Source organism: Aeromonas sp. s8, from assembly GCF_040907785.1.
GTDB lineage: Bacteria > Pseudomonadota > Gammaproteobacteria > Enterobacterales > Aeromonadaceae > Aeromonas > Aeromonas veronii.
The window spans coordinates 57,672-112,183 of the sequence record NZ_JBFOCL010000038.1 but is presented as its reverse complement, the minus strand read 5'-3'; the positions used below and the strand labels follow the sequence as shown (position 1 = coordinate 112,183).

Sequence of the window (54,512 nt, the reverse complement as noted above, 5' to 3'; positions counted from 1 at the left end):
GGGACTATGAAGCTGCATACAGGGTTGTTGATGCTGTTGTTGAGCCCCGCGGCATGGGCCGGCGGGCTGGAGGATTGCAAGCAGGACGCCACTTCGGCGAACTGCTCTGCCTATCTGAACGGGGTGGTAGACAGCGCCCTGCTGCTGGGGGACAAGCAGGCCAAGGCGCGCTTTGGCGAGACCTTCTCCGAGCGGGCGCTAAGCAGCCGGGCTGGCGAGATGGTAAAGCGTTCCAACAAGCGTTATTGTGCTGACCGGATGCCTGACAAGGCGCGCCTCAAGGCCAGCCTGATGGAGCAGTTTGGCGCGAACAAGGTTGACTCGGTTAGCGACATGTATGACATTCTGGCGGTTGAACTCAGCTGCTACCGGAGTCCGCGTCAAGCGGGAACCCCATCGGATGTCACACCTTAACTACAACCATCTCTACTATTTCTGGATGACTCAGAAGAAGGGCTCCGTTACCCAGGCAGCGGAAGCCCTTTTTTTGACCCCGCAGACGGTCACCGGCCAGATCAAGCTGCTGGAGCAGCGCCTCGGTGGCAAGCTGCTCAAGCGCAAGGGACGCTCCCTTGAGGCAACCGAGCTGGGCCAGCTGGTATTTCGTTATGCCGACAAGATGTTCAGCCTCTCCTACGAGATGCTCGATATCGTCAACTACCGCAAGGAGAGCCAGATCCTGTTCGACGTCGGCATCGCCGATGCCCTCTCCAAGCGCCTTGCCAGCCGCGTGCTTCTCTCTGTCATCCCCAATGATGGTTCCATCCATCTGCGCTGTTTCGAATCGACCCACGAACTGCTGCTGGAGCAGCTGAGCGAACACAAGCTGGATATGATCCTCTCCGACTGTCCAGTGGACTCCAGCCAGCATGCGGGGCTGCTCTCCAAGCGGTTGGGTGGCTGTGGCGTCAGCTTCTTCTGCAAGGCGCCATTGCCCGAAAAGCCCTTTCCAGCCTGTCTGGAAGAGCGCAAGCTGCTGATCCCCGGTCGTCGTACCGCCATGGGGCGTCAGCTGACCCAGTGGTTCGAGCAGCAGGGTGTCTCCCCCAGCATTCTTGGCGAGTTTGATGATGCCGCCTTGATGAAGGCGTTTGGCTTCTTCAATCAGGGGATTTTCATGGCCCCCACCATCTATCGGGAGGAGATCCTCGAGGGGGAGGGGGTGATGCTGATCGGGGAAACCCAGGATCTGATGGAGGAGTATTACGTCATCTTCGCCGAGCGGATGATCCAGCATCCGGCGGTGAAGCGGGTCTGCGAGAGCGATTTTACCTTTCTCTTTTCCGGGCAGGAGAACTTCTCCGCCATCCAGCCGGCCACCCTGTCGTTTTAAAACGACCCGTCACCACGTATCATCGGCGATGAGTGGTAGAGGAGAGATGTGATGCAACTTGAAGAGATGGAAGCCAATGCGAGTAAGGCGGTGGCCTTGCTCAAGGCGCTGGCCAACGAGCGGCGGCTGTTTATTCTGTGCCAGTTGCTGGAGCGCGAACTGTCAGTGGGGGAGCTCAACGAGCGATTGGGATTGAGTCAGTCGGCCTTGTCACAGCATCTGGCGCTGCTGCGGCGGGATGAGCTGGTGACGACGCGCAAAGAGGCCCAGACGGTCTACTATTCGCTGCGCAGCCATGAGGTGCGTGAAATGATCAGTTTGCTGCATCGACTTTATTGCAGCGCAGATAAATAAAAAACCGGCACTAAGGCCGGTTTTTTCAGCTTTGATCAGCAGAAGCTGATTAAGCCATAGCTTTGATCTGGGCAGACAGGCGGCTCTTGTGACGAGCAGCTTTGTTCTTGTGGATCAGGCCTTTGGTCGCCATACGATCCATGATCGGCTGAGCAACAGCGAAAGCGGCAGTCGCAGCAGCTTTGTCGCCAGAGGCGATAGCAGCAATGACTTTCTTCAGGTAGGTACGGGTCATGGAACGACGGCTGGCGTTGTGCTGACGGCGTTTTTCTGACTGAAGAGCGCGCTTCTTAGCAGATTTGATGTTAGCCAAGGTAAAACTCCTAAAACTGTCTTAGCGAGTGTATTGAAAAGGCCCGGAAATATGCCCTTCCAACCACATATTGTCAAATGATTTGTGCAAATAAACACCGCCTCCCGGTGGTGTGTCAGTAGGGAGACGGTTAAACTGTCGGCCGATTCTAGCAGCATTCTTTTCATTCTGACAGTTCCAGAGGCCTCGTCTTGAGTAAGAAATTGATCAAATCCGGCATGATAGTGTCCGGAATGACGCTGGCATCCCGCGTAATGGGCTTGGTTCGCGATGTGGTCATCGCAAATCTGCTCGGTGCCGGGGTGGCCGCCGACGTCTTCTTTTTTGCCAATCGCATTCCCAACTTTCTGCGTCGCCTGTTCGCCGAAGGTGCCTTCAACCAGGCCTTTGTTCCCGTGATGACGGAGTACAAGAAAAATGGCGATGAGGGGGAGGTGCGTGAATTGCTGGCGGCGGTTGCGGGCACGCTGGGGGGCATAGTGACTGTGGTCACCCTGCTTGGTGTGCTGGGGTCGGGTGTGCTGACCGCGCTGTTTGGCTGGGGCTGGTTCTGGGACTGGCTGCATGGCGGCCCTGCGGCCGAGAAGTTCGAGCTCGCCAGTCTGATGCTCAAGATCACCTTCCCCTACCTCTGGTTTATCACTTTTACCGCCATGGCGGGGGCCATCCTCAACACCTTCGGCCGCTTTGCAGTCTCGTCGTTTACGCCGGTGTTTCTCAACATCACCATGATTGCGGCGGCCTGGTGGATTGCACCGCTGATGGACAAACCTGAGATCTCGCTGGCGATTGGTGTCTTTTTGGGCGGTTTGGTGCAGTTTCTGTTCCAGTACCCCTTTTTGCGCCAAATCAACATGCTGGTATGGCCCAAGTGGGGATGGAATCACCCTGGGGTGGTGAAGATCCGCACCCTGATGATCCCCGCCCTGTTCGGGGTATCGGTCAGCCAGATCAACCTGCTGGTCAACACTATGCTGGCTTCTTTCCTCGCGACCGGTGCCATCAGTTACCTCTACTACTCGGATCGCCTGCTGGAGTTCCCCCTCGGTCTGTTTGCAGTGGCCATCAGTACCGTGATCCTGCCTGCGCTGGCCAAGAAGCATGTGGATGCCGATCCGGCCGACTTCTCCCGCACCATGGATTGGGGGGTGCGGATGGTGATGTTGCTCGGTCTGCCCGCCATGATAGGCATTGCGGTGATGCGCGAGCCCATTTTGCGAGTACTGTTCATGCGCGGCGAATTTGGCCTGCATGAAGTGAGCATGTCGAGCGCCAGCCTGCTGGCCTCCACTACCGGTCTGCTCTCCCTGATGCTGATCAAGGTGCTGGCACCCGGTTACTACGCCCGTCAGGACACCAAAACTCCGGTGCGGATCGGGGTGATGTCGATGATTGCCAACATGGTCTGTAACCTCATCTTCATCTACCCGCTCGGTTACGTGGGGTTGGCGCTCTCGACCGCTTGCTCGGGTACTCTGAATGCGGCTTTGCTGTTCAAGGGGTTGTACCAGCAGAGCGTCTATCGTCCTTCCCGCCATACCGGCGTGTTCTGCCTCAAGCTGCTGGTCGCCAGCGTGCTGATGGGGGGCGTGCTCGCCTATCTGTCGCCGGATCTGGCCCAGTGGGGTGCATGGAGCATGGGCAAGGCCAGTTTGCAGCTGACCATGCTGCTGTCGCTGGGGGCTGCGGTCTATGCCGTGGTGTTGCTACTGCTGGGCATTCGGCCGCGTCACCTTAAATCGGGGCAGCAGTAGCCGTGATCCTGCGGCGTCATGGGGATAGTGCCTCATGGCGCCGCCAAGGAGCAGGATTGGGCCCGGATAGTTGAAATCAGGCTATGAGGGCTGACCCTGCCTGCTGCCTGATATATAATCCGCCGATTTCCATGGCAGCAACGCACAAGGCACTGATGGAGCTTATTCGCGGCATTCACAATCTCAAGCCCCGTCACCGGGGATGTGTATTAACCATTGGCAACTTTGATGGGGTTCATCAGGGTCACCATGCGGTATTGGCACGTCTCAAGGAGAAAGCGGCCCAGCTGGGATTGCCCGCCTGCGTCATGCTGTTCGAACCGCAGCCGCTGGAGCTGTTTGCCGGCACGGCTGCGCCCGCCCGGCTGAGCCGGTTGCGGGAAAAGTACGAAGCGCTGCAGGGGCTGCAGATCGATCGCATGCTCTGCGTGCGCTTCAGCCACCGCTTTGCCGAGCAGGCGGCCTCGACCTTCATCGAGCAGTTGCTGGTGGAGAAGCTCGGGGTGCGCTATCTGGTGGTCGGCGATGATTTTCGCTTCGGCAAGGGGCGGGAAGGGGACTTCCACCTGCTGGAGGAGGCGGGTCATCGCTTCGGCTTCGAGGTGATCAGTACCCAGAGCTTCCAGCTCCAACGGCAGCGGGTCAGCAGCACCCTGGTGCGTGAAGCCCTTAAGGCGGGCCGGATGGCGGAAGTGGAGCTGATGCTTGGCCGCCCCTATACCATCAGCGGCCGGGTGGCTCACGGCGACAAGCTGGGGCGCACCATAGGTTTTCCCACCGCCAATCTGGCCCTCAAGCGTCAGGTGATCCCGGTCGGTGGCGTGTTTGCGGTGGAAGTGATATGTTCCGGCAAGACCTTCCCCGGTGTAGCCAATGTGGGTGTACGGCCGACTTTGAGCGGTACACAAGCCAGATTGGAAGTACATCTATTTGATTTTTCTGGTGATCTATATGGTCAGCAGGTCAAGGTGCTGCTTCGCCACAAGCTGCGCGAAGAGCAGAAGTTTGCCTCTTTCACTGCCTTGAAAGAGCAGATCGAACGAGATGCCCTGGCGGCCCGAGCCTGGTTCGGGCTGCCACAATTCAATTTACCCAGCACTCTTTTAGCAAAGAAGGGAACCCAGGACTGATGAGCGACTATAAACACACCCTGAATCTTCCGGAAACCGAGTTTCCGATGCGTGGCGATCTGGCCAAGCGCGAACCCAACATGCTGAAACGTTGGTACGATCAGGATCTCTACGGCGCTATTCGCCGCGCCAAAGCGGGCAAGCCTTCTTTCATTCTGCATGATGGCCCCCCCTATGCGAACGGCAACATTCACATCGGTCACTCGGTCAACAAGATCCTCAAAGACATCATCATCAAGTCCAAGGGCCTCTCCGGTTTCGATTCCCCCTATGTGCCGGGTTGGGATTGCCACGGTCTGCCTATCGAACTGAAAGTAGAAGGCATGGTCGGCAAGCCGGGCGAGAAGGTTTCCGCTGCCGAATTCCGCGCCGAGTGCCGCAAATACGCCAAGACCCAGATCGAAGCGCAGAAGACCGACTTCATCCGTCTGGGTGTGCTGGGTGACTGGGAACACCCCTACCTGACCATGGATTTTGGCACCGAAGCCAATATCATCCGCTCCATGGCCAAGATCGTTGAAAACGGCCACCTGCACAAAGGTTCCAAACCGGTGCACTGGTGTACCGATTGCGGCTCCGCGCTGGCTGAAGCCGAGGTGGAGTACTACGACAAGAACTCCCCCTCCATCGATGTGCGCTTCAAAGCTGTCGATGAGGCATCCGTTGCCGCCAAGTTTGACTGCGCCGAAGGCCACACTGGCAAGGGCCCGATCTCTGCGGTGATCTGGACCACCACTCCGTGGACCCTGCCAGCCAACCGCGCCATCGCCATGCACGCCGATCTGGATTACGCACTGGTGCAGGTTGAAGGTGAGCACCCCGAGCGTCTGATCCTGGCCGCAGAGCTGGTCAAGGACGTGATGGATCGCGCCGGTATCGAGAAATTCCACAATCTGGGCTATGCCAAGGGGGCCGCGCTCGAGCTGCTGCGCTTCAACCACCCCTTCTACAGCTTCGATGTCCCTGTGGTACTGGGTGATCACGTTACCCTGGATGCCGGTACCGGTGCCGTTCACACCGCACCTGGCCACGGTCAGGAAGACTTCGTGGTCGGTCAGAAGTACGGTCTGGAAGTGGCCAACCCGGTTGGCAGCAACGGTGTTTACCTGCCGGATACCGAGCTGTTTGCCGGCCAGCATGTGTTCAAGGCCAATGCCTCCGTGATCGAAGTGCTGACCGAGCGCGGCGCCCTGCTGCATCACAAGGTGTTCAACCACTCCTATCCGCACTGCTGGCGTCACAAGACCCCGATCATCTTCCGTGCCACCCCGCAGTGGTTCATCAGCATGGAGCAGAAGGGTCTGCGCAAGCGCGCGCTGGAAGAGATCGAGCGCATCGAGAAAGACGGTATTGCCCAGCAAGGCCAGAGCGGCTGGGTACCGGCCTGGGGTAAAAACCGCATTCAGGCGATGGTCGAGAACCGTCCTGACTGGTGTATCTCCCGTCAGCGCACCTGGGGTGTACCCATCTCCCTGTTCGTCCACAAAGAGACCCAGGAACTGCACCCGGAATCCGTGCGCCTGATGCACGAAGTAGCCAAGCGTGTCGAGCAGTCCGGCATTCAGGCATGGTGGGATCTGGACAAGGCCGAGCTGCTGGGTAGCGACGCCGACATGTATGACAAGGTGCCTGACACTCTGGACGTCTGGTTTGACTCCGGTTCTACCCACGCTTCCGTGGTTGATGCCCGTCCCGAGTTCAACGGCAAGCCAGCCGACATGTATCTGGAAGGTTCTGACCAGCACCGTGGCTGGTTCATGTCCTCCCTGATGATCGGTGTGGCCATGAAAGACAAGGCTCCCTACAACCAGGTGCTGACTCACGGCTTCACCGTGGATGGTCAGGGTCGCAAGATGTCCAAGTCCATCGGCAACGTGGTGAGCCCGCAGGACGTAATGAACAAGCTGGGTGCAGACATCCTGCGTCTGTGGGTAGCGAGCACTGACTACACCGGCGAGATGACTGTCTCTGACGAGATCCTCAAGCGCTCTGCCGATGCTTATCGTCGTATTCGCAATACTGCCCGCTTCCTGCTGGCCAACCTGAACGGCTTCAATCCGGCGACCGACATGGTGGCGCCTGCCGACATGGTAGTGGTGGATCGTTGGGCTGTGGGTCGTGCCAAGGCGGTACAGGCCGAGATCATGGCAGCATTCGACGAGTACAACTTCCACGGCGTGACCCAGAAGCTGATGCAGTTCTGCTCCATCGAGATGGGCTCCTTCTATCTGGACGTCATCAAGGATCGCCAGTACACCGCCAAGGCTGACAGCCTGGCCCGTCGCTCCTGCCAGACTGCCCTCTATCACATTGCCGAGGCCATGGTGCGCTGGATGGCGCCGATCATGAGCTTCACCGCTGATGAAATCTGGGCCCTGCTGCCGGGCGAGCGCGGCGAGTTCGTCTTCACCGAGGAGTGGTACGACGGCCTGTTCGGTCTGGAAGCGGGTGAAACCCTCAACGACGATTTCTGGGCCGAGATCCTCACCGTGCGTGGTGAAGTGAACAAGGCGCTGGAAGTGGCCCGTGGCGAGAAGCGTATCGGCGGCTCCCTGCAGGCCGAGCTGACCCTGTTCGCCAAGCCGGAGCTGGCCGCTCGTCTGAACGCGCTGGCCGATGAGCTGCGCTTTGTGCTGCTCACCTCCAAAGCCAAGGTTGTGGAGGCTGACACTGCGCCGGAAGGCTCTGTGGCGACCGAGCGTGATGACCTGTGGTTGAGCGTGGCCCAGTCTGCTGCCGCCAAGTGCGACCGCTGCTGGCACCATGTAGAAGATGTGGGCACCATCGCGGGTCACGAAGAGATCTGTGGTCGCTGTGTGACCAACGTTGAGGGTGACGGCGAAACTCGTCAATTTGCCTGATGAACATGACTCAACATAAAAGCGGCCTGCGTTGGCTGTGGCTGGCAGTGCTGGCCTTTGTACTGGACCAGGCGAGCAAGCTCGCCGTGGTCAAGTTGCTGCCATTTGGTTACCCGGGGGTGGAGATCACCCCCTTCTTCAATCTGGTTCACGTCTACAACAAGGGGGCCGCATTCAGCTTCCTGGCTGATCAGGGGGGCTGGCAGCGCTGGTTCTTCGCGGTGCTGGCTTTTGCCATCTGTGGATTGCTGATCCACTGGCTACGCAAGCAGTCGGTGACCCAGCGTTGGAGCGGTATCGCCTATTCACTCATCATCGGCGGCGCCCTTGGCAACGTCTTTGATCGACTGGTGTTGGGCCATGTGGTCGATTTTCTTGACTTCTACTGGCAGCGTGCGCACTGGCCGGCATTCAATCTGGCCGACAGCTTTATCTTTATCGGGGCCGCCATGATTGTGCTGGACGGTTTCCGTGGTGAGAAAAAGGAGCAGGCATGAGCCAGCAGATCACCGCTAACAGCAGCGTGCTGTTCCACTTCTCCATCAAGCTGGAAGATGGCTCGGTTGCCGACAGCACGGCGCTGCACGGCAAACCTGCCCGCCTGCGGATGGGCGATGGCAGCCTGACCCCCACCTTCGAGCAGTGTCTGCTGGGCCTGTGCGAAGGGGAGAGCAAGAGTTTTACTCTGGCGCCGGAAGAGGCCTTTGGTCTCTCCAATCCCGACAACATCTACCATCTCGACCGTGCCAAATTTGGCGCCGATGTGGAGCCAAAAGTCGGCACCATCATCCTGTTCGATCAGCCCAATGGCAGCGAGCTGCCGGGCATTATCCGGGCGGTAGCCGGGATGTCGGTCACGGTCGATTTCAACCACCCGCTGGCCGGTCATACCGTCACCTTCGAGGTGGAGATCCTGGGCGTTGATGATGAGGAGAAGGTGCATTAATGGATATTCTGCTCGCTAACCCTCGCGGTTTTTGCGCCGGTGTCGATCGCGCCATCAGTATTGTCGAGAGCGCGCTGGAGAAGTTCGGTGCCCCCATCTATGTCCGCCACGAAGTGGTGCATAACCGGTATGTGGTGAACAAGTTGAAAGATGCGGGCGCTGTCTTCGTCGAGGAGCTGGACGAGGTGCCGGACGACAGCATCGTCATCTTTTCTGCTCACGGCGTGGCCAAGACAGTGCGCGAGATGGCAAAGTCCCGCGCCCTCAAGGTATTCGATGCCACCTGTCCGCTGGTGACCAAGGTTCATATGGAGGTGCATCGAGCCAGCCGCAAGGGCTCCGAGGCGGTGCTCATCGGCCACGCCGGTCACCCCGAGGTGATCGGGACCATGGGGCAGTACGAGAATCGCGAAGGCGGCATGTATCTGGTGGAGACACCGGAAGATGTGGCCAAGCTCAAGGTGAAGAATCCGGATGACCTCTGCTTTGTCACCCAGACCACCCTGAGCGTGGATGAGACCTCTGACGTCATCGATGCGCTGCGCCAGTACTTCCCCAAGATCCAGGGGCCGCGTAAGGACGATATCTGCTACGCCACCCAGAACCGTCAGGATGCGGTGCGGGAGATGGCGGGGCTGGTGGACGCCATGCTGGTGGTGGGGTCTCGCAACTCCTCCAACTCCAACCGTCTGCGTGAGCTGGCCGAGAAGGTGGGCGCCAGAGCCTATCTTATCGACGATGCGTCGATGATCGAGGCGAGCTGGCTGGAAGACGTGAAGGCGATCGGCGTCACTGCAGGTGCATCCGCCCCCGAGGTGCTGGTGCAAAACGTGATTGCCCGCCTGCGGGAGCTGGGTGGCAAGGTGGTCGCCGAGCATCCCGGCCGCGAAGAGAACGTAGTCTTTGAGGTACCTCCCGAACTTAGAATAATTTGAGTGCAGCTAGGAAGGCTTAAGAATAAAGTGTGTTGGTAATGACGCCGAGTTTGTTCAAGAGACAGGCTCGGCGTTAAACTTATGAAGCAGTCTGTCACCAAGGATGGGATATGATTGGATACTTTCGTGGCTTTTCTCTTATTGAGTTGATGATTGTCATCGCCATCGTGGCGATTCTTGGCACCATCGCTTATCCCGCCTATCAGCAATATGTGCTGACCAGTCATCGTGTCGAAGCCAAGAGCATGCTGCTCAATGCAGCCAATCGGCAAGAAACCTATTTTATGGATTTCAATCAGTATGCATCCTCTGCTGCTGCTCTTGGTATCAGTAGTGCATCTGAGAATGGCCTGTATCAATTATCCATTGCCGTATCAGGTAACACCTACACCTTGTCAGCCAGTGCTGGCGCGGCGACGGCCCAAGCCAAAGATACCGATTGCACGGTGTTTTCGATTAATCAGTTGGGCGTCAAAAGTGCCTCTGGTGCAGCTAGCAATAGCTGTTGGGAATAGCCATGGCCATTCATGTTTCATCACATGAGAGAGGATTCAGCCTGCTGGAGGTGATGATCACCGCAGTAATCCTGTCGTTGGGGCTGCTTGGTCTGGTTGCTTTGCAAACCCATTCCAAATTTGCCAGTTATGAAGCTCGCCAGCGTACCATCGCCAGCTGGCTGGCTAACGATATGGTCGAGCGGGTGCGGATCAACAGGGACAGCTGGAGTGAAGAAAGTTCTGCAGCGGTAGGTCTTGCCTCTAATTTAACTCGACCGACTTGCGCATCGGAAGATGGCACTATCAGTAATTGCAGTGCTGCAGATTTACGTAATGCCGACCTTCACTACTGGCAACAAGCCTTGCTTGGGGCCAGTGTTTCGGGTGCGGCATCTTCCTTGAATTCACCTATAGGCTGCGTGGTGCGGCGGGCCAATAATGTGCTGGCGGTCGGGATATTCTGGGCTGGCAAACAAGAGATATCTGATGGGGGGGCTGCCGCTGCGGCAGTGACGCTGATCAACGAGTGTAAGTTATCTAAAACAAGCGATGCAGCGAGGCGTCAGTTTATTTTGACGACAACCTTATGAAATCTCATGGATTTACTCTGGTTGAATGGCTTATCTCCATGACGATGGGACTGTTCTTATTGGCGGGAGTTTTTTCGGTCTTTGTAATGTCTCGCTCCAGCTCTGAAGATGCCTTTGATCAAAGTGAATTACAGGAAAATGGTCGATTAGCCATTCGACTGATTAGCCAGGATATCAAATGGGCCGGTTTTTTTGGAGCTTATACCGGCCAGTCAACACAAGTTGGCTCCTCACTGTCGCTCAGCACTGGCAGTACCATTTTATCAGCCAGTGATTGTCTGGATGAGCGCTCTGTCGGTAGTTTGCCATCACCTCTTGGGCCAATTCGCGGGCTTTGGGTTTCACGGGTTTCCGCAAGCAAGGGATTGAGTGGTTTTACTTGTATTGATGCCAACGACCGAGTGGCAAACTCGGATGTAATCAGTATCAAGCGACTGGTAGGGCGTCCTATACCAGCATCAGAGGGATTGGATACAAACCGCTTTTATATGGCAGCCAATAGTCAGGAGGCGAGAGTCATCAAGGGAAGTGAAACCAGACCACTCTTTGGTGCCAATAATGAGAGCCAGATCTGGGAATACCAGCACTATATTTATTACCTGTCACAAGAAGATGGTATTCCTGTCTTACGCAAGCGCTATTTGACCGTCAATGGTGGTTCTTCTCTGATTGGTGGTGCTATGGCCGAAGGCGTTGAACATATGGTTCTGATGTATGGAGTTGACGATTCCTTGATCCCTGATGGACGTATAGACAGATATATGTCAACTGACCAAATGACAACACAGCGCTGGAATGAGGGGCGAGTATTGGGGGCTCGGCTTTTCTTGCTGATTAGAGCTGCTCGGGAGTCAAGTCGCTATAAGAATAACAATAGCTATCAACTCGGTAATATCACGGTTAATGGTGGTGGTGATGGTTATCGCCGTCTGCTCTTGGAAAGCAGTATTGCATTACGCAATCAACAAATAACCACCCGAGGTGGAACATGAGATTGGTTAAAAAAAACCAGGGTGTAGCATTGATTGTTGCACTGGTTATTCTGGTTCCTTTGACTCTGATTGCGGTAGTTGTCATGCAGTCCAGTGGTATGAGTCTGAAGATGGCGGGTTCCAGTGCCAGCTTGCAACGGGCAGAGCACGAAGTTGAAGGTACTCTGGAGTCTGCATTGAGCGATACTTCTCTCTCAACACAAATTGCTACACAGGCTATTGGGGTTTCAGCTGCAATAGGCACTACTACTCCAGCTACAACCCTGACAGTCAATACAGAAAGTGTATGCAAACGTAAATTTGAAGCCAGTAGTCAGAATGTAACGCCAGCTTGTCGTTATGCTGAAGCCACCACATCCAGTGCTTATGGCAAAGTGAATAGCCAAATGACCTTTACTGCCGGGGTAGAACAACCCTTGCTCAGTGCCAATTAGGGAGCCAGTAATGAACATAAGGAACAGTTTGTTTACAAGCTTGCTGGTATTGTGTTGCGGAATGTCAGGGGCATCTTTGGCTGTAGGTACTGGCTATTCCGATGATACCGAGTTGTTTATTTATGACTTTGCCAAGGCGGGGGACTTCCGCCCTAAGGTGCTCTTTATTTTCGATAACTCGGGGAGTATGAAAAATACAACCGAAGTTGCTAAAGAGCCTTATGACTCATCGATAAGTTATCCATCATTGACTAATGATCCAGATGTTAATAATAGCAATCGCTTCATCTATTTCTCCACTGATGGAAAAGTTCCCGCTATCAACAGTACCAAACGTTTTAGTGAGGATTTAAATGCATGTGCGACATCTAAAGACCCTCTAAATAATGTGGGGCGATTTCAGTCACGAGTTTGGGGATATGAAATATATGATAGCAATAGAAAGGGGCGTTGGCGTTCTCTAAATGATTTTAATGTTTACAGTATAATAATTGCAGATTGCCAGCAAGATATTGATGAGCAAAATGCAAGCAATAAATATTCAGGCCCATATTCAACATATATTGTTGATGGTTATCCTGTTGACAAGCCAAATCGCAAAACTGGAAGCTGGTTTTATACATCAAATGTAGCCAATGCTCTTGCGAATGGTAGTTCTACCCAGATCTCATTATTTACGGCAAATTATGTCCGTTGGTATTACGGTAGTACAGGAGTATCAACACAAACTCGATTGAAAGTTGCTCAGGATGCTGTCAAGGAACTGGTTTTGGCTACGCCAGCTGTCGATTTTGGTCTGGCTGTTTTTAACTATAATGATGGCAATGAACCTGGTAGTAGAAATGGCGGAAGAATAATCCGTAATATTGTAGGTAACGATGCCATCCTTACCTCTGGTAAAACCGGTGCGCAGGATTTGATTGACAAGGTAAATAGTTTGAGCTCTGACACTTGGACTCCCTTGTGTGAAACTTTATATGAATCATATAGATATTTTGGTGGTTTGGGGGTGTACTTTGGTGACGATGATGTAAACCGTACTCCCAAGCGGGATAGCAATGCTGAAGTAACATCAGGTATATATAAAACCCCCTATGATAAGTGTTCCAATAATGGTTATATCATCTACATGACAGATGGTGAACCAACCAATGATAAAGCCGCAGACTCCCTTGTGGCAAACCTGATTAGCACGTTATCAGCAGAGGATAAGGTCGCTTATGGTGGCTTGGTTAGTTATGGGTCTTCTGGTGAAAAAAGCTACCTTGCTGCACTTGCCGGATATATGAAAAACAATGATGTAAACACCTCGGCTATTGGCAAGCAAACAGTCACAACATTCACCGTTGGTTTTGGGGATGAAGCAATTAAGGGTGCCGGTGCATTATTGGCAGAGACCGCTCGTCGTGGTGGGGGTAAATACTATCCGGCAACCGATGCAACTCAACTTAACGAAGCATTAAAATCATCATTACTAGCTATCTTGAAAATGAATACCTCGCTGGTATCTCCCGCTATTGCCACTAATAACTTTGACCGCACTCGCAGTCTGAATAATATTTATTACGCAATGTTTGAGCCTGGTTCTGGTCCGCGATGGAAGGGGAATCTGAAAAAGCTGGTTCTGAATCCAGATAAGGGTTATGTAGTTGATCAAGGGGGCTTACCTGCTATTTCCAGTGATGGAACAATTCTTGAATCAGCAAAAACCTATTGGTCATCCACCAGTGATGGTAACAAGGTTGCCGAGGGGGGGGTACAAGAGATGTTGGCAGCCAAAACCAACCGTAATATTTATGTTATTCCTCCTTATACAAGTGAATTGAATTCCTTTAGCAAGTCAACCCTTGAAAGTATGGCGGGTGGGGCTACTGAGCTGCGCACAGTGATGAAGCTGGATGGTGCGGATAGCATGGATGACCTGCTTAATTGGACCAAGGGGATGGATGCTTTTGATGAAAATAAAGATGGTGAAAAAACGGATATTCGAGAGCATATTCTTGGTGACCCTCTGCATTCTCGGCCATTAGTGATAAATTATGGTTGTACAAAGTCGACGGGACAGACTTCATGCACTCCTGACCTGCGAATCGTGATGGGGACCAATGCCGGCTTCTTGCATATGTTTAAAGACAGCGGCACCACGGTTGATGAAAGCTGGGCAATCATGCCCTATCAATTTATTGCCAATCAGAAAGCGTTGCGAGAGAACCTGGATTCATCAGTACATCTATATGGTGTAGATTCATCACCCACTGTACTGGTTAATGAGAAAGTAAAAGATGGCCATATACAATCTGCACAAGGCGACAAGGTGTGGTTATTCACTGGGTTGCGTGGCGGTGGCAAGACCTATTATGCCTTAAATATATCAAATCCCGACTCACCCTCGCTGATGTGGCGGTTGGATAAAAATAGCACTGGCTTTGGCAAGCTCGGTGAAACTTGGTCTATCCCCGAGGTCGCATTTATTCCAGGCTATTCCACAGTAGTCAATGGTAAAAAGACCTATAAACCTGTCTTGATTTTCTCAGGGGGATACGATCAGGCAAAAAGCTATTTGGGGCAGGGTGCTGAGGATAGCGAGGGATTGGGGGTCTATATTGTTGATGCTGAAACGGGGGTTCTGTTATTCAGCTTTACCCCGGATGAAACCAGTACAATAAACAAGCAAGTCGCTGACATGGTTTATAGCATGCCTGGCTCTGTCTCCGTGTTAGATAGCGATGGGGATGGTATTTCAGACCGGATCTATGCAGGAGATACCGGCGGTCAGATCTGGCGTATCGATATGAAAGGAGAAGATAAATCTAAATGGACGGCCATCAAATTTGCCAGTTTGGGTAATGCCCATTTAAGTGAGGATGATAAGAAACTGGCAGACGACCGTCGCTTCTTTACTCAGCCCGTATTGGTGCGCACCATCAATAAAGGTTGGAAGTATGATGGTACAAATTATCTTTACAGCGAGCGTCCGTTTGATGCCGTATTGATAGGCAGTGGTGATAGAAATCGTCCTTCCTCGGAGGCGACAACCCAAAATGTGTATGTGATGCTACGTGACTACAATGTTAATCCGACCTTGTTTGGGGCAACATCTGAACCTGCGGTGCCATCAAGTATCACACTGAACGATCTCTACGATGTGACCAGCGATCCCTTTACGGGTTTGAATGAAGAGCAGATCGTAAACACCACCAAGGCGTTGACCAGCAAGTTGGGATGGAAATTCTGGCTCAATGAAAGCGGCGAAAAATCAATGGGGGCTGGTTTAGTGTTGCAAGGCAAGCTTTATTTCACCTCCTTCCTGCCTCAGGTACAGGACTTCCAGCAATGTACGATTCAATCAATCGGTGCTATGCGCCAGTATATGATTGATATGCACTATGGCACATCGTTCAAATATGTGCTGGATAGTAACAATCAGGAGGTTATTCAGCGTTATGTCGAAGTGCAAAATAAGGTCGCTGATGATCTGGTAATTCATGGTGGTGATGATGGCCGGATCAGGATTATAGGTGGTGCTCCGGGCAAGGAGTTCATCCTCACAGAAGGAGAACCGGAGCGCTGTACCGGTGAAGGTGAATGTTCACAAGGGGCAGAAGAGGCCGAAATGGATATGTCTCCCAAGAAAATCTATCTCTATGAAGGAGAACAGGGATGAAACGCATGCTGCTCTGGTGTGTGGGCTTGCCCTTGTTGGTTCAGGCTCAAACGGAAGACATAAAATGTTATGTCACTCTGGAAGGTGGCGTGCAGATGGTGTTGCAGCAACCGGTTGCTGATACGAGCAAGGCAAATCTTGTCAGGGTGTTTAAACAGAAAGGTTATGAGATTGATGGGGTGGTGCATCTTGTCACAGAGGTAATCGAGTGCGTTCCTTTGGCGGCCACCTTTTCGCTGGCTGATGCAAAAAAACAAGATGAAATCCAACCCAGATAACGTTGGTTATTGAGTAGGGTAAAGGGGCTAAGAACAATTCAGCCCCTTTTTTTCGCTTCTGCTTCTGCCGGATGGGGAAACGATGATATCGACTCGGGGGGCCTGGTCGATACAAAACCGGAGTGTCATGTTGGTGCCAATCGCAGTGCCATCTGGACTAAATCGCACAAATTGTCGATTGGCCGTCACGGTATGTTTTTCAAGAAAGGGTTCTGTTGCTGATAACAAGATATCGCCACTTGCAATATCGAATTGGCGATCCTGATTGATGTCGATAAAGACAAGCATGCGCTGGGCGCCGGTTTGATTTGCGAGTACACAGCCTTCTTTTGTGGAGTTTCTGACAGGCATGGCAAGACATGCTGTGACGGGTTGCTGCTGTGTGATGGCTTGCCGTTGGCCGAAGATCAGGTGGTCCTGCAGGTTTCTTGTGTATATGTCGCTGTCGGTAGATGTCAGCAGATTTGCCAATGATGGCAGTCCCAAGGTCAGCAGGATGGTTGTCAGGCTTGCAGATATTAAAAACTCAAGCAGGGTAAATCCATTTCGTGCCATAGCGTATGAGTCCTTGTTCAAAGGAGACTCTAAGCATAGCTATTGGATTGAAATGGATCCTTTTGTGCTCGTGTGTGTTTCGCGGTAGTTAATGCTGGTTATGGACATACAGCACCACTTGCCTGGCTATGGGCACGCCCGGCAGGCATAACTTCAATCTGAACGCCCTTTTCGCCGCTTACACAGAGTGAAAAGATGACCTCGCTGTCAGACGTAATAGTGCCATCTGGGGTGAAGCGCAGCGCCTGTGCATCTGCAGAAATGGCCAGTTCTGCAGGAAACTCGGGACTTGCCGTCAGAGTTGTTTCGCTGCCATGGAGTTTCTGGTCGCTATTGCTGTCGATAAAGACTAACAGCCGAGTTGCTCCGCCGGTAACACACTCCTCAGCAGTCCCGCTGGTGGTGGTCAGGCAGAGAGTAACCGTTTGCTGGTTAGAGATAGCCTGTTGTCTGGCATAGTTTAAGTGGTTGAGAAGGCTTTTTTCCTGGGTCGCCAAATTATTGCTGCCAAGCAGGTTAGAGAGGGAAGGAATACCAATCCCCAACAGAATGACGCCCAGTGCAATGGCTATCATCAACTCCATCAGGGTAAATCCGGCGTTTTTCATATCTGCGAAGGCCTGTCGTTCCGTGACTATCTACAGCTTATCCTTCTCACTGGTTGCTGTCACACGGTTACGCCTGTCTTGAACTGGCAGATTGCCCCCCTTTTCTTTATCATTCCCCATCATTTTCGAATTCAAGATGCATCGCCATGGCAAAAGCCCTCTCTCTGATGCTTGCCCAGTTGAATCTGACGGTAGGCGCCATCGAAGATAACACTGACAAAGTGCTCGCTGCGGCAGCTCAAGCCGAACAGCAAGGTGCCGATCTGCTGGTCTGCTCCGAGCTGGCCCTGACCGGCTATCCACCGGAAGATCTGCTGCTGCGCGCCGATCTGATGATGCGGGTCGAAGCCGCGTTGGATCGTGTTGCCGAATGGCAGGGCAACTGTGCCATTTTGGTGGGGCATCCCTGGCGTGAAGGAGATGCGCTCTATAACGCGGCTTCCCTCTATGAGCGGGGCCAACTGATTGCCCGTTACTTCAAGCAGGATTTGCCCAACTACGGCGTGTTTGATGAGAAGCGCTACTTCACCGCGGCAACCGAGACTTGCGTGGTGCCGTTCCGTGGTCACCAGCTGGGGCTGCTCATCTGTGAAGATCTGTGGCAGCCGGGCCCGGCGCTGGCCGCCAAGGCGGCGGGTGCCGAGCTGCTGCTCACCATCAATGCGTCGCCCTACGATCAGGAGAAACCCTGGATCCGCCGCGAGCTGATGGCCGAGCGCTGCGATCAGACCGGTCTGCCGCTGGTTTACCTCAATCAGGTATGCGGTCAGGATGAGCTGATTTTCGACGGCTGCTCCAAGGTGTTCAACAGCCAGGGCGAGTTGACCCACAAACTGGCCCCGTTTGCCGAAGAGCTGGCGCTGGTACGTTTTGCCGATGGCCAGCCGGTGAAAGAACGGGAGCCCGCTGCGCCGCTGGAACCCTTGGCCGAGACCTATCAGGCGCTGGTGCTGGCAGTGCGCGACTACGTTACCAAGAACGGCTTCCACGGTGCTGTGCTGGGTCTATCCGGTGGTATCGACTCTGCGCTGACGCTGGCCATTGCGGCCGATGCCATCGGTGCCGACAAGGTGCAGGCGGTGATGATGCCGTTTCGCTACACAGCACAGATGAGTGTGGAAGATGCCAAGGAGCAGGCCGAGCGGATGGGGGTTGAGTTCAACATCATCTCCATCGAGCCGATGTTCGAAGGCTTTATGGCCCAGCTGGCGCCCTTGTTTGAAGGAACCGCCCGCGATACCACCGAAGAGAACCTGCAGGCTCGCTGCCGTGGTGTGCTGCTGATGGCGCTCTCCAACAAGCGTCGTCGCATCGTGCTGACCACCGGCAACAAGAGTGAGATGGCGGTGGGTTATGCCACCCTGTACGGTGACATGGCGGGCGGTTTCGACGTGCTGAAAGATGTGCCCAAGACGCTGGTCTTCAAGCTGTGCGAATATCGCAACTCGGTTGACTATGTGATCCCGCAGCGGGTTATCGACCGTCCTCCTTCAGCAGAGCTGGCGCCGGATCAGGTGGATCAGGACAGCCTGCCCCCGTATGACATCCTTGATGCCATCCTCAAGCGTTACGTGGAAGAGGATGCCTCGGTCGCCGACATGGTGGCAGAAGGGTTCGAGGAAGCGGTGGTGCGCAAGGTGATCCGCTTGGTGGATCTCAACGAATACAAGCGCCGTCAGGCGGCGGTCGGGCCCCGCATTACGGCTCGCAACTTTGGTAAGGATCGCCGTTACCCCATTACATCCGGGTTCGGCAAACAGAACTGGTAAGGAGTCACCATGAAGAAGATTGAAGCCATCATCAAACCGTTCAAGCTGGACGATGTGCGCGAGGCCCTGGCCGAGATCGGCATCAACGGCATGACCGTATCCGAAGTCAAAGGCTTCGGCCGCCAGAAGGGCCATACCGAGCTCTATCGCGGCGCCGAATATATGGTCGACTTCCTGCCGAAAGTGAAGGTGGAGCTGGTGGTGCAGGACGAGGATCTCGATGCCTGTCTGGAAGCGATCCAGAACACCGCCCGTACTGGCAAGATTGGTGATGGCAAGATCTTCGTCTGCGAGGTGGAGCGTGTCATTCGTATCCGTACCGGCGAAGAGAACGAAGACGCGATCTGACCTTGGCTATCTCTTTACCTGACCAGAGGCGTGAAGCGCGACCTCATTTGATGGGGTGGATGCGTTTTGCTGTGGTCGCCAGCCTGTTGGCGGGCCTGACCGCCTGTAGTACCCGTCCACCGGCTCAGCCGGAGAATCTGTGCCAGATCTTTCGCGAGAAGCCTGACTGGCACAAGGCCGCGCTCAAGATGAACGAGAAGTGGGGGACGCCGATCCATGTGGTGATGGCCATGATGTATCAGGAGTCCTCTTACGTACATGATGCCCAGCCGCCGATGCAGTATTTCCTCTTCATTCCGACCGGGCGGGCCAGTTCGGCTTATGGTTATGCTCAGGTCAAAGATGAAACCTGGGCGGATTACCAGCGAGAAACCGGCAACAGCTGGAGTGACCGCGATGATTTTGCCGACGCCATCGATTTTATGGGTTGGTACACTAACAAAGCCCAGCGGCTCAATGGCACCTCCAAGTGGGATGCCTATGGCCAGTACCTCAACTATCACGAAGGGTGGGGTGGCTACCGGCGTGGCAGCTATCGCAGCAAGGGGTGGTTGATGAAGACCTCTCGCAAGGTAGAGGCTCGCGCCCAGCGCTACGGCACCCAGTACCGTCAATGCAAGGATCAGCTCTCCCGCGGGGGCTGGTTCTGGTAACCAAATCAGGAGTCAGAAATGCCGTTATTGGACAGTTTTACCGTTGACCACACCCGTATGGAAGCGCCAGCGGTGCGTGTGGCCAAGACCATGCAGACCCCGAACAAGGACACTATTACCGTGTTCGACCTGCGTTTCTGCGTACCGAATCAGGAGATCCTCTCCGAGCGCGGTATCCATACGCTGGAGCACCTGTTCGCCGGTTTTATGCGTGATCACCTGAACGGCAATGGCGTGGAGATCATCGACATCTCCCCTATGGGTTGCCGTACCGGCTTCTACATGAGCCTGATCGGCGCGCCGGACGAAGCCCGTGTTGGCGCAGCCTGGCAGGCAGCCATGAGCGACGTGCTGACCGTGCAGGAGCAGGCCAAGATCCCCGAGCTGAACGAGTATCAGTGCGGCACCTACAGCATGCACTCGCTGGAAGAGGCGCACGCCATCGCCCGTCATGTGCTGGAGCGCGGTATCGGCGTCAACCACAACGACGAGCTGGCCCTGCCGGAAGAGAAGCTGAAGAGTCTGTGAGGCGGATGAGCTGTCGCTCATCGGGTAACCTCTTCAGGGAATGTGAAAAGAGCTGGTCAGCCATGCTGACCAGCTCTTTTTTATTCCGCCCGATCGCGGTTATGGGGATGACTTGCTCCCCTTGCCGACTCTGATTAGGATGGTTTTTGACCTGAACCTGTTGGCGGAGGTGTGACGATGAAAGGGGTATTGCTACGTTGGCTGGCCCGTTATGACGCGTGGTGCGAGGAGTGGGGGCTCACTCAGGAGAACCGGCGCTGCTGCACGCCGGTTCGTTATGATGATGATTCAACTAAAGAGCGAGCTTGCGCAGAAGAGGCTGAGCTCAATCAAAATTGCGGGTCACGGCACCGGTAACACTGTTGTACTCGAAGCCGAGGCCGTTGGGGTGATCCGGGAAGCGGCCGATAGAATCGCGAAGAATATAACGGCAGTTATCGTGACGTAGCCCCCCGTCAATTTGGTCATCTGCAGCAATGATCTCAGAGGTGTAGTCTGTGTCCGTATTTTTGTCTGCTAGGTCAGGAACGGTTTGATTGGTATCAAGTAATCCAGTGAAAAGTAGTTTGCAGTCATCCGGGCTACTGACCGATATCTGGTCACTTGTGCCTCCGGGGAAAACAATATCAACACCTTGATTACCCTGATCCTCTTTTGTCCCCACAGGCCAGCCGTAGTGGTTGATATCCAAATCTTTATTGCCCATCCCACTGAAGTTATACAGTGCGAGGTCTTGTCCCTGCACTTTCACCGCCCACCCAGCATGAGCCAGCTGAACTGCGCTGGCAAAACTGCCTGCGGTCGCCGAGACCGTGCTTTTCAGGGCATCATCCTTGATATTGATAAAGCGGGGCAGGGCGGTGACGGCCAGGATCCCCAGCACTATGATCACCAGCACCAGTTCAATCAGGGTAAAGCCGTTGTTTCTGTTGTTCATCATGTTCAATGACCCATTAAATACCGCAAACAGGTGTGAGTGATATGCAGCTGATAGATACCCATTGCCATCTCGACTTTCCGGTATTCGACCAGGACAGGGAGGCACTGCTGGCCCGTTGTCGGGCATTAGGGGTGACGGAGTATATCATTCCTGCCATCGCAGAGGATAACTGGACTCGTGTGATGGCACTGGCAGATCAGCATGACGGCCTCTTTTATGGTCTGGGCATTCATCCCTGGTATGCCGGTGAGCAGCGTGAGGGGGTGATGGAACGGCTGCGAGCGCTGGTGATGAGCCAACCTGCTAGGCTGGTGGCTATCGGTGAGTGTGGGCTGGACCTCCGTTCTCACGTGCCTCAGGAGGGACAATTTGCGCTGTTTGAGGCTCAGATCCGGCTGGCTGCCGATGCCGGGCTCCCCCTGATGATCCACTCGGTGCGCGCCAATGACACTGTGGCCAAGCTGTTGCGCCGCTTCAAGCCGCCACGTGGCGGGGTGATCCACGCTTTCAGCGGTTCGTTGCAGCAGGCGGAGACTTTCTGGCAACTGGGCTTTCGACTCGGGGTGGGCGGGGTAATCAGTTTTGAACGGGCGAACAAGACGCGAGAGGTATTTCGGGCTATGCCGCTCGAGGCTCTGGTGCTGGAAACCGATTCGCCAGATATGCCGTTGCAAGGCGCACAAGGCTCACGAAATACCCCGGAAGCGCTGCCGAAAATAGCGGAAATATTGATGACCTTGCGGGAGGAATCATCGGCAGATGTTGCCAAGGTGTTATTTGAAACTGCACGGCATATTTTCCATCAGGACCAATAGCCATGAAACAAATTCGCAACACCTGATTTAGTTGTCAGGAAAAAAAATGAGCGTAAAAATCGTTTGCTGTCTAATTTTGTGACACTTGGACATTTTGATAACGATAAAATGTGACCAGCATTCTATTTTATCGGACTTTAATTAGTATAATGCGCTCCCCTTGATTAGTTGGGTTTAATAACAACTCGCTAACAAGCCAGGTGCTACTAGAGGAAGATAATAATGAATTTGTTCATGGGTCTGGTAGGGATGGCGACGCTCGTCCTTATCGCGGTGCTGTTCTCCAGCAATCGCAAGGCAATCAACGTCCGTACCGTTGTCGGTGCGTTCGCAATTCAAGCCGGTCTGGGGGCGTTTGTTCTCTATGTTCCGGTTGGTCGCGATATCCTGGTCGGCGTATCCGACGCGGTATCCAGCGTGATCAGCTACGGCCAGAACGGGATCGACTTCCTGTTTGGCGGTCTGGTCAGCAACAAGATGTTTGAAGTGTTCGGTGGCGGCGGCTTTGTCTTTGCCTTCCGTGTTCTGCCGGTCATCATCTTCTTCTCTTCCCTGATTGCAGTGCTCTATTACCTGGGCATCATGCAGATGGTCATCAAGTTGCTGGGCGGCGGTCTGCAGAAAGTACTGGGTACTTCCCGCACCGAATCCCTGTCTGCAACTGCCAACATCTTCGTCGGTCAGACCGAAGCGCCGCTGGTGGTTCGTCCTTACATCTCCAAGATGACTGACTCCGAGCTGTTCGCCGTCATGTGTGGTGGTCTGGCCTCCGTTGCCGGTTCCGTACTGGCCGGTTACGCCTCAATGGGCGTGAAGATGGAGTACCTGATTGCTGCTTCCTTCATGGCTGCACCGGGTGGTCTGCTGTTTGCCAAGCTGCTGGTTCCCGAGACCGAGACCCCGAACTACGACGAAAGCTCTGCCGATGCCGAGCTGGATGACAAGCCTGCCAACGTCATTGACGCTGCTGCTGCTGGCGCTTCTGCCGGTATGCAACTGGCCCTGAACGTCGGCGCCATGCTGCTGGCCTTCATCGGTCTGATTGCCATGATCAACGGCATCTTCTCCGGTGTGGGTGGCTGGTTCGGTTATCCGCAACTCTCTCTGGAACTGCTGCTGGGCTGGATCTTCTCCCCGCTGGCCTTCCTGATCGGTGTGCCCTGGAATGAAGCAGTGGTTGCCGGTTCCTTCATCGGTCAGAAGCTGGTAGTGAACGAATTCGTGGCTTACCTGAACTTCGCTCCGTACCTGAAAGACGAAGTGCTGATCAACGGTGTGGCCATGTCCGATCACACCAAGGCGATCATCTCCTTCGCGCTGTGTGGTTTTGCCAACCTCTCCTCTGTTGCCATCCTGCTGGGGGGTCTGGGGTCCATGGCGCCGAACCGCCGCGGCACTATTGCACGCTTTGGTCTGAAAGCCGTACTGGCTGGCTCTCTGTCCAACCTGATGTCTGCCACTATCGCAGGCTTCTTCCTGGCACTGTCCGGCATGTAATCGCCGTCTGACTGACAGGGTATAAACACGAACGCCACGGCATCTGCCGTGGCGTTCGCGTATGGAGCGGTGACAACCGTTTTCCTATCTAAACTAATAATAAAATGAGTCAAATCGGAGGTTATATGAATGAAGTGCTACTGGCGATGGTGGCCGGCTTTATAGTTGGTTTGTTGTTTTCTTTCCTCAAATTGCCGATCCCGGCGCCTCCCGTTTTGTCCGGGGTAATGGGGATCGTCGGCGTTTATCTGGGGGGATTGGCCTACTCCTGGATCCTGACTCGTTTCTTTTCGTAAGGCTTTTTTAGACCTGGATTTGCCAGATGTGAGGTACCTCTGAAATTGGCAAATCCGGCTTGCAAACAGGGGGTATCTCGGCTGAAATAGGCGTTGCCAGCAGGGTGCTGGCAATGACTAATACTCGATGAAATCGGGTGTTGGCGGTCAAATGGAATTGATTGGGAAGTCGGGTCAGATGTTGTCGGCCTTTCTCAAGTCTTCATGGAACCAAGTCCGCACTTTTGTAAGAAAGTGACAGGGCTCTTGCCTTATTTACAGTCGCAGTGCCTGCAGGGTGTTTTGAATAGCATCCCGATAGTGCCGGTGCCTTCGCACTGTAATTCCATTCCCGTATAGCTGGGGATTACTGCCTGTGCATCCATCGCTGGATGGTATGGTGGTGCCCGGTTATCTGGATTAAATCGAGACTTTGGAGAACAGAATGACTGATCTGAAAGTGGCCGCTCAGCGCGCCCTGAACCTGATGGACCTGACCACCCTGAACGATGACGACACCGATCAGAAGGTGATCGACCTGTGCCATAAGGCCAAGTCACCGGCTGGCCTGACCGCCGCCGTCTGCATCTACCCCCGTTTTATCCCTATCGCTCGCAAAACCCTGCGTGAGATCGGCGCAGCCGACGTACGCATTGCGACCGTGACCAACTTCCCGCACGGCAACGACGACATCGAGATCGCCGTGGCCGAGACCCGTGCCGCTGTCGCCTACGGTGCTGATGAAGTGGACGTAGTGTTCCCGTATCGCGCCTTCATGGCCGGTAATGAACAGATTGGTTTTGATCTGGTCAAAGCCTGTAAAGAGGCCTGCGGTGCCAACGTGCTGCTGAAAGTGATCATCGAAACCGGCGAGCTGAAAGAAGAGGCGCTGATCCGTCGCGCTTCCGAGATCTGTATCGATGCCGGTGCCGACTTCATCAAGACCTCCACCGGCAAGGTGCCGGTCAATGCGACCCCAGAAGCGGCCCGCATCATGATGGAAGTGATCAAGGCCAAGAATCCGAAAGTCGGCTTCAAGCCAGCTGGTGGCGTGAAAGATGCCGCCGTTGCCGGTCAGTACCTGGCCATGGCCGAAGAGATCCTCGGCAACGACTGGGTATCCGCCCGTACCTTCCGCTTTGGTGCATCCAGCCTGCTGGCCAGTCTGCTGGCCACTCTGGGGCATGGCGACAAGCCGGCCAACACCAGCGGTTACTAATAGGTCGATGAGAGGGCGGACAGCTGTCCGCCCTGTTAGCCCCCACCATGCGGTGTGCGGGCAAGGATTCAGGCTTGTGTAACGCCAGCAATGGCGGAGGGAATGAAAGATGTTTTTGCCTCAAGAAATTATTCGCAAGAAGCGCAACGGTGAAGCGCTCAGTACCCAAGAAATTCAATTCTTTGTTCAGGGCATTACCAACAACACCATCGGCGAGGGGCAGATTGCCGCGCTGGCGATGGCGGTCTACTTCAAAGACATGACCATGGATGAGCGGGTCGCCCTGACCTGCGCCATGCGCGACTCCGGCATGGTGCTGACCTGGGATCACCTCAATCTGGGTGGCCCGATTGTCGACAAACACTCCACCGGCGGTGTGGGTGATGTGGTCTCTCTGATGCTTGGCCCGATGGTCGCTGCCTGTGGCGGTTTCGTGCCGATGATCTCCGGTCGTGGCCTGGGCCACACCGGCGGCACCCTCGACAAACTGGATGCCATTCCCGGCTACCAGACCTCGGTCGACAACGACCGTTTCCTGAAAGTGGTGAAAGAGGCGGGTGTTGCCATCATCGGCCAGACCGGCGATCTTGCCCCCGCTGACAAGCGTATCTATGCAGTACGTGACATCACCGCCACCGTTGAATCCATCGCGATGATCACCGGCTCCATCCTCTCCAAGAAGCTCGCCTCCGGGCTCGAAGCGCTGGTGATGGATGTGAAAGTGGGCTCCGGCGCCTTTATGCCGACCTTCGAAGCCTCCGAAGAGCTGGCCAAGAGCATTGTGGCCGTGGCCAACGGTGCCGGCTGCCGCACCTCTGCGCTCTTGACCGATATGAACCAGGTGCTGGCATCCAGCGCCGGTAACGCGGTGGAAGTACGTGAAGCGGTGCGTTACCTGACCGGTGAATACCGCAACCCGCGCATCCACGAAGTGACCATGGCGCTGTGCGCCGAGATGCTGATCTCTGCAGGCTTGGCCAGCGACGAGCGCGATGCCCGCGCCAAGCTGCAGGCGGTGCTGGATAACGGCAAGGCGGCCGAGATCTTCGGTCGGATGGTGACAGGTCTCGGTGGCCCGGCCGATTTTATGGAGCGTTACGACGCTTACCTGCCCAAGGCCGCCATCGTACGCCCGGTCTTCGCGGCCAATAGCGGCTTCGTGACTGCCATGGATACCCGCGAGCTGGGTCTGGCTGTGGTCGCCATGGGCGGTGGTCGCCGTGCTGCCGGTGACAAACTTGATTATGCGGTCGGTCTGACCGACTTTATCCGCCTGGGTCAAAGCGTTGATGCTGACAAGCCGATCGCGATGATCCACGCTCAGACTGAAGAGCAATATGCTCAGGCTGCCAGCATGGTGCAGGCGGCTGTCCGGATTGGTGGCGAGCGGCCGGAGGCACTGCCTGAAGTGTACCGCCGTATCACCCTGGCCGATTTGTAACAAGGGGAAGACCCATGAAACGTACCTTTATTCTGATGATGGACTCTTTCGGTATTGGCGCTGCTGCCGACGCCGACAAGTTCGGAGATGTGGGCGCCAACACCCTTGGCCATATCGCCAAGGCGTGTGCGGCAGGTGAAATTGAAGGCCGTGGCGCCCTCAATCTGCCGAACCTCAACAAGCTGGGTCTGGGCCACGCCTGCGAACAGGCCTCCGGCTACTTCCCGGAAGGGCTGAAGAAAGATATCGAGGTGGTCGGTGCCTACGGCTTTGCGCAGGAGCTCTCCTCCGGAAAGGACACCCCGTCCGGTCACTGGGAGATCGCCGGTGTGCCTGTGCTGTTCGAGTGGGGCTACTTCAAGGATCACCACAACAGCTTCCCGCAGGAGCTGCTGGACGCCATCGTCGAGAAGGCCGGTCTGCCGGGCTATCTGGGCAACTGCCACGCTTCCGGTACCCAGGTGCTGGACGATCTGGGCGAAGAGCACATGCGCACCGGCAAGCCGATCCTCTACACCTCTGCCGACTCCGTGTTCCAGATTGCCTGCCACGAAGAGACCTACGGCCTCGAGAAGCTCTATGAGCTGTGCCACATCGTGCGCGAGCTGCTGGAGCCCTACAACATCGGCCGCGTGATTGCGCGTCCGTTCGTAGGTACTGGCAAGGGCAACTTCAAGCGCACCGGCAACCGTCACGACTACTCAGTGCTGCCGCCGGCGCCGACCGTGCTGGATTACATGAAAGATGCGGGCGGTCAGGTGGTCTCCATCGGCAAGATTGCCGACATCTATGCCCAGCAGGGCATCACCAAGCAGGTGAAAGGGACCGGTCTGACCGAGTTGTGGGATCGCACGCTGGAAGAGGTGAAAGCGGCCGGTGACAACACCATCGTCTTCACCAACTTCGTCGACTTCGACTCCTCCTACGGCCACCGCCGTGACGTTGCCGGTTATGCCGGTGCGCTGGAGTATTTCGATTCCCGCCTGCCGGAGCTGTTTGATCTGCTGCAAGATGGCGACGTGGTGGTGCTGACTGCGGACCACGGCTGTGACCCGACCTGGGGTGGGACCGACCACACCCGTGAATACATTCCGGTGCTGTTCTTCGGCAAGCCGGTCAAGGCTGGCTCCGTCGGTCGTCGCGAGACCTTTGCCGATATCGGCCAGAGCATCGCGGCTTACCATGGCCTGCCGAAACTGGCATACGGTACCAGCTTCCTGTAATTTACCCGCCCGCCACTTCGGCGGCGGGCAATTTATAAAACAATAAAACTCAACCTAGTGTGAAGGAATCAAGAGAATGGCAACTCCTCATATCAATGCGAAAGATGGCGCCTTTGCTGATACCGTGCTGATGCCGGGCGACCCCCTGCGCGCCAAGTACATCGCTGAAACTTTCCTGGAGAACGTCGAGCAGATCTGCGACGTGCGCAACATGTTCGGTTTCACCGGTACCTACAAGGGCCGTCGTATCTCCGTCATGGGTCACGGCATGGGTATCCCGTCCTGCTCCATCTACGCAAAAGAGCTGATCACCGATTACGGTGTGAAGACCCTGATCCGCGTGGGCTCCTGTGGCGCCGTGCGTGAAGACGTGAAACTGCGTGACGTGGTGATCGGTATGGGTGCCTGCACCGATTCCAAAGTAAACCGTCTGCGCTTCAAAGATCACGACTTCGCTGCCATCGCCGACTTCGACCTGGTTGCCAATGCCGTGCAGGCCGCCAAGAACAAGGGCGTTGCCGTGCGCGTCGGTAACATCTTCTCCGCCGACCTGTTCTACACTCCGGACCCCTCCATGTTCGACGTCATGGAAAAGTACGGCATCCTGGGTGTCGAGATGGAAGCCGCCGGTATCTACGGCGTGGCCGCAGAATACGGTGCCAAGGCGCTGACTATCTGCACCGTCTCCGACCATATCCGTACCGGTGAGCAGACCACCTCTGAAGAGCGTCAGCTGACCTTCAACGACATGATCGAGATCGCACTGGATTCCGTCCTGCTGGGCGACAAGTAATTCCCTTGCGAATAAGAAACGGCGGCCTTCTGGCCGCCGTTTTTGTATCTGCTCACTGGTTGTGCCATCAATTTTCCGGAGGCGGCGCGGGGGGCGTACTCTTTTTCTTGTGCTTGCGCACCCGCATGTAGTTGCGGCGCACGCCGTACGAGATGAGCACCCCGGCCAGCAGGGCGACCAGCAGCATCAGCCGCTGTTTCTCCTGCACCACCTTGAGCCGGGTGTCCTTGTCTGCCAGCATCTGCTGTTCTTCCAGGGTGATGCGCAGGAAGCCGATGGTCTGCTCGCCATCCCGGATCTCCTGCACGAACTGGATCCGCCCCTTGCCCTGCTCCGGCAGTGACTTGTTATCGCTGCCGATGGGCAGCAGGCTCTCCAACGGCACCGCCTGCTCAGATTGGGCGAGGGGAATGCCGCGTCCGTCGTAGAGGGTGGCATCGAGGATCTCCGGCTCCGCCGCCAGATCCCGCGCCAGCCGCTCCAGCTCGCTGCTCTTCTCCTCCTTGATCCAGCGTTTCATGTCTCGGGCGGCATAGGCGACCAGCGCCTGCGCCCGGTTGCGCGCTTCGCTGTGCAGCGAGGCCTGGCTTTCACCCTGCATATGAATAAGCACACCGAGCACCCAGCATCCGAGCAGGATACCGGCACCCAGGCTGAGAACACGTTTGATGGGAAGATGACGCTGCAAGCGCGAGACCTCATGGTAACAAGGAGTGGCGGGATCTTGGCGCTTGCCTGTACAAAAAGCAATACGCTACTCTGGGCCAGCATTGTTAACCCACTGATCACCAAGGAAGGCGTATCCCTTATGTTGTTGTCCCGGCTCCCCCCTCTGTTATCCGATTGGCCCGCGTTGTTGTCCGGCTCACCCTGTTGGCAGCTCCACGCAGATGCGTTGCAACCGACAGAGACTCCGCAGGCTGGCGGCTGGTTGGTGCTGTTTGGCAAGGGGCTGGGCGCATCCCATCTGGCGTGTTTGTCACCTTTGTTGGCTGCACAGGGGTTGGCGGCCACCCTCTATCCTCCCACCGAGGTGGCGGGCGTGCCGTTGCTGCTGCTTGGCTGCGATCGCTTCTCTGCCGAGCTGGTGGCCGAGCTCAAGAGCGGTGAGTGGGAGATCGATCTCTGCCATCTGCCAGCGTTACCTACCCTGAAGGAGCCCGGCCTGCTGGTGATGGATATGGACTCCACCGCGATCCGCATCGAGTGCATCGACGAGATTGCCCGGCTTGCCGGGGTCGGCGAGCAGGTGGCGGCAGTAACGGCCGCAGCCATGCAGGGCAAACTGGAGTTTGCCGACAGTCTGCGTAATCGGGTCGCGCTGCTTGAGGGGGCGCCGGTCACCATTCTCGACGAGGTGGCGGCATGGATGCCCTGGATGCCGGGCTTGCAGCTGATGGTCGATACCCTCAAAGGGGCGGGTTGGAAGGTGGCCATCGCCTCCGGCGGTTTTACCCGTTTTGCTGGCCAGTTGCAGCGCGAGCTGGGATTGGATGCCATCTTCGCCAACGAGCTGGCGGTGGAGGGGGGCCAGCTGACCGGCAAGGTGAGTGGGCGCATCGTCGATGCCAGCGTCAAGGCCGAGGTGTTGCAGCAGCTTGCTCAGGAGTACGGCATTGCTGCCGACCAGACCGTGGCCATCGGCGATGGTGCCAACGATCTCAAAATGATGGGGGTCGCGGGTCTTGGCATCGCCATTCACGCCAAGCCGCTGGTGCGGGCGCAGGCGGCGGCCACCCTCAATCATCACGATCTGGAGGGGGTGATCTGCCTGCTGGCGGCGCGGGCCTGCAGCGAGCAACGCTGGGACAAGCGCTGACAGTGTTTCAAGGAGGAAACCAATAAAAATGGAATTGTTGCAGCAGTCTCTGTTTATCCCCTGTGGTGGCCATCAATTGCATGTGCGCCACATCAAACCCCGGGTCGCCGTGCATGGCGAGCCGATCCTGATGGTGCATGGCGCCATCGAGAACGGGCGGATCTTCTATACCGAATCGGGCAAGGGGCTGGCCTGCTTTCTGGCCCGTCACGGCTATCAGGTCTATGTGGCTGATTTGCGGGGGCGGGGGCTCAGCACTCCGGCTATCGCCGAGCAGGCAGAGCACGGTCAGCATGAGCTGATTACCGAGGATCTGCCCGCCCTGCAGCGCTGGATTGCAGAGCGCCATCATGGTTTCAAGGTGCACTGGATGGCCCACTCCTGGGGCGGTGTCATCATGGCCTCGACCCTGGTGCGCTTCCCCGAGCTGGTGGAGCAGGTGGCCAGTCTGCTGTTTTTTGGCACCAAGCGCGGCGTGTCGGTGCACAATCCCGAGCGTTGGCTGAAGGTGGATCTGATCTGGAATCGGCTGGCTCCCTGGCTGGCTCGCCGCCGTGGTTTTCTGGCTGCTCGCACTCTGAAGATCGGTGCTGACGACGAGCCGCTGCGCTATCTGCAGGAGACCATCCCCTGGGTCAAGTGCGGCCCCTGGCAGGATCCTCACGACGGTTTTGCCTATGACGAGGCGGCGGCACGGGTCAACTGGCCACCGCTCTGGATGATTTCGGCCAAGGCGGACAAGGTGCTGGGCCACCCGACCGATGTGCGCCGCTTCAGCGACGAGATGGGTTCGGCCACGCGTCACACCCGATTGGGGAAGGACAACGGCAACCGCCTCGATTATGACCACATCAATATGCTGACCGCCCCGCAGGCCCAGGAGGATCACTTTCCCCAGATCCTCGACTGGCTGCTCAACCCGCAGGCAGCATGACAAAAAACAGGGCGCATTGAGCGCCCTGTTTCATTTTTGTCTGTTTCCGGATCATCAGTTCAGTGGTGGCGTGATGCCAAAGCGGAACAGGGTGGCCTGGGTGGTATCGGTCAGTTCGCCCACCCCCACCACGCTCCAGAGCTCCTCTTCCAGCTTGCGTGCCTTGTGGATGGCGAACTTGGCGATGTAGTCCAGCTCGTTGGCGATGAAGTTGGTGTCGGGCCGTCCGGTACGGGAGATGCCGACCAGCACCGAGTAGAACTCCCCCTGTTGCTGCGCCAGCTCGATGAACTGACGCTTCTCTTTGACATTGGCAAAGCTGCTGGCCAGCCGACTGCTGAAGATGGGCAGACCAGCCTTGGTCTGGATGCTGGCGATATAGACCTCGTCCTCTCTCGGTTTGTCCTCCCGCTCGATGGCTCGCAGCGGGTTCATCAGCAGCTCCTTGAGCAGCTCCCCCTGAAACAGCGGGTAGAGGTTCTCCTGCTCCGGTAGCTCGGCACAGGCTTGCAGCAGCCGCTGCAGACTGCGCGGTTGCAGAGACTTGCCGATAGAGGCCGGTTTGGGCGCGCCTTTCAGCTTGTTGACATAGACCGGCGAGTTGAACAAGTGGTGGGTGTAGATGTTGCGCAGTGCCCGCGCCAGCCCACGATAGCGGCGCTGCTCCTGCGCCGCCTTGAGCTTGTTCTGGTTGCTCTCGATAAGCAGACTGAAGAACTGGCGGCCGGTATGGCGATCCGAATCCCCTTCGATGCAGAGGTGCAGCACGGTGCGGGTCATGTTGAGACTGACCAGCCGGTAGGAGAGGCGCTGCAGATCCATGCTCTTGGAGAGCTCCTGCAAGCGGGGCAAGGCGATGGTCACCACATCGTTCTTCTCGCCGATAAAGGCATCTTCCAGCTCGATTTGCAGGCCGTGAGTGGAGATGTCGCGGGTCCAGCCGATCCAGGATTTGCCGTTGTGATGGATGGCGACCGCGGTCTTGTGGATGTAGCGCGACTCCTTGCGTAGCTGAACATAGTGCAGGGTCTCGATCTCGAACGGGGCAACCCCCTGCTCGTGACCAAAGCGTTGCAGCTCGTTGGCGTTGTTGCTGACCCCTTCCTGATGGAACTCTTCCCGCTGGGACTCCAGCCCGATCTCCTGCAGCAGGCCGCAGTAGCCGATCTGCTTGAGCCGCTCGAGCAGCAGGATATCTTGCAACTGCGGATTGTCCTGCCCCTGCAGTTGTCCCACATCCGCCTCGACCAGATCGCATGCCTCCAGCGTGAACTTGTAGACACGCCAGCTGGGGCGGCGTGAGCCCACCTGGAAGAAGAGGGCGGTGAGGCCACTCTGGCGCAGCTCCTCGGCGGTGGCGGAGAAGAAGTAGATGTGGCTGCGCACCGTGTGGGTAAAGCAGTAGATGATGGTCTCGGTGGTGGTGCCGGGGGCCGGGCAGAGCCGTTTCATCCGCTCTGCGCTGAAAAGCCCCGCGAGGGCATCACGGTTTTTCTCATCGCGCCAATACTCCAGCAGGTGCTGGTTGTTTTCCGTACGCAGGGCTATCTCGAGATTGGGGCTGTCGCCGGTGCCGAAGAAGAGCGGCATGCCGGTCATCCGCGGCAGGTAGAACTGCTCATACCCCTTGATGATGGCGGCGGAGAGCAGATAGTCGACGCTGACCCGATAGCGGATCTTGTTGGCATCGATAAAGTCGCTGAGGAAGGCGTCGAAGGCGGGCTGTTCGCCGGAGCGCACCAGTCGCAGCCAGTATTTCCCCTCTTTGCTCTCTTCGCCGAGGATCTGATAGCCGACCGGCTGATGCAGCACCGGATTGGGGGTGTCCCGCTCTAGTCCGGTAAAGAAGACCTCCACCTGGGCGCCGGTGTGATAGTTAGGCAGATAGGGTACCGAGACTCTCATGCCACCCAGCGAGAGATCGGAACTCTTGGCGAACAGCTTCTCCCCGTCCTGAAACTTGATCAGCACCGGCGAGCTGAAGTGCATCCGCTCCTGGCGGCGGCCATAGTAGCTGGCAAAGGCGATGGTGTTGACATCATATTGCCGGAAGGGGCTGGCCGGGGGAGACAGCTGACCATCCACGCGGGCGTTGTGGTGCTGTTTTTGCCACTGTTGCAGCGCCTCGTAGACACCGAGGGTATAAATATCGCGGTATAGATAGCACTGGGACTGGAACAGGGCAATCGCATCGGCGGGCATGAAGTGAGTGATGCCGTCGAACTCATGCACCAGGCACTCATCCTCCAGCTCATCGCGCATGTCGATGACCCTGCGGCAGGGGGAGCACTTGCGCTTGAGCTCCATCTTGATCAGAAAACGGCTGTTGCTGTTTTCCTCCTGAGTCATGCGGTTGAAGATCTCCTCGAAATCTTTCTCCCGCAGCAAGGGGACGAGTTGTTCAATCAGATGTTGCTGGTGTTCTGAATCCATTTGTTCCTGCCACGGAAAGTCACTTTTCCGATTCTGGGTTTGATCTGTCGGTCGCAAACAAGTATATCAAGCAGGAATTCATCCTGTCCCCGAGTTATCAATGGCCAAAAATAAAACTGCTTATGTTTGTTCCGAATGTGGTGCCGACTTCACACGCTGGCAAGGTCAATGCAGCGAGTGCAAGGAGTGGAATACCATCACCGAGGTGCGCCTCGGTTCGGTGAGCCCCGCTGGCAAGAGTGCCCGTTACACCGGTTATGCCGGCGCGGTCGGCAGTCAGGTACAGACACTGGCAGAGATCGCCACCACCGAAATCCCCCGTTTTACCTCAGGTTTCAAGGAGCTGGATCGGGTACTTGGTGGCGGTGTGGTGCCCGGCTCGGCCATTCTGATCGGCGGCAACCCGGGGGCGGGCAAGTCCACCCTGCTGCTGCAGACCATGTGTGGTCTCGCTGAACGGATGAAAACCCTCTATGTCACCGGCGAGGAGTCGCTCCAGCAAGTTGCGATGCGGGCCAACCGCCTTGGGCTGCCCACCGACAAGCTGCGGATGCTCTCCGAGACCAGCGTCGAGCAGATTTGCCTGATTGCCCAGCAGGAGCAGCCGCAGATCATGGTGATTGACTCCATTCAGGTGATGCATGTGGCGGATGTGCAATCGTCCCCCGGTTCAGTCTCACAGGTGCGCGAAGCGGCTGCACTGCTGACTCGCTACGCCAAGCAGAATCATGTGGCCATCTTCATGGTGGGCCATGTGACCAAGGATGGCAGTCTGGCGGGTCCCAAGGTGCTGGAGCACTGCATCGACTGCTCTGTGCTGCTTGATGGTGGCCATGACTCCCGTTTTCGGACTCTGCGTTCCCACAAGAACCGCTTTGGTGCGGTCAACGAGCTGGGGGTTTTTGCCATGACCGAGCAGGGGATGCGCGAGGTGAGCAACCCCTCCGCCATCTTCCTCAGCCGGGGGCAGGAGCAGGCGCCCGGTTCCATCGTCATGGTGATCTGGGAGGGCACCCGACCGCTGCTGGTGGAGTTGCAGGCGCTGGTGGACTACTCCCAGCTCTCCAACCCGCGCAGGGTGGCGGTGGGGATGGATCACAACAGGCTCGCCATGTTGCTGGCGGTGCTGCACCGTCACGGCGGGTTGCAGATGGCGGATCAGGATGTCTTCATCAACGTGGTTGGCGGGGTCAAGGTCGAGGAGACCAGTGCGGACTTGGCGCTGCTGCTGGCGATGGTCTCCAGCTTCCGGGATCAGGCGCTGCCCAAGGATCTGGTGGTATTCGGCGAAGTGGGTCTTTCCGGTGAAATTCGCCCTGTGCCATCCGGTCAGGAACGGTTGCAGGAGGCGGCCAAACACGGTTTTCGTCGCGCAATCGTGCCGCACGCCAATGCCCCCAAGCACCCCATCGAAGGGATGGAAGTGGTGCCGGTCAAGAAGCTGTCTGAGGCACTCGAGGCGCTGTAATCCCTCAGCATTGCAATCGAGACAACCGCACAACGAAAAAAGAGCGCCTCGGCGCTCTTTTTTATGGGCTGGAACCTGCTATCAGGGCTGGCTGTGTTCCAGATGCTCGCTCAGCAGTTGTTCCAGCTCGCGGTGGAGCAGCTCTTCGTCGCCGACGTTAAGCTCGATCATCCGCTTGAGATGGGTGGCGCTGTCGATATCGATGTGGTGGCAGTAGAAACCCAGCTTCTTGCTGGCTTCGTGGGTCAGCTCGACCTGCATTTTGATCTCGATATCGCTACCGCTCAGGATAAAGCTGAGCTGGTACTCCTTGTTGTCACGGCTCTCCCAGTCGTCGGGGCGGATCAGCAGGGCCCCCTGCAAGGAGACGTCGACAAGCTGGGTCTGCCACTTCTGTTCCCCCTGGGTGAGTTCTGCCATGGTCAAGTAGAGGATCCGTGCAAAACGGCGGCGCTCAGACATGCTCATCTCCTGTATGCAATAAGTGTGGACGCTAGGGTCATTGCTCTGAGTGTAATCCACCTTGGTTGCCAGTATCTTGAACTTGCTCCGAAAATGGCATTCAGGCTTGCTGTGTACTCAAGGATTCCACCACATGAAGCGCCTTGACCAGGCGATCTTCCTGTTTGAACCGCTCTTCCAGAACCGGACCCAACTCGTTGAGATCATCATCCAGTAGCAGCAATTGGGCCTCGTCGGCATCACTGTATTTGTCGTTGAACTCGAGGGCGAATTCAGTGCTGTTACGAATATGGGGATAGATGCGCTTGGCCAGCTCCAGTGTTTCGCCGCTGGCTTGCTCGAAGGCGGTGACGACGTGGTGGTAGATCTCGAAATGGCCTGCGCTGACATAGTCGACCAGGCGGTCGCAAAACTGATGCAGCTCTTCTGTTTTGGGCAGGCTGCGTTGCTTGGTCCGCGCCGGAGTGAGGCCTGCCAGCTGCATGTATCCGACCAGCAACGCTTGCCTTGCATCCAGCCAGTCGTCGATAGCCTTATGCTTGCCTGCCAGCGCCTGCTTGGTCTGTTCCAGTTTCGTCAACATAATCCCTATCCCTCCGTGGGGCAAAGGCTGGCCGATGGTTCGGTATTCCGAGCCGTTTGAGCAGTGACACAACCTATAACTAGGGAAAATCTGGGCAAGCGTCAATAGCCATGGGGGGATAATGTTAAGTGGCGAAGAAATAGTCAGCGGATTGTGTCTGCGTGCTAGCAGGTTTCAGGCCTGCCCACGGTTTTTCGCGTGTGGAATGTGACTATTTCCGCAGATCTTGATGAAAACCCCAGCGTTTGACGCGTTCGGCTCGATAAAGGCTTTGCCTGTGCGTTTTTTTTTGCATAGAGTGACCCAGCGCTAAATGCCCGATCATAAAGGAAATGTTATGAACAAAGCTCAACTTGTCGATGCGATTGCCGCCAAAGCAGATCTGAGCAAAGCTCAGGCCAAAGTGGCTCTGGAAGAGATCATCAATGGTATTACCCAGAGCTTGAAAGAAGGCGATGCTGTGCAACTGGTCGGTTTTGGCACCTTCAAGGTCACCCACCGCGCAGGCCGCACCGGTCGTAACCCGCAAACTGGTAAAGAGATCCAGATTGCTGCTGCCAACGTGCCTTCATTCGTGGCTGGCAAGGCTCTGAAAGACGCCGTCAAGTAAGTCCGAAAGTCTGTTTTGTCCAATGCCAGTCAGCTTGCTGACTGGCATTGTTTTTATGGGATTCTCCCATCCTTCCTATTAGTCCTTCCTGACTTTTCCTTCTGTCAACCTCGTTGCGGCTGAGGCCTTATGCCGTTTGCGGAGTGGATGGCAGCGGCCAGCTCCGCTCATAGGCCCAGGTAAAGACCATGATGTAGACGAGGTAGAAGGCGACGAAGCCGAGATCCAGCATCAGGGCGTCCCACACTCCCAAATCGAGCCAGAACATGACGTAGGGGAGGGAGAGCATCATAAAGCTCGCCTCATAGCCAAACGCGTGCAGGAAGCGGTCCAGTGGTCGCTTGTTGGTGCGCCCGCACAGTTTGAGTAACCCCTTGTCGAACAACAGGTTCCAGCCGTAGGTCCAGGCGGTGGCGACGATGGAGAAGAAGATGGCCAGCGAACCGACCTCGGCGACGCCCTGACCGAACAGCTGGCTGATCAGCGGTGCGACCAGTGCCAGCCCGATGCCTTCGTAGAGAACCAGATAACGAAGTCGATCCGGGGTGGTGCGTAGTTGGGTACTACTCATGGGTGATGTGCCTCCTGTGGGAGGCGCATTCTAATCAGGGAGTGGTTAAAAGAGAAGCATCGGCCCGTCATGACTGGCGTTGAGGGGCATGATGATGCCCCCTCTTTACGATACGTCTCTATTGCCAATTTGGGCGTTAGCCCTGAGTGGTCAAGTCTGCGACTCAGGCGTCGGTTGGCGTGACCTGGGTCAGCATGGCAAAGCCCTCTTCCACTTGTGTGAGCTCTACCTTGACCTCCCCCAACTCGGCGAGCGAGGCAACATGGGTGCCACCACAGGGAATGGTCACCTCCTGGCCTTCCAGCATGCAGTGCCAGTAACGGGAATCGATGATCGCCTCGCCAGCGCGGCTGCGGCGGATTTCGCTCCCGGCTGCGATCCAGTCGGCCAGTTGCCGGTTGACCTGCTCTTCAATCAGCGCCAGATCCGCCAGCAGCGCTTCGCTGTTGACCCCCTTCTTGCGCAGGCTCTTGCCGATGCGGTACTGCTCCCGCGAACCGCAAGGCTCGACTCGTGAACTCTGGATGGCGAGACGGTCGAAATCGGGTTGGCCCAGTGCATCGCGCTCACTCACTTCTTTGCGCCAGTAAGGAGTGAGAGTTCGGTTTAGAGCGAGGGCAGCCAGATGGCAGCCGCTGTGGCCCAGACTCAGAGCGTGGCGGGCAGTGCTATCTACTTGCAATTCGACCTGGCTGCCAACGGCCAGCTCATGGTCACCGGTCAGCGGATGGACCACCACGAAACTCCACCCCTCTGCGCCCCGTTTGACCGGAATCGCAGTATCGACAAACAGCTCGCCATCCGGGCTGATGGCCCCCATCCGGCAAGGGCCAATGGCGGCTTCGCCCCCTTCCCAGCGAACATGGCCCATATCGCCCGGCTGATCGGGCCAGAGATGGCTTTGGGGATGAAAGGGGGTGAGGTCGGTGACCAGCAGCGTGGTTTCACCGCGCTGGCAGCAGACCACGCTGGCCTGCTCTTGATGATGGCCCAGTACGAAGCTGGCTCGGGTATGTTCCATGGCAAGGCTCCCGCAACGATAAATGAGAAGAGAAAGCGGCAGCATACGCCAAAGTGCGAAAGGGCTCATTAACCAGTGTTAATGAGCCCCTCTTCTCGGTTTTACGGTTCGCTAGATCATGGCAACCAGCAGATAGGCGTTGAGCCCGATCACCAGCGCAACGATAAGGCGTCCTACCGCCTGGGTGACGGGGTGGTTACGATGTTGCCCCATCAGTGCCCGATCGCCGGTCAGCATCAACAGCGGGATCAGGGCCAGCGCGATGCCAAAGCTCAGGATCACCTGACTCAGCACCAGAATTTCGGTGGTGTTGAGCCCCATGGCGATCACCACGAAGGCGGGAGCCATGGTGATGGCGCGTCGCAGCCAGAGCGGGATGGTAAAGCGGACAAAACCCTGCATCACCACTTGCCCGGCCAGGGTCCCTACCACGGTAGAGCTGATGCCGGAGGCGACCAGCGAGAGGCCAAACAAGGTGGCGGCAGCCTGACCCAGCAGCGGAGTGAGGGTCTGGTAGGCGGATTCCAGCTCCGCCACCTGCTGGTGGCCCGAGCTGTGGAACGCAGCGGCCGCCATCGCCATCATCGCCAGATTGACGAAGCCGGCGATGGTCATGGCAATCGCCACATCGACCCGGGTGGTGTGCAGCCGCTGGCTGACCGAGCCCTGATCCTGCGTGTGCTGGGTCAGTGCTGAGTGCAAGTAGATAACGTGGGGCATCACGGTGGCACCGAGCACACCGGCAGCCAGATAGACGGCATCGCTGTTGGGCAGACCGGGGAAGAGGGCGCCCTCCAGCAGGCTGGGCAGATGGGGGCGGGAGAAGATCAGCTCGACGATGTAGGCCGCCGCGACAAACAACAGCAGGCCACCGACTACGAACTCCAGCGGTTTCTGACCACGGGATTGCAGCATCAGGATCCCCCAGGTCACTACGGCGGTGATACAGGCTCCTTCAAGCAAGGTCACGCCAAGCAACAGCTTGAAGCCGACTGCGGCGCCGATAAATTCGGCGAGATCGGTGGCCATGGCGATGATCTCTGCCTGCACCCAGTAGGCCCAGACCGCCGGTTTTGGCAGTCGGTCGCGGATGTGCTCCGCCAGATTCTTGCCGGTGACGATACCGAGTTTGGCCGAGAGGGTTTGCACCAGCATTGCCATCAAGTTTGCCCATACCACTACCCAGAGCAGTTGGTAGCCAAAGGTAGAGCCCGCCTGAATATTGGTGGCGAAGTTGCCCGGGTCGATATAGCCGATGGCGGCGATAAAGGCAGGCCCGAGCAGGGTCAGCTTGAATTTGCGGGCTGGAATCGTAGTCGTTAGTGCGGGTTGCATGGCATCACCCTCCATAAGGATATGGAGAGAGAATAGATCTAAATGATAATTGTTATCAATTGTTGTTTCTGATGATTTCCATCGGGAAAAACATTTAAGGCAGTCAGTTGCAGTGAGGGATGTGATTTCGTACAATATGCCGCCCTAGAAAAGCAGCGACTAAACACCTTTATGTTCCTTGCCTCCGAGGTCTGGCTGCACCTGGGCGGAGGCTGAATTAATCCGTAAGGAGCTAAAATGCGTCATTACGAAATCGTCTTCATGGTTCATCCGGACCAGAGCGAGCAAGTTCCCGGCATGATCGAGCGTTACACCGGCGCCATCACCACCTCCGGTGGTACCATTCATCGCCTGGAAGATTGGGGCCGTCGTCAGCTGGCTTACCCGATCGACAAACTGCACAAAGCCCACTACGTTCTGATGAACGTAGAAGCAGAGCAAGCCGTTATCGATGAGCTGGAAACCAACTTCCGCTTCAACGATGCCGTTATCCGCAACATGATCATGCGCACCAAGCACGCCGTGACTGAAGTTTCTCCGATGGCCAAGGCCAAAGAAGAGCGCTTCACCCGTCGTGACGACGAGCGCCGCGAAGAAGCTACTGAAGCTGCTTCCGAAGAGTAATTCTGGATCACTGACTAGAGGATAAAGGCCATGGCACGTTATTTCCGTCGTCGTAAGTTCTGCCGCTTCACCGCCGAGAACGTTACCGAGATCGACTACAAAGATATCGTTACTCTGAAAAACTACATCACTGAATCTGGCAAGATCGTACCGAGCCGTATCACCGGTACCCGCGCCAAGTATCAGCGTCAGCTGGCACGCGCCATCAAGCGTGCTCGTTACCTGGCTCTGCTGCCGTACACCGATCTGCACAACAAGTAAGAATCGGCCCGGCACTTAAGCCTAACTCAACGAAATTTATAGAGGAAAGGTAATGCAAGTTATCCTGCTCGACAAAATCGCCAAACTGGGCGGTCTGGGTGACCAAGTTTCCGTGAAATCTGGTTATGCCCGTAACTACCTGATCCCGCAAGGCAAAGCTGTTATGGCCACCAAGGCCAACATCGAAGCTTTCGGTGCTCGTCGCGCTGAGCTGGAAGCCAAACTGGCTGCCAACAAAGCTGCTGCTGAAGAGCGTGCTGCCAAGCTGGCCGAACTGGCTACCGTGGTTATCGCTTCCAAGTCTGGCGACGAAGGCAAGCTGTTCGGTTCCATCGGTACCCGTGACGTGGCTGAAGCCATCACTGCTGCCGGCGTAGCCGTTGCCAAGAGCGAAGTCCGCATGGGCAACGTTCTGCGTAACACCGGTGACTACGAAGTTGCTGTTCAGCTGCACGCTGACGTTAAAGCAACCGTACAGATCCAGGTTGTTGCCCTGTAATAGCTATTCGCTTTTGCAGAAAAAACCCGCGCTTTTGCGCGGGTTTTTTATTTTCCGGCCCGGGGGTAGAGTGAAGGTCTGTTCCACTGGAGGAGATCCTTATGGCTTGGGTAGAAGGTCGCGTCATCGAACGCATCGAATGGACACCCACTCTGTTCTCCCTGCGAGTAGCGGCCGAGCTGGCTCCCTACAAGGCAGGCCAATTCACCAAGCTGGCCCTCGAGCAGGGTGATCGCCGCATTCAGCGCGCCTACTCCTTCGTCAATCCCCCCTCTGCGCCATATCACGAGTTCTATCTGGTCGAGATCCCGAGCGGTGAGCTGACTCCGTCCCTCGGCTCACTGCAAGCAGGTGACACCCTGCTGGTGCAATCCCAGGCCACCGGCTTTCTGACGCTGGATGAGGTGCCCGCCGGGCGTGATCTCTGGCTGCTCTCGACCGGCACTGCCATCGGCCCCTTCCTCTCCATGCTGGCCGAGGGTGAGGCGTTCAACCGTTTCGAGAATTTGGTGCTGGTGCACGGGGTACGTAAAGGCGAGGAGCTGAGCTATCAGGATTTGATCGCCAGCTTTGCCGAGCAATATGGCGAGCGCTTTAGCTATGTCCCCTTTGTCAGCCGCGAGCCCTGGCCCGATGCAATAGCAGGGCGGATCCCGGCGGCGATTGCCAATGGTCAGTTGCAGGATCGAGTGGGGTTGGAGTTCTCACCCGAGCTGAGTCAGGTACTGATCTGCGGCAATCCGGAGATGGTGAAAGAGACCCAGCAGACCTTGCTGGCGCTGGGGTTGGCCAAGAATCTGCGGCGGGCGCCGGGCAATATCAGTGCGGAGAATTATTGGTAAAAAATCAGCACAGGGGCGCCAGGCCCCTGCTGCATCAGGAGAGGGCGTTCAGTTCTTCTTGCCGTTGCCCTTGTTTTTATCTTTCTGTTTGTCGTGACCTTGCCCGGGGTTATTGCCGCTGTGGATACTGCGGTTGTAGTGATCCCGGTACTTGCCATCCATCTTGTCGCAGTTGAGTTTGATCCGGCTGTCGCCAATGCCAAGATCCAGACAGTTGTCCTGCCACCAGTCGTACTCTTTGTCATCCCAGTCGAGATTGATCTTGATGTCATCACCGGAGATCTTGATGCTATCGCCATTTTTGCTTGGCGGTGCCGCAACCGCGATGCCATGTGCCATCAGCAGGGAGAGCCATAGGGCGCCACGCTGGATAACGGGGTTGTGTTTGGCTTGGGTCATCGCAAGGGTACTCCTGTCGTTATTGGCCACTCTGCGAGTTGGCAGGGATCTGGTTGGTTTGCGGCGGCTGGTTGCGGTTCTCTTCATCTTCCAGATTGAATTTGACCGCCCTGCAGTCGGCCGGGGCGGTTTCGCCGACCCCCAAGTCGAGGCAGTCGTTCTGGGTCCAGCCGAACTGCTTGTCATCCCAGTCCAGGTTGAATTTAAGCTCATCGACGGAGAATTCGGAGCCACTGCTCTCTTGATATTGCTGTGTCGCTGCGGCGCTGCCGGTAACCAGAAGAAGGGAGAGTAGCAAAGTGGTCTTACTGTTCATGATGGCCTCGGATAATTGCAACGGTGGATGAGTGTACAGACCGGAGCTGAACCCGGGCGGAACTGTTCCCCATCTCACCACATGATCAAGTCAGGGAGGGATTGTATCGCTTTTCTGCTGCCGATTTGTCCGTTTTGGTCGCACTCTGGGCAGCTGGTTGCCAATCTGAAGGAATTCAGTCATTTGCCCTTCTCTGGGCGAGTCTGGCGACTATAATCGGCAGCCAACTTTTCCTGCACAGCACACCCCTTCATCATGACCACACAGGACTCATCTACATTGCGCTACCCCAAGGGGTGGTTTGCTCTGACGACGGTATACAGTTTCACCGGGTTGGCCATTCTGGCTTCCATTATCTTCTCCCTGCTGCTGTTCCTCTCCATCGATGACAACCCGCTGATGAAGTGGCTGTTCGGCGGCTTGGCCATCATCTTCGAATTGGGCAAGTTCTACGTCTGGTACGAGTACGGCGAGCGCAAGGCGCGCCGGGATCTGAGTGGTGCCTTCTGGTCGTTGCTGTTCTACAGCGTGCTGGCGGCCATCTCCATCGGTGGCAGTATCGGCGGTATCAACAGTGCCACCAATACGGTGCTGAGCCAGCAGGCGCGCCATGAACGGGAGATCGCCCGTTTTGACGAACAGATCGCCAGCATCGAGCGGCAGATCCAGCTAAACGAAGAGGCGGCCCGCAAATATATCGAGCTGGAGCGTATCTCCAGCGGTGTCTCTTCCCTGCAGCACGCCAACACCAAGCTGCGTTTGCAGCAGGATGAGCTGCGTCAGCAGCGCGATGCCAAGCCGGTCAACGAACAATCCTCCATGTTGGGGCTGATGAGCAGTCTGGCGGACGGGGTGGGGATGAGCATCAGTCAGGTGCAGTTCCTGCTGGTCTGCTTCCTCTCGGTGCTGCTCGACGTGTTCGGTGCCTTTTTCGTCAGTCTGATCGGCGAGGAGAACCGCTTTCGCCGGATGTGGCGCTGGCAGCAGGATCAAGCTCGCAGAGAGGCGCAGGAGGCGTTGGCGATGGCAGCCCAGCCAGAGCCCATCATGCCCCCCGAGCCGGCCCCCGAAGTGCTGGCACAGGTGCGCGGTGCGCTGGTGAGCGGTGAGCTCAAGTGCAGCAAGCGCTCGGTGGCACAGGCGCTGTCACTCTCGCTGGAGGAGGTGGATCGGGTGTTCCACCATCTGCTGTCGCAAGGGGTGTTGGGGCAGGGGAGCAATCGCCACTACTACCTCAATCCGGCGCTGGAGCAGCAAGCCGGATAGTGAGAAGGCCACCGAAACTCGGTGGCCTTTTTCGTTATCGAGTGGCTGTTGCACTCAGTGAGTCAGCACCATCATCAGGCTGAGGAAGGCGGCCAGTCCGCCACCGATGCCGATGATCCAGTAAAACCCCTTGGCCCCCTGTTTGAGCGGGATGCGGAAGTAGAGCAGAAACGCCCACCACCCCAGTGCCAGCAACAGAGGAATAAGAAACATTCGAGCCATGGTGCCCTCGCTGTTATTCTGTTGACCCTTGATCAATCAACAGGATGGATTGTGCAATGACGCAACTACAGATTACCGCATTCGGTGACCCCTCGGTACTCAAGCTCAACCCTTCCCTCGATAAGGTGCCAGCCGATGGCGAAGTGCGGGTACGCATCTGCTTTGCGGGGGTCAATCCCATCGATGCCAAAACCCGCGCCGGTCTTGGCTGGGCGGCGGCCCAGAACAAGGACAAGCTGCCTTGGACGCCGGGTTATGACATCTCCGGCGTGGTGGAGAAGGTGGGCCCCGGTGTGACCTCGCTGGTCGGGGGGGAGCGGGTGTGCGGTATGGTTGGGTTTCCCCTCACCGCCGGTGGCTACGGGGAGTCTGTGGTGGCAAGCGAGAGCGAGCTGGTCAAGCTCGACGGGGTGAGCCTGCTGCAGGGGGCTGCGCTGCCGCTGGCCGGTCTCACCGCCTGGCAGGGGCTGCTTGAGCACGGCGGCCTCCAGAGCGGTCAGCGGGTATTGATCCTCGCCGGTGCCGGTGGTGTCGGCCATCTGGCGGTGCAGTTTGCCAGCGCCTATGGCGCCGAGGTGGTGGCTACCGCCAGCCCCGACAACCATGGTTTCCTGCACGCTCTGGGGGCGCGCTGGATGGTGGATTACCACGACGCAAACTGGCCAGCACGGGTGGTGACAGAGGCCGGCCAGGTCGATCTGGTACTGGATCTGGTGGGCGGTGAGAGCGGCAAGGCGGCGTTGGCCTGTGTCAAGCCGGGTGGCCGTCTGGTGACGGTGCCCACCATTACCGCCCAGCAGATCAAGGATGCTGGGGTTGCGGCGGGTATCGAGGTGGTCGGCATGCTGGTTCACCCTGACCAGAAGCAGCTGGGGCAGATGTTGATGCTGCTGCGTCAGGGGGAGGTGAAGGTCACCCTCGCCGGTGAATTCCCCCTGGCCGAGGGGGCGCTGGCCCATCAGGCCGTCGAAGGGGGTCATGTGCGCGGCAAGCTGCTGCTGCGGATGCCTGCGGCCGACGGCTATCCCGGATGAGCGAGATGATGGAGATGGCACATGGTGTGGCTGTTATTGAGCGCCTCGTGTCCTTGCCTGGGTGGTGGGGACGCGCATCATGAATGAGTTAATGGAGATGGGGCTGGGGTGGCTCTTTTTAAGCGCCTTTACCTCCGCCACCCTTCTGCCCGGCAGCTCCGAAGTGCTGCTGGGGGCCATGGCGGCCAAGGGGGAGTGGAGCATGGCGAGCCTGCTGCTGTGGGCGACGCTGGGCAATACCCTCGGCTCCATGACCACCTGGTGGCTCGGCTGGCTCGCCACCTTCAAGAAAAAACCGGAAGATTTTCAAGGCCGTGGGGAACAAAAAGCCTTAGGCTGGCTCAAACAACATGGTCACTGGTGTCTGCTGCTTGCCTGGACGCCGGTGGTCGGTGATGGTCTCTGTCTGTTGGCCGGTTGGCTGCGCCTCTCCTTCTGGCGCTCTCTCATTCTGATCGGGCTCGGCAAATTGTTCCGTTATGCCCTGGTTTTTCTGCTGGCCAGTCACATTTTCTAGCCTGTTTTTGTCACTCACGAGGTTACCGTGAACAAAGTCATACCTTTAACGATTCTGCTGGGCTTCACCCTGCCGGTGCTGGCGGCACCGACCCTGATCGCCGAACAGGGCAAGGAGGAGGGCAAGCTCGCCATCCCCTACCAGATGTACAAGCTGGACAACGGCCTGACCGTGATCCTGGCCCCCGACCGCTCCGATCCGCTGGTACACCTCGATGTGACCTATCACGTCGGTTCATCCCGCGAGACGGTCGGCAAGTCCGGTTTCGCCCACTTCTTTGAGCACATGATGTTCCAGGGCTCGAAACACGTCGGTGATCAGGAGCATATGCGGATCATCAACGAGGCCGGTGGCGACATGAACGGCACCACCAACAAGGACCGCACCAACTACTACGAGACTGTGCCTGCCAACCAGCTGGAAAAAGTGCTCTGGCTGGAGGCGGATCGGATGGGCTTCCTGCTCGATGCGGTGAGCCAGAAGAAGTTCGAGATCCAGCGCGCCACCGTCAAGAACGAGCGGGCCCAGCGGGTCGATAACCAGCCGTACGGGCTGGTGAGCGAGAAGGTGGGGGAGGCGCTCTATCCGCGTACTCACCCCTACTCCTGGCAGCCCATCGGTTACGTGGAAGATCTCGACCGGGTCGATGTGAACGACCTCAAGCAGTTCTTCCTGCGCTGGTATGGCCCCAACAACGCCACCCTGACTCTGGGCGGCGACTTTGACAGCAAGCAGGCCCTCGAATGGATCGAGAAGTACTTCGGCTCCATCCCGCGCGGCCCGGGCGTGGCCGAGCCGACGCCAAAGCCGGTGACCCTGCCCGAGACCCGCTACGTGACGCTGCAGGACAAGGTACACCTGCCGCTGCTCTATATCAGCTACCCCACCGTATCCCTTGGTGACCCGCAGGAGCCTGCGCTCGACATGTTTGCCGACGTACTCGGCGGTTCCGCCAGCTCCATGCTCTACCAATCGCTGGTGAAAACCGGCAAGGCGATCGATGTGGGGGCGTCCCACTACTGCGAAGAGCTGGCCTGTACCCTGACCGTCTACGCCTACCCCAATCCGTCGCAGGATGGCAGCCTCAAGACCCTCAAGGGGGAGGTGGACAAGGTGATCGGCGAGTTCGCCCAGCGCGGCCTCAAGCCGGAAGATCTGGAGAAGGCGATCGCCAAGTACCGTGCCTCCGCCATCTGGGGTCTGGACAGCGTATCCGGCAAGGTGAGCCAGCTCGCAATGGGTCAGGTGTTTGCCCAGGATCCCAACTATGTGTTCAAGACCCTCGATGCCATCGGCAAGGTGACACCGGAGCAGGTGAAGGCTGCCTACGACAAGTTCATCGCCGACAAGCCGGCGGTGGTGCTGAGCGTGGTGCCCAAGGGCAAGACAGAGTGGCAGGTTGCCACCCCGAACTTTACCCCCGCCAAGCGCGAGCTGCCGGATTACAGCAAGCATGACGAGGCGCTGGCCGAACGACCGGTAAAAGACAATTTCGATCGCAGCGTGCAGCCCAAGGCGAGCGAGGCGGTGAGCGTCAAGGTGCCCGCCATCTGGCACGGCAAGCTCGACAAGAACATCGAGATCATCGGCACCAAGAGTGACGAGATCCCCGCCGTCTCCATCATGATTGCCCTGCCGGGCGGCATTCGTGCCGAAGATAAGGGGCAACTTGGGCTGGCCAATCTGACCGCCGCCATGATGGGGCAGGGCACGGTGCGCCTGACCGAGGCTCAGCTTAGCGACGAGCTGCAAAAGCTGGGATCTTCTATCGATGTATCCAGCGCCCAGTACAACAACCTCATCACCGTCAGCTCGCTGGCGGACAAGTTGCCCCAGACCCTGGCGCTGGTGCGCGAGGTGCTGGAGCGCCCGGGCATGCGGGAGGCGGACTTCGAACGGGTCAAGGCGCAGCTGCTGCAAGGGATGCAACAGGCCCAGCAGCAACCCGAGTGGCTGGCCGGGCAGGCGTTCCGCGAACTGGTCTACGGCAAGCAGAACCGCCTCGGTCAACCTACCGATGGGGTAGCGGCCGATGTGGCCAAGCTGACCCTGGCGGACGTGAAGCACTTCTATCAGGCCTACTACAACCCCACCAACGCCAAAGTGGTGGTGGTCGGTGATGTGGACCAGAAGCAGATCGAGGAGCAACTTGGCTTCCTGACCGAGTGGAAGGGAGCCACGCCGACTCTGGGAGATCTCAAGCTCAAGGGTGAGCAGGCCAAGCCGGGCATCTATCTGGTCGACAAGCCGGGGGCGCCCCAGTCGGTGATCCGCATCGGTCGTCGTGCCATGCCGTTCGATACCACGGGGGATTACTTCACCGCCGGGCTGATGAACTTCAATCTGGGTGGCAACTTCAACAGCCGCATCAACCTCAACCTGCGCGAAGACAAGGGCTACACCTACGGCGCCAGCTCGGGTTTCTCCGCCAACCGCGAGGTGGGCACCTTCGCCACCGGCGCCAATGTGCGGGCCGATGCGACTGTGGATGCCATTCGCCAGTTCCTCAAGGAGATGGACAACTACCGCAAGAGCGGCCCGACCCCGGTCGAGCTGGCCTATATGCGCAGCGCGGTCTCCCAGCAGGATGCCCTCTCCTACGAGACCTTGGGCCAGAAGGCGGGGTTCCTGCTGCAGATGGTGATGTATGACCTGAAGCCGGACTATGTGCAGGCCCAGAACAACCTGATCAAGACGGTGTCGCCCGAGGCGCTGAAGGCCAGTGCCGCCCGTTGGCTCAATCCGGCCGACATGGTGATCGTGGTGGTGGGAGACAAGCAAAAGCTTGAAAAACCCCTGAAGGAGCTTCATCTTCCCATCTATCCGCTGCAGTTGCCGTAACTGACGCTTTATAAAAATCAAGAGCCGCCCCGGATGGGGCGGCCTCACATGAGCCGTGAATATGACTACAACAAGCTTGTCGCTCACCGAGTTGCTGAATGCGTTGGGATCACCGGAGCGCCTCACCGCGCTCAAGGGGATCCGGCGCGGGATCGAACGTGAATGCCTGCGCATCACGCCGGATGGCCGACTCGCACAGAGTGACCATCCACGGGCGCTGGGCTCGGCCCTGACCCATCCCAATATCACCACCGACTACTCGGAGAGCCTGCTGGAGTTCATTACCCCGGCTACCGACTCCATCGACAGCCTGATGGAGCAGCTCGGCGACATCCATCACCATGTGATTCAGCATCTGGGTGACGAGCGGATTTGGCCGCTCTCCATGCCCTGCTTCGTCGGCGGGGAAGAGAGCATCCGGCTGGCCCAGTACGGCAGCTCCAATATCGGCAAGATGAAGACCCTCTACCGTCAGGGTTTGAAGAACCGCTACGGTAGCCTGATGCAGGTGATCGCCGGGGTGCACTTCAACTTCTCCATGCCCGACAGCTTCTGGAGCGAGTGGCAGGATCTGGTGTGCGAAGGGTGCTGCAGCCAGCGCTTTATCTCCGACAAGTACATGGGGCTCATTCGCAACGTCTACCGCTTCGGCTGGCTGGTGCCCTATCTGTTCGGCGCCTCCCCGGCCATCTGCGAATCCTTCCTCAAAGGGCGCAAGAGCAACCTGCCGTTCGAGAAGACCGGCAAGGGCACCCTCTATCTGCCTTACGCCACCGCGCTGCGTCTCTCCGATCTTGGCTATACCAACAGCGCCCAGGCTGGGCTCAAGATCAGCCACGACAATCTGCCTGCCTATGTCAGCAGCCTGCGCCGCGCCATCAACACCCACAATCCCGACTTTGCCAAGATCGGGGTCAAGGTGGATGGGGAGTATCGTCAGCTCAACGACAACGTGTTGCAGCTGGAGAATGAGCTCTACGCCCCGATCCGCCCCAAGCGCACCCCGCGCAGTGGCGAGAAGCCCTCGGATGCGCTGGATCAGCGCGGCATCGAATACATTGAGCTGCGCACCGTGGACGTCAACCCCTTCACCCCGCTCGGTATCGATGCGGATCAGATCCGCTTCTTCGATCTGTTCCTGGTCTGGTGCCTGCTGCGCCCCTCTCCGGTGCTGAGTGACGAGGAGATTGCTCGCAACCGCCGCAACCAGAACAAGGTGGTGCTGGAAGGGCGTCGTCCCGGCCTGACGCTGGAAGATGAGCAGGGCAATGCCATTGGCCTCAAAGAGTACGGCCTCAAACTGTTCGACGAGCTGGCTCAGGTGGCTGATCTGCTGGATCGCTGCTGCGGCCGCAACCGCTATCGCGAGACGCTGGCGATGCATCGCGAGAAGCTGCTCAACCCCGAGCTCACCTACTCCGCCCGCATGCTCAAGGAGCTGCTGGAGAGCGGCAAGGACAACGGCTGCTACGGTGACAAGCTGGCGACCCGCTATCGCGAGGAGCTGCTGGCAGGGGAGCTGCAGTACTGGGATGAGGCCTACTTTGCCGGTGAGGCGAAGGATTCGCTGGCCAAGCAGCGGGAACGCGAGCGCAGCGATAGCCTGTCGTTCGATGACTTCCTGGCCGACTACTTCGGTACCAGTACCACCACGGCCTGAAGGCGGGTTCGTACCAACCAAAGTGCCAACAAAAAGCCGCTCGAGTGAGCGGCTTTTTGATTTCTCTGAACCTGAGCGATATCAGACGTGGTTATACATGGCCTCGATTTCGCTCTGGTACTTGGCTTCGATGATCTTGCGGCGCAGCTTCATGGTGGGGGTCAGCTCACCCAGCTCCATGGAGAAGGCGCTCGGCAGCAGGGTGAACTTCTTCACCTGCTCGAACTTGGCCAGCTCTTTTTGCAAGTCGGCGATGCGGGCTTCGAAAAACTCCATCACCCGGGAGTGGCGCAGCAGCTCGGTCTTGCACTGATACTGCAGGTTGATGGAGCGGGCGTACTCCTCCAGCGACTCGAAGCAGGGGACGATCAGCGCCGAGACGAAGTGGCGGGCATCGGCGACGATGGCGATCTGCTCGATAAAGCGATCCTTGCCGATGGTCCCTTCCACCAGTTGCGGGGCCACGTACTTGCCGTTGGAGGTCTTCATCAGCTCCTTGAGGCGCTCGGTGAAGTAGATATTGCCCTGGTTGTCGAGCTCACCGGCATCGCCGGTACGCAGGAAGCCATCCTCGGTCATCACTTCTGCGGTGGCGTCCGGCTTGTTGTAGTAGCCGCGCATCACGGTGGGGGAGCGCACCAACAACTCGTTGTTCTCACCCAGCTTCACTTCGATGCCGTTCAGTGCTGTGCCGATGGAGCCGAGTTTGAACTGGCTGTCTTCATAGCAGCAGACGGTGGCGGTGGTCTCGGTCATGCCGTAGCCGTACTTGAGATTGAGCCCCATCGCCTGGAAGAAGAGGTTCACATCGTCAGCCAGACGGGCGCCCGCCACCGGCAGGAAGCGGGTGCGGCCACCAAAGCGGGCACGCAGCTTGCGAAACACCAGTCGCTCCGCCAGCCAGAGCTGGGCATAGAGCAGCGGGGAGGCGGACTTGCCCGCCTGACGGGTGGCAACCATCAGCTTGCCGACCTTGGTCGCCCAGCCAAACAGGGCGCGACGCAGGGCCGGCGCCTGGGCCACCTTGGCCTGGATCATGGCGTAGGCCTTCTCGTAGAGGCGCGGCACGGCGCACATCACGGTCGGTTGCACTTCGCCAATCACATCCATCACTTTCTGCGGGTCGCGGATATAGACGTTCTCGCCACCGCAGTAGAGCACGTAGAAACTCCAGACCCGCTCGAACACATGGCTGAGCGGCAGCATGCAGAGCGACACATCCTGCGGATTGAGGTCGAGGCGGCTGTTGTGCATCTCGAAACAGGCGGCAACGTTGGCAAAATCGAGCATCACCCCCTTGGGTTCGCCGGTAGTGCCGGAGGTGTAGATCAGGGTCAGCAGGTCGTCCATCCGGTACTGACTCTCGCGCTCGTGCAGCACCTGTTCGCTGGGCTGATGGTTGCCGGAGACCAGAAACTCCTGGAAGTGGCTCGCTTGCGGGCAGCCGCGCAGATTGACGTTGCCATCGAGGGCGACGATCTGGCGGATGTCGCCATCCTTTAACAAGTTGAGCGCCTGATCGAACTGGGGCTGTTCACCGACGAACAGCAGGCCGATGTTGGCATCGCGCACGATATAGCGCAGCTGTTCGAGGGTGCTGGTGGGGTAGATAGGGACACTGACGCCGCGGGCGGCAAGGATGCCGAGATCGGCCTGGGTCCACTCCGGCATGTTGCGGGCGTAGATGCCGACCATTTCGGTTGGCTGGTGGCCGGCGCGGATCAGCGCCTGTGCGCAGTAGTCCATGGCCTGGCCCAGAGTACGCCAGCCGATGGCGCGCCACTGGCCATCTTGCTGAACCCGCAGGGCAGCCTTGTTGCCAAGCTGGGCAATACGTTCACGCATCAGTCGAACCAGATGAAGCTTCGGCATCAGTCAAACATCCTTTAATTACAGTTGTACGCCCGCGAGGGCACTAAAAATCGGGCTAGAGTTTAAACTCCAACATTACAGCTTACAAGTGTTCGCCGTTTGTCTTGGATCACAAAGAGTGCAAATAGCTACGCCTTCGGGCAGGCTGGCCGATACTGCAAGGGAGTGCAAAGAGGGTTAACGATATGAATCTGTGGGTGAAAGGGGCGTTGGCCGCAGTCGGGCTCATGGTGGTGGGTGGCGGTGCAGCCTGGTTCTTTTTTGGCAAGGGGGCACAGGGGCCCGCCAATCCCTGGTATCAGGGGGCCGAGGGGTATCATCAGGCCCAGCAACAGGCGCTGACGTTGGGTTATCCGCTGCTCTATGTGCTGGAGACCCCCAAGTGCCGCCGCTGCGGCGATCTGGAGAAGAAATTCTGGCAGAGCAAGGAGATGGCAGGCCCGCTCGATCGGTTGGTGAAGGTGCGGCTCAACCCGGGCAAGGGGAATGGCAGCGAGCAGATCCTGCGCCGCTTTCCCAAGGTCGCCACACCGCCCGGTATCTATATCCAGCAGCCGGGTCAGCCCCTTAGACCCATCAAGGTCGTGGTGGATATCGACCAGATCTGGATGCCGGGAAAAACCTGGCTGCGGGGCTTCTATATGCCGCTCTCTGCCGCCGGATTCGAGGCGGTGGTGCACACTACCCTCTCCTTGCAGGACCCCGCGCTGGATAACGCCCCCCTCGATTGAGGGGGCCAAGACGCCTGAGCACGGCGAATTGGCTGGATCAGCCGAAATCGAATAGCCGCGACATCAATACCGCATCTTCCCGATCGTTGCCGGTGCCGTAGTAATCGGCGCGGCGGCAATATTCGGCAAAACCGGCGCTCTCGTAGAGGTTGATGGCGGTCTGGTTACCGGCCCGCACCTCGAGAAACCAGGCCTCTGCGCCGGCTTGCTTGCTGCGCGCCAGATAGGCCTGCAATAGCGCCCGTCCCAACCCCTTGCCCTGATACGCCGGATGCACGCAGATGTTCATCAGCGAGCTGTCACCGGCCACCAGATCCGAGATATAGAAGCCCGCCGGGCGGCCATCGACCAGCATCAAGCCGTTGAGATAGCGAGGGCCGAAGCAGGAAAGCAGGTTGGCCTGACTCCACGGCTCCTTGTGAGCGGCTTGCTCGATGGGGTAAACAAGGTCGAAATCGCTCTCGAGCAGGGGACGAAACTCAGGCATGGGGGCTCCGGATGGCAGCATTGTGGGCACCAGGGTTGGCAGAGGCGGCGGCAGGGGCTGCGTGTGTAAAATCAGGTAAAAAGAGCGGCATCACAGTGGGGCTTGGCGGCATGATGCAGGATCACGCCGCGCTGGCCGCAAGGTGCTGGCGCAGTTGTTGCCACAGGGCGCGCTTTTGCGCGGCGCTGGGGACGAGCGGGCAGATCAGCGCATCCGGCCGCTCGGGGTTGGCCTCGGTCAGCCAGAGCAGGGGGGAAGCATCCGCCATTTGCAGGTCGGCAGGCGGCAGCTCGCTGAGCAGGGAGACCTCGTCGGGCGTCATACCGAGCAACTGGCAGATATCCGCCAGCAGCGTGGTGGCAGGCAGGCTGGGTGCCAGCAGCCAGAGTTTGCCGCTGGGCAACGGGGCGTCAGTGGCCGGTGCCGTCTGGCCGGGCAGCGCGGCATGTTGTGCAAGCTCGGGAGCAGGCTCTGCACCCAGCAATGCCGGACGACGCAGCTGCCAGCTTTGAATGCCCATGCGGGCCAACATGCTCTGACGAACGGGATCTTGCATCTGGGGCGACTCACTCTTGATCTGCATTGGGGAAAATCGTGTTGCGCAGGGTACACTCGAACCGGTTTTGCTGCACCCATTTGCAATGCATCATCTGGCGCATGCGGGCATGACTCGCTGGCCATGATGCTGATAACCACTCTGGCCACGCATGGGCGCGGCAACGGTATCGCACCGCCCTTGCGTTTTTTCCTGCCAGAGTCGGGTATTGTGCGGCAAGAGATACCAGAATAAACATCATAACAAGACAAAACCCAAGGTCGAGAAAATGGATATCGCGCCTTGGGGCTAACATCATCCCAGCTTCGGAACACTCTCTATGTCGTCTTTAGCTCAAGCCCAGAATCCTGCGCGTCTTATTCCCATCCAGGAGCGATTGCCCCGGCTGCTGGCCGCCCTTGGTG

At 57.3% G+C, this 54,512-nt stretch carries 60 protein-coding genes (2 of these 60 cut by a window edge); 43 read left to right on the top strand and 17 right to left on the bottom strand.

From position 1 onward, the window contains the following. The 4 genes in view from nhaA to AB5Y86_RS11645 are tightly spaced (at most 51 nt apart) and all read left to right on the top strand, a layout consistent with a single transcriptional unit that may run on beyond the window. Window positions 1-10 carry the 3' end of a Na+/H+ antiporter NhaA gene (gene nhaA, locus AB5Y86_RS11660; RefSeq protein ID WP_005348917.1) on the top strand. 1,181 nt of this gene lie to the left of the window's left edge, so 10 of the gene's 1,191 nt are visible here — the last part of the coding sequence; its start codon lies off the left edge, out of view; its stop codon occupies window positions 8-10. Beyond that, a complete protein-coding gene (locus AB5Y86_RS11655) occupies window positions 7-414 on the top strand; it encodes a hypothetical protein (RefSeq protein ID WP_005348920.1) in 408 nt (135 codons plus the stop codon). Before nhaA ends, AB5Y86_RS11655 begins: the two co-directional genes overlap by 4 nt. Beyond that, the gene (gene nhaR, locus AB5Y86_RS11650; protein ID WP_005340434.1) at window positions 401-1,333 is read left to right on the top strand and encodes a transcriptional activator NhaR; all 933 of its coding nucleotides are present in this window, start codon (window positions 401-403) and stop codon (window positions 1,331-1,333) included. The genes AB5Y86_RS11655 and nhaR overlap by 14 nt, the downstream gene beginning before the upstream one ends. Before the next feature lie 51 nt (window positions 1,334-1,384). Next, window positions 1,385-1,687 carry a metalloregulator ArsR/SmtB family transcription factor gene (locus tag AB5Y86_RS11645; protein ID WP_013724128.1) on the top strand — a complete coding sequence of 101 codons (303 nt, stop codon included), beginning with the start codon at window positions 1,385-1,387 and terminating at the stop codon, window positions 1,685-1,687. Between the two features lie 49 nt (window positions 1,688-1,736). Here the strand turns inward: AB5Y86_RS11645 and rpsT are convergent, their stop codons facing one another. Beyond that, window positions 1,737-2,000: a 30S ribosomal protein S20 gene (gene rpsT, locus AB5Y86_RS11640; protein WP_005308808.1), complete on the bottom strand. Its 264-nt coding sequence runs from the start codon at window positions 1,998-2,000 to the stop codon at window positions 1,737-1,739. Window positions 2,001-2,191: 191 nt separating this feature from the next. Here rpsT and murJ point away from each other — a divergent pair, with 191 nt between their 5' ends. From murJ to tapY2, 12 genes are all read left to right on the top strand, one after another. Then, window positions 2,192-3,754, top strand: coding sequence for a murein biosynthesis integral membrane protein MurJ (gene murJ / locus AB5Y86_RS11635; protein WP_005348927.1), 1,563 nt, complete (start codon window positions 2,192-2,194; stop codon window positions 3,752-3,754). Window positions 3,755-3,909: 155 nt separating this feature from the next. After that, window positions 3,910-4,884: a bifunctional riboflavin kinase/FAD synthetase gene (ribF, locus tag AB5Y86_RS11630; RefSeq protein WP_368192926.1), complete on the top strand. Its 975-nt coding sequence runs from the start codon at window positions 3,910-3,912 to the stop codon at window positions 4,882-4,884. Then, on the top strand, window positions 4,884-7,745 hold the full coding sequence (gene ileS / locus AB5Y86_RS11625; protein WP_368192905.1) for an isoleucine--tRNA ligase: 2,862 nt from the start codon (window positions 4,884-4,886) through the stop codon (window positions 7,743-7,745). Before ribF ends, ileS begins: the two co-directional genes overlap by 1 nt. Further along, entirely contained in the window at window positions 7,745-8,242 is a 498-nt protein-coding gene (gene lspA / locus AB5Y86_RS11620; protein WP_005340447.1) for a signal peptidase II, read from the top strand. Before ileS ends, lspA begins: the two co-directional genes overlap by 1 nt. Beyond that, entirely contained in the window at window positions 8,239-8,691 is a 453-nt protein-coding gene (gene fkpB / locus AB5Y86_RS11615; protein WP_042059691.1) for an FKBP-type peptidyl-prolyl cis-trans isomerase, read from the top strand. Before lspA ends, fkpB begins: the two co-directional genes overlap by 4 nt. Then, the gene (gene ispH / locus AB5Y86_RS11610; RefSeq protein WP_139436621.1) at window positions 8,691-9,626 is read left to right on the top strand and encodes a 4-hydroxy-3-methylbut-2-enyl diphosphate reductase; all 936 of its coding nucleotides are present in this window, start codon (window positions 8,691-8,693) and stop codon (window positions 9,624-9,626) included. Before fkpB ends, ispH begins: the two co-directional genes overlap by 1 nt. Window positions 9,627-9,736: 110 nt before the next feature. After that, window positions 9,737-10,141, top strand: coding sequence for a type IV pilin protein (locus AB5Y86_RS11605; RefSeq protein ID WP_005358030.1), 405 nt, complete (start codon window positions 9,737-9,739; stop codon window positions 10,139-10,141). Window positions 10,142-10,143: 2 nt separating this feature from the next. After that, the gene (gene pilV / locus AB5Y86_RS11600) at window positions 10,144-10,713 is read left to right on the top strand and encodes a type IV pilus modification protein PilV (protein ID WP_368192904.1); all 570 of its coding nucleotides are present in this window, start codon (window positions 10,144-10,146) and stop codon (window positions 10,711-10,713) included. After that, on the top strand, window positions 10,710-11,705 hold the full coding sequence (locus AB5Y86_RS11595) for a PilW family protein (protein WP_201975694.1): 996 nt from the start codon (window positions 10,710-10,712) through the stop codon (window positions 11,703-11,705). The genes pilV and AB5Y86_RS11595 overlap by 4 nt, the downstream gene beginning before the upstream one ends. Continuing rightward, complete coding sequence (gene tppD / locus AB5Y86_RS11590) at window positions 11,702-12,139, top strand: type IVa pilus pseudopilin TppD (protein ID WP_108614305.1); 438 nt, start codon at window positions 11,702-11,704, stop codon at window positions 12,137-12,139. Before AB5Y86_RS11595 ends, tppD begins: the two co-directional genes overlap by 4 nt. Before the next feature lie 10 nt (window positions 12,140-12,149). Next, window positions 12,150-15,803, top strand: a complete 3,654-nt coding sequence (locus AB5Y86_RS11585; protein WP_368192903.1) for a pilus assembly protein — start codon at window positions 12,150-12,152, stop codon at window positions 15,801-15,803. Further along, complete coding sequence (gene tapY2 / locus AB5Y86_RS11580) at window positions 15,800-16,081, top strand: type IVa secretion system protein TapY2 (RefSeq protein ID WP_058053944.1); 282 nt, start codon at window positions 15,800-15,802, stop codon at window positions 16,079-16,081. The genes AB5Y86_RS11585 and tapY2 overlap by 4 nt, the downstream gene beginning before the upstream one ends. A 27-nt stretch (window positions 16,082-16,108) precedes the next feature. Here the strand turns inward: tapY2 and AB5Y86_RS11575 are convergent, their stop codons facing one another. Together AB5Y86_RS11575 and AB5Y86_RS11570 are read right to left on the bottom strand one after the other, a co-directional pair. After that, complete coding sequence (locus tag AB5Y86_RS11575; RefSeq protein WP_064338802.1) at window positions 16,109-16,636, bottom strand: GspH/FimT family protein; 528 nt, start codon at window positions 16,634-16,636, stop codon at window positions 16,109-16,111. Window positions 16,637-16,734: 98 nt separating this feature from the next. After that, window positions 16,735-17,244: a GspH/FimT family pseudopilin gene (locus AB5Y86_RS11570; RefSeq protein WP_368192902.1), complete on the bottom strand. Its 510-nt coding sequence runs from the start codon at window positions 17,242-17,244 to the stop codon at window positions 16,735-16,737. A gap of 146 nt (window positions 17,245-17,390) precedes the next feature. Between AB5Y86_RS11570 and AB5Y86_RS11565 the strand changes: the two genes are divergently transcribed. The 5 genes from AB5Y86_RS11565 to AB5Y86_RS11545 all read left to right on the top strand — a co-directional run bounded on the left by AB5Y86_RS11565 (window position 17,391) and on the right by AB5Y86_RS11545 (window position 20,899). Beyond that, a complete protein-coding gene (locus tag AB5Y86_RS11565; protein ID WP_368192901.1) occupies window positions 17,391-19,013 on the top strand; it encodes an NAD+ synthase in 1,623 nt (540 codons plus the stop codon). A 9-nt stretch (window positions 19,014-19,022) separates the two neighbouring features. Further along, entirely contained in the window at window positions 19,023-19,361 is a 339-nt protein-coding gene (glnB, locus tag AB5Y86_RS11560) for a nitrogen regulatory protein P-II (protein WP_005308848.1), read from the top strand. A gap of 59 nt (window positions 19,362-19,420) precedes the next feature. Continuing rightward, window positions 19,421-20,014, top strand: coding sequence for a hypothetical protein (locus AB5Y86_RS11555; protein ID WP_368192900.1), 594 nt, complete (start codon window positions 19,421-19,423; stop codon window positions 20,012-20,014). Window positions 20,015-20,032: 18 nt separating this feature from the next. After that, window positions 20,033-20,542 carry an S-ribosylhomocysteine lyase gene (gene luxS, locus AB5Y86_RS11550; RefSeq protein ID WP_101531102.1) on the top strand — a complete coding sequence of 170 codons (510 nt, stop codon included), beginning with the start codon at window positions 20,033-20,035 and terminating at the stop codon, window positions 20,540-20,542. A 177-nt stretch (window positions 20,543-20,719) separates the two neighbouring features. Further along, window positions 20,720-20,899, top strand: coding sequence for a DUF5363 family protein (locus AB5Y86_RS11545; protein WP_139741587.1), 180 nt, complete (start codon window positions 20,720-20,722; stop codon window positions 20,897-20,899). On the opposite strand, the gene tppF is transcribed toward AB5Y86_RS11545, so the two are convergent. Continuing rightward, a complete protein-coding gene (gene tppF / locus AB5Y86_RS11540) occupies window positions 20,868-21,482 on the bottom strand; it encodes a type IVa pilus pseudopilin TppF (RefSeq protein WP_272868746.1) in 615 nt (204 codons plus the stop codon). The genes AB5Y86_RS11545 and tppF overlap by 32 nt on opposite strands. Before the next feature lie 41 nt (window positions 21,483-21,523). Here tppF and AB5Y86_RS11535 point away from each other — a divergent pair, with 41 nt between their 5' ends. The 7 genes from AB5Y86_RS11535 (at window position 21,524) to deoD (ending at window position 28,745) form a co-directional block, all read left to right on the top strand. Then, window positions 21,524-22,297, top strand: coding sequence for a TatD family hydrolase (locus tag AB5Y86_RS11535; protein ID WP_368192925.1), 774 nt, complete (start codon window positions 21,524-21,526; stop codon window positions 22,295-22,297). Between the two features lie 222 nt (window positions 22,298-22,519). Further along, window positions 22,520-23,794, top strand: coding sequence for a NupC/NupG family nucleoside CNT transporter (locus AB5Y86_RS11530; RefSeq protein ID WP_019445565.1), 1,275 nt, complete (start codon window positions 22,520-22,522; stop codon window positions 23,792-23,794). A 125-nt stretch (window positions 23,795-23,919) separates the two neighbouring features. Beyond that, the gene (locus AB5Y86_RS11525; protein ID WP_005340467.1) at window positions 23,920-24,090 is read left to right on the top strand and encodes a XapX domain-containing protein; all 171 of its coding nucleotides are present in this window, start codon (window positions 23,920-23,922) and stop codon (window positions 24,088-24,090) included. 424 nt (window positions 24,091-24,514) lie between these two features. Continuing rightward, the gene (gene deoC / locus AB5Y86_RS11520) at window positions 24,515-25,288 is read left to right on the top strand and encodes a deoxyribose-phosphate aldolase (protein ID WP_005340468.1); all 774 of its coding nucleotides are present in this window, start codon (window positions 24,515-24,517) and stop codon (window positions 25,286-25,288) included. A 109-nt stretch (window positions 25,289-25,397) separates the two neighbouring features. After that, the gene (gene deoA / locus AB5Y86_RS11515; protein ID WP_005341327.1) at window positions 25,398-26,729 is read left to right on the top strand and encodes a thymidine phosphorylase; all 1,332 of its coding nucleotides are present in this window, start codon (window positions 25,398-25,400) and stop codon (window positions 26,727-26,729) included. A 14-nt stretch (window positions 26,730-26,743) separates the two neighbouring features. Further along, the gene (locus AB5Y86_RS11510) at window positions 26,744-27,952 is read left to right on the top strand and encodes a phosphopentomutase (RefSeq protein WP_005340470.1); all 1,209 of its coding nucleotides are present in this window, start codon (window positions 26,744-26,746) and stop codon (window positions 27,950-27,952) included. A 76-nt stretch (window positions 27,953-28,028) separates the two neighbouring features. Next, a complete protein-coding gene (deoD, locus tag AB5Y86_RS11505) occupies window positions 28,029-28,745 on the top strand; it encodes a purine-nucleoside phosphorylase (protein ID WP_005340471.1) in 717 nt (238 codons plus the stop codon). Between the two features lie 67 nt (window positions 28,746-28,812). Here deoD and AB5Y86_RS11500 read toward each other — a convergent pair whose 3' ends face one another. Next, on the bottom strand, window positions 28,813-29,433 hold the full coding sequence (locus tag AB5Y86_RS11500; protein WP_005348965.1) for a YtjB family periplasmic protein: 621 nt from the start codon (window positions 29,431-29,433) through the stop codon (window positions 28,813-28,815). A 120-nt stretch (window positions 29,434-29,553) separates the two neighbouring features. On the opposite strand from AB5Y86_RS11500, the gene serB reads away from it, so the two are divergent. After that, entirely contained in the window at window positions 29,554-30,564 is a 1,011-nt protein-coding gene (gene serB / locus AB5Y86_RS11495; RefSeq protein ID WP_368192899.1) for a phosphoserine phosphatase SerB, read from the top strand. A 28-nt stretch (window positions 30,565-30,592) separates the two neighbouring features. Continuing rightward, complete coding sequence (locus AB5Y86_RS11490; protein ID WP_368192898.1) at window positions 30,593-31,498, top strand: alpha/beta fold hydrolase; 906 nt, start codon at window positions 30,593-30,595, stop codon at window positions 31,496-31,498. A gap of 54 nt (window positions 31,499-31,552) precedes the next feature. On the opposite strand, the gene AB5Y86_RS11485 is transcribed toward AB5Y86_RS11490, so the two are convergent. Continuing rightward, window positions 31,553-33,931: a PilZ domain-containing protein gene (locus tag AB5Y86_RS11485; RefSeq protein ID WP_019445559.1), complete on the bottom strand. Its 2,379-nt coding sequence runs from the start codon at window positions 33,929-33,931 to the stop codon at window positions 31,553-31,555. Window positions 33,932-34,031: 100 nt separating this feature from the next. On the opposite strand from AB5Y86_RS11485, the gene radA reads away from it, so the two are divergent. Next, window positions 34,032-35,399, top strand: a complete 1,368-nt coding sequence (gene radA / locus AB5Y86_RS11480; RefSeq protein WP_005340481.1) for a DNA repair protein RadA — start codon at window positions 34,032-34,034, stop codon at window positions 35,397-35,399. 81 nt (window positions 35,400-35,480) lie between these two features. Here the strand turns inward: radA and AB5Y86_RS11475 are convergent, their stop codons facing one another. Both AB5Y86_RS11475 and AB5Y86_RS11470 read right to left on the bottom strand, forming a co-directional pair. Further along, window positions 35,481-35,861: a PilZ domain-containing protein gene (locus tag AB5Y86_RS11475; protein WP_005340482.1), complete on the bottom strand. Its 381-nt coding sequence runs from the start codon at window positions 35,859-35,861 to the stop codon at window positions 35,481-35,483. A gap of 100 nt (window positions 35,862-35,961) precedes the next feature. Next, window positions 35,962-36,444, bottom strand: coding sequence for an Rsd/AlgQ family anti-sigma factor (locus tag AB5Y86_RS11470; protein WP_005348975.1), 483 nt, complete (start codon window positions 36,442-36,444; stop codon window positions 35,962-35,964). Between the two features lie 337 nt (window positions 36,445-36,781). On the opposite strand from AB5Y86_RS11470, the gene hupA reads away from it, so the two are divergent. Continuing rightward, complete coding sequence (gene hupA / locus AB5Y86_RS11465; protein ID WP_005340484.1) at window positions 36,782-37,054, top strand: nucleoid-associated protein HU-alpha; 273 nt, start codon at window positions 36,782-36,784, stop codon at window positions 37,052-37,054. Between the two features lie 127 nt (window positions 37,055-37,181). Here hupA and AB5Y86_RS11460 read toward each other — a convergent pair whose 3' ends face one another. The 3 genes from AB5Y86_RS11460 to AB5Y86_RS11450 all read right to left on the bottom strand — a co-directional run bounded on the left by AB5Y86_RS11460 (window position 37,182) and on the right by AB5Y86_RS11450 (window position 39,981). Next, on the bottom strand, window positions 37,182-37,625 hold the full coding sequence (locus AB5Y86_RS11460) for a PACE efflux transporter (protein WP_368192897.1): 444 nt from the start codon (window positions 37,623-37,625) through the stop codon (window positions 37,182-37,184). Window positions 37,626-37,788: 163 nt separating this feature from the next. Next, on the bottom strand, window positions 37,789-38,646 hold the full coding sequence (locus AB5Y86_RS11455; protein ID WP_368192896.1) for a hypothetical protein: 858 nt from the start codon (window positions 38,644-38,646) through the stop codon (window positions 37,789-37,791). A gap of 111 nt (window positions 38,647-38,757) precedes the next feature. Further along, window positions 38,758-39,981: an Nramp family divalent metal transporter gene (locus tag AB5Y86_RS11450; protein ID WP_005340487.1), complete on the bottom strand. Its 1,224-nt coding sequence runs from the start codon at window positions 39,979-39,981 to the stop codon at window positions 38,758-38,760. Window positions 39,982-40,218: 237 nt separating this feature from the next. Between AB5Y86_RS11450 and rpsF the strand changes: the two genes are divergently transcribed. From rpsF to AB5Y86_RS11430, 4 genes are all read left to right on the top strand, one after another. Then, window positions 40,219-40,605 carry a 30S ribosomal protein S6 gene (gene rpsF, locus AB5Y86_RS11445; RefSeq protein WP_005308887.1) on the top strand — a complete coding sequence of 129 codons (387 nt, stop codon included), beginning with the start codon at window positions 40,219-40,221 and terminating at the stop codon, window positions 40,603-40,605. A gap of 30 nt (window positions 40,606-40,635) precedes the next feature. Next, a complete protein-coding gene (rpsR, locus tag AB5Y86_RS11440) occupies window positions 40,636-40,866 on the top strand; it encodes a 30S ribosomal protein S18 (RefSeq protein ID WP_005308890.1) in 231 nt (76 codons plus the stop codon). A gap of 52 nt (window positions 40,867-40,918) precedes the next feature. Then, window positions 40,919-41,365 carry a 50S ribosomal protein L9 gene (gene rplI / locus AB5Y86_RS11435; protein ID WP_005340490.1) on the top strand — a complete coding sequence of 149 codons (447 nt, stop codon included), beginning with the start codon at window positions 40,919-40,921 and terminating at the stop codon, window positions 41,363-41,365. Window positions 41,366-41,466: 101 nt separating this feature from the next. Then, window positions 41,467-42,207, top strand: coding sequence for a ferredoxin--NADP reductase (locus AB5Y86_RS11430; RefSeq protein WP_368192895.1), 741 nt, complete (start codon window positions 41,467-41,469; stop codon window positions 42,205-42,207). Window positions 42,208-42,255: 48 nt separating this feature from the next. Here the strand turns inward: AB5Y86_RS11430 and AB5Y86_RS11425 are convergent, their stop codons facing one another. Together AB5Y86_RS11425 and AB5Y86_RS11420 are read right to left on the bottom strand one after the other, a co-directional pair. Further along, window positions 42,256-42,606 (bottom strand): hypothetical protein, encoded by a 351-nt coding sequence (locus AB5Y86_RS11425; protein ID WP_368192894.1) that lies wholly within the window; start codon window positions 42,604-42,606, stop codon window positions 42,256-42,258. A gap of 19 nt (window positions 42,607-42,625) precedes the next feature. Continuing rightward, complete coding sequence (locus AB5Y86_RS11420; protein WP_021229026.1) at window positions 42,626-42,922, bottom strand: hypothetical protein; 297 nt, start codon at window positions 42,920-42,922, stop codon at window positions 42,626-42,628. Between the two features lie 255 nt (window positions 42,923-43,177). On the opposite strand from AB5Y86_RS11420, the gene AB5Y86_RS11415 reads away from it, so the two are divergent. Continuing rightward, a complete protein-coding gene (locus tag AB5Y86_RS11415; RefSeq protein ID WP_368192893.1) occupies window positions 43,178-44,188 on the top strand; it encodes a Preprotein translocase subunit SecY in 1,011 nt (336 codons plus the stop codon). 54 nt (window positions 44,189-44,242) lie between these two features. On the opposite strand, the gene AB5Y86_RS11410 is transcribed toward AB5Y86_RS11415, so the two are convergent. Beyond that, window positions 44,243-44,410, bottom strand: a complete 168-nt coding sequence (locus AB5Y86_RS11410) for a hypothetical protein (protein WP_005308905.1) — start codon at window positions 44,408-44,410, stop codon at window positions 44,243-44,245. Between the two features lie 56 nt (window positions 44,411-44,466). Between AB5Y86_RS11410 and AB5Y86_RS11405 the strand changes: the two genes are divergently transcribed. The 4 genes from AB5Y86_RS11405 (at window position 44,467) to gshA (ending at window position 50,462) form a co-directional block, all read left to right on the top strand. Then, window positions 44,467-45,444 carry an NADP-dependent oxidoreductase gene (locus AB5Y86_RS11405; RefSeq protein ID WP_368192892.1) on the top strand — a complete coding sequence of 326 codons (978 nt, stop codon included), beginning with the start codon at window positions 44,467-44,469 and terminating at the stop codon, window positions 45,442-45,444. 79 nt (window positions 45,445-45,523) lie between these two features. Further along, entirely contained in the window at window positions 45,524-45,961 is a 438-nt protein-coding gene (locus tag AB5Y86_RS11400) for a YqaA family protein (protein WP_101531118.1), read from the top strand. Between the two features lie 27 nt (window positions 45,962-45,988). Further along, complete coding sequence (locus tag AB5Y86_RS11395; RefSeq protein WP_368192891.1) at window positions 45,989-48,802, top strand: M16 family metallopeptidase; 2,814 nt, start codon at window positions 45,989-45,991, stop codon at window positions 48,800-48,802. Window positions 48,803-48,863: 61 nt separating this feature from the next. Next, window positions 48,864-50,462, top strand: coding sequence for a glutamate--cysteine ligase (gene gshA, locus AB5Y86_RS11390; RefSeq protein WP_005340500.1), 1,599 nt, complete (start codon window positions 48,864-48,866; stop codon window positions 50,460-50,462). A gap of 81 nt (window positions 50,463-50,543) precedes the next feature. Here gshA and AB5Y86_RS11385 read toward each other — a convergent pair whose 3' ends face one another. Further along, complete coding sequence (locus tag AB5Y86_RS11385) at window positions 50,544-52,334, bottom strand: long-chain fatty acid--CoA ligase (RefSeq protein ID WP_335832341.1); 1,791 nt, start codon at window positions 52,332-52,334, stop codon at window positions 50,544-50,546. A gap of 185 nt (window positions 52,335-52,519) precedes the next feature. On the opposite strand from AB5Y86_RS11385, the gene AB5Y86_RS11380 reads away from it, so the two are divergent. Continuing rightward, on the top strand, window positions 52,520-53,065 hold the full coding sequence (locus tag AB5Y86_RS11380; protein ID WP_139707671.1) for a hypothetical protein: 546 nt from the start codon (window positions 52,520-52,522) through the stop codon (window positions 53,063-53,065). 37 nt (window positions 53,066-53,102) lie between these two features. On the opposite strand, the gene rimI is transcribed toward AB5Y86_RS11380, so the two are convergent. Next, window positions 53,103-53,552, bottom strand: coding sequence for a ribosomal protein S18-alanine N-acetyltransferase (gene rimI / locus AB5Y86_RS11375; RefSeq protein WP_335832342.1), 450 nt, complete (start codon window positions 53,550-53,552; stop codon window positions 53,103-53,105). A 121-nt stretch (window positions 53,553-53,673) separates the two neighbouring features. Beyond that, a complete protein-coding gene (locus AB5Y86_RS11370) occupies window positions 53,674-54,108 on the bottom strand; it encodes a DNA polymerase III subunit psi (RefSeq protein ID WP_368192924.1) in 435 nt (144 codons plus the stop codon). A 319-nt stretch (window positions 54,109-54,427) separates the two neighbouring features. Between AB5Y86_RS11370 and AB5Y86_RS11365 the strand changes: the two genes are divergently transcribed. Continuing rightward, window positions 54,428-54,512: the 5' end (the start) of an ATPase RavA domain-containing protein gene (locus AB5Y86_RS11365; protein ID WP_106843917.1), read on the top strand. 1,529 nt of this gene lie beyond the right edge of the window; only the first 85 of its 1,614 coding nucleotides appear in the window; its start codon is at window positions 54,428-54,430; the stop codon falls past the right edge of the window.

Excerpts from the sequence above, each read along its gene's own strand:
- AB5Y86_RS11655 (WP_005348920.1), top strand. The coding sequence starts at position 7 with ATGAAGCTGCATACAGGGTTGTTGATGCTGTTGTTGAGCCCCGCGGCA.
- nhaR (WP_005340434.1), top strand. The coding sequence starts at position 401 with ATGTCACACCTTAACTACAACCATCTCTACTATTTCTGGATGACTCAG.
- AB5Y86_RS11645 (WP_013724128.1), top strand. The coding sequence starts at position 1,385 with ATGCAACTTGAAGAGATGGAAGCCAATGCGAGTAAGGCGGTGGCCTTG.
- ribF (WP_368192926.1), top strand. The coding sequence starts at position 3,910 with ATGGAGCTTATTCGCGGCATTCACAATCTCAAGCCCCGTCACCGGGGA.
- ileS (WP_368192905.1), top strand. The coding sequence starts at position 4,884 with ATGAGCGACTATAAACACACCCTGAATCTTCCGGAAACCGAGTTTCCG.
- lspA (WP_005340447.1), top strand. The coding sequence starts at position 7,745 with ATGAACATGACTCAACATAAAAGCGGCCTGCGTTGGCTGTGGCTGGCA.
- fkpB (WP_042059691.1), top strand. The coding sequence starts at position 8,239 with ATGAGCCAGCAGATCACCGCTAACAGCAGCGTGCTGTTCCACTTCTCC.
- ispH (WP_139436621.1), top strand. The coding sequence starts at position 8,691 with ATGGATATTCTGCTCGCTAACCCTCGCGGTTTTTGCGCCGGTGTCGAT.
- AB5Y86_RS11605 (WP_005358030.1), top strand. The coding sequence starts at position 9,737 with ATGATTGGATACTTTCGTGGCTTTTCTCTTATTGAGTTGATGATTGTC.
- pilV (WP_368192904.1), top strand. The coding sequence starts at position 10,144 with ATGGCCATTCATGTTTCATCACATGAGAGAGGATTCAGCCTGCTGGAG.
- AB5Y86_RS11595 (WP_201975694.1), top strand. The coding sequence starts at position 10,710 with ATGAAATCTCATGGATTTACTCTGGTTGAATGGCTTATCTCCATGACG.
- tppD (WP_108614305.1), top strand. The coding sequence starts at position 11,702 with ATGAGATTGGTTAAAAAAAACCAGGGTGTAGCATTGATTGTTGCACTG.
- AB5Y86_RS11585 (WP_368192903.1), top strand. The coding sequence starts at position 12,150 with ATGAACATAAGGAACAGTTTGTTTACAAGCTTGCTGGTATTGTGTTGC.
- tapY2 (WP_058053944.1), top strand. The coding sequence starts at position 15,800 with ATGAAACGCATGCTGCTCTGGTGTGTGGGCTTGCCCTTGTTGGTTCAG.
- AB5Y86_RS11575 (WP_064338802.1), bottom strand. The coding sequence starts at position 16,636 with ATGGCACGAAATGGATTTACCCTGCTTGAGTTTTTAATATCTGCAAGC.
- AB5Y86_RS11570 (WP_368192902.1), bottom strand. The coding sequence starts at position 17,244 with ATGAAAAACGCCGGATTTACCCTGATGGAGTTGATGATAGCCATTGCA.
- AB5Y86_RS11565 (WP_368192901.1), top strand. The coding sequence starts at position 17,391 with ATGGCAAAAGCCCTCTCTCTGATGCTTGCCCAGTTGAATCTGACGGTA.
- glnB (WP_005308848.1), top strand. The coding sequence starts at position 19,023 with ATGAAGAAGATTGAAGCCATCATCAAACCGTTCAAGCTGGACGATGTG.
- AB5Y86_RS11555 (WP_368192900.1), top strand. The coding sequence starts at position 19,421 with ATGCGTTTTGCTGTGGTCGCCAGCCTGTTGGCGGGCCTGACCGCCTGT.
- luxS (WP_101531102.1), top strand. The coding sequence starts at position 20,033 with ATGCCGTTATTGGACAGTTTTACCGTTGACCACACCCGTATGGAAGCG.
- AB5Y86_RS11545 (WP_139741587.1), top strand. The coding sequence starts at position 20,720 with ATGAAAGGGGTATTGCTACGTTGGCTGGCCCGTTATGACGCGTGGTGC.
- tppF (WP_272868746.1), bottom strand. The coding sequence starts at position 21,482 with ATGATGAACAACAGAAACAACGGCTTTACCCTGATTGAACTGGTGCTG.
- AB5Y86_RS11535 (WP_368192925.1), top strand. The coding sequence starts at position 21,524 with ATGCAGCTGATAGATACCCATTGCCATCTCGACTTTCCGGTATTCGAC.
- AB5Y86_RS11530 (WP_019445565.1), top strand. The coding sequence starts at position 22,520 with ATGAATTTGTTCATGGGTCTGGTAGGGATGGCGACGCTCGTCCTTATC.
- AB5Y86_RS11525 (WP_005340467.1), top strand. The coding sequence starts at position 23,920 with ATGAATGAAGTGCTACTGGCGATGGTGGCCGGCTTTATAGTTGGTTTG.
- deoC (WP_005340468.1), top strand. The coding sequence starts at position 24,515 with ATGACTGATCTGAAAGTGGCCGCTCAGCGCGCCCTGAACCTGATGGAC.
- deoA (WP_005341327.1), top strand. The coding sequence starts at position 25,398 with ATGTTTTTGCCTCAAGAAATTATTCGCAAGAAGCGCAACGGTGAAGCG.
- AB5Y86_RS11510 (WP_005340470.1), top strand. The coding sequence starts at position 26,744 with ATGAAACGTACCTTTATTCTGATGATGGACTCTTTCGGTATTGGCGCT.
- deoD (WP_005340471.1), top strand. The coding sequence starts at position 28,029 with ATGGCAACTCCTCATATCAATGCGAAAGATGGCGCCTTTGCTGATACC.
- serB (WP_368192899.1), top strand. The coding sequence starts at position 29,554 with ATGTTGTTGTCCCGGCTCCCCCCTCTGTTATCCGATTGGCCCGCGTTG.
- AB5Y86_RS11490 (WP_368192898.1), top strand. The coding sequence starts at position 30,593 with ATGGAATTGTTGCAGCAGTCTCTGTTTATCCCCTGTGGTGGCCATCAA.
- AB5Y86_RS11485 (WP_019445559.1), bottom strand. The coding sequence starts at position 33,931 with ATGGATTCAGAACACCAGCAACATCTGATTGAACAACTCGTCCCCTTG.
- radA (WP_005340481.1), top strand. The coding sequence starts at position 34,032 with ATGGCCAAAAATAAAACTGCTTATGTTTGTTCCGAATGTGGTGCCGAC.
- AB5Y86_RS11475 (WP_005340482.1), bottom strand. The coding sequence starts at position 35,861 with ATGTCTGAGCGCCGCCGTTTTGCACGGATCCTCTACTTGACCATGGCA.
- AB5Y86_RS11470 (WP_005348975.1), bottom strand. The coding sequence starts at position 36,444 with ATGTTGACGAAACTGGAACAGACCAAGCAGGCGCTGGCAGGCAAGCAT.
- hupA (WP_005340484.1), top strand. The coding sequence starts at position 36,782 with ATGAACAAAGCTCAACTTGTCGATGCGATTGCCGCCAAAGCAGATCTG.
- AB5Y86_RS11460 (WP_368192897.1), bottom strand. The coding sequence starts at position 37,625 with ATGAGTAGTACCCAACTACGCACCACCCCGGATCGACTTCGTTATCTG.
- AB5Y86_RS11455 (WP_368192896.1), bottom strand. The coding sequence starts at position 38,646 with ATGGAACATACCCGAGCCAGCTTCGTACTGGGCCATCATCAAGAGCAG.
- AB5Y86_RS11450 (WP_005340487.1), bottom strand. The coding sequence starts at position 39,981 with ATGCAACCCGCACTAACGACTACGATTCCAGCCCGCAAATTCAAGCTG.
- rpsF (WP_005308887.1), top strand. The coding sequence starts at position 40,219 with ATGCGTCATTACGAAATCGTCTTCATGGTTCATCCGGACCAGAGCGAG.
- rpsR (WP_005308890.1), top strand. The coding sequence starts at position 40,636 with ATGGCACGTTATTTCCGTCGTCGTAAGTTCTGCCGCTTCACCGCCGAG.
- rplI (WP_005340490.1), top strand. The coding sequence starts at position 40,919 with ATGCAAGTTATCCTGCTCGACAAAATCGCCAAACTGGGCGGTCTGGGT.
- AB5Y86_RS11430 (WP_368192895.1), top strand. The coding sequence starts at position 41,467 with ATGGCTTGGGTAGAAGGTCGCGTCATCGAACGCATCGAATGGACACCC.
- AB5Y86_RS11425 (WP_368192894.1), bottom strand. The coding sequence starts at position 42,606 with ATGACCCAAGCCAAACACAACCCCGTTATCCAGCGTGGCGCCCTATGG.
- AB5Y86_RS11420 (WP_021229026.1), bottom strand. The coding sequence starts at position 42,922 with ATGAACAGTAAGACCACTTTGCTACTCTCCCTTCTTCTGGTTACCGGC.
- AB5Y86_RS11415 (WP_368192893.1), top strand. The coding sequence starts at position 43,178 with ATGACCACACAGGACTCATCTACATTGCGCTACCCCAAGGGGTGGTTT.
- AB5Y86_RS11410 (WP_005308905.1), bottom strand. The coding sequence starts at position 44,410 with ATGGCTCGAATGTTTCTTATTCCTCTGTTGCTGGCACTGGGGTGGTGG.
- AB5Y86_RS11405 (WP_368192892.1), top strand. The coding sequence starts at position 44,467 with ATGACGCAACTACAGATTACCGCATTCGGTGACCCCTCGGTACTCAAG.
- AB5Y86_RS11400 (WP_101531118.1), top strand. The coding sequence starts at position 45,524 with ATGAATGAGTTAATGGAGATGGGGCTGGGGTGGCTCTTTTTAAGCGCC.
- gshA (WP_005340500.1), top strand. The coding sequence starts at position 48,864 with ATGACTACAACAAGCTTGTCGCTCACCGAGTTGCTGAATGCGTTGGGA.
- AB5Y86_RS11385 (WP_335832341.1), bottom strand. The coding sequence starts at position 52,334 with ATGCCGAAGCTTCATCTGGTTCGACTGATGCGTGAACGTATTGCCCAG.
- AB5Y86_RS11380 (WP_139707671.1), top strand. The coding sequence starts at position 52,520 with ATGAATCTGTGGGTGAAAGGGGCGTTGGCCGCAGTCGGGCTCATGGTG.
- rimI (WP_335832342.1), bottom strand. The coding sequence starts at position 53,552 with ATGCCTGAGTTTCGTCCCCTGCTCGAGAGCGATTTCGACCTTGTTTAC.
- AB5Y86_RS11370 (WP_368192924.1), bottom strand. The coding sequence starts at position 54,108 with ATGCAAGATCCCGTTCGTCAGAGCATGTTGGCCCGCATGGGCATTCAA.